Below are 56,334 nucleotides of genomic sequence, written 5' to 3'. Positions count from 1 at the left end.
CGCTACATCGGTTACGGCGGCATGCTGATGGAGTCCTTCGTGGCGATCATGGCCATGGTGGCTGCGTCGGTGATCGAGCCGGGCGTGTACTTCGCCATGAACAGCCCGGCGGCGATCGTCGGCGGTGACGTGGTGGCCGTGGCCCAGACCGTCAGCAGTTGGGGCTTTGCCATCACGCCCGAGGCGCTGCAGGCGGTGGCCAAGGACATCGGCGAGACCACTATCCTGGCCCGTGCCGGCGGTGCGCCGACCCTGGCGGTGGGGATCGCGCAGATCCTGCACTCGGTGCTGCCGGGTGAGAACACCATGGCGTTCTGGTACCACTTCGCGATCTTGTTCGAAGCGTTGTTCATCCTCACGGCCGTGGACGCCGGCACCCGTGCCGGGCGGTTCATGCTCCAGGACTTGCTGGGCTCGTTCGTGCCTTCGCTCAAGCGCACCGAATCCTGGCCGGCCAACCTGATCGCCACCGCTGGCTGCGTGGCGCTGTGGGGCTACTTGCTGTACCAGGGCGTGATCGATCCGCTGGGCGGCATCAACACCTTGTGGCCGCTGTTCGGCATCTCCAACCAGATGCTGGCCGGTATCGCCCTGATGCTCGGCACCGTGGTGCTGATCAAGATGAAGCGCCAGCGCTACGTCTGGGTCACGTTGCTGCCGGCGGCCTGGCTGCTGATCTGCACCACCACCGCGGGCCTGATCAAGCTGTTCGACGCCAACCCGGCGATCGGTTTCCTGGCCCTGGCGCGCAAATACAACGATGCCCTGGCCGCCGGCCAGATCCTGGCCCCGGCCAAGAGCATCGAGCAGATGCAGCACGTGGTGTTCAACGCCTACACCAACGCAACGCTGACGGTGTTGTTCCTGTTCGTGGTCTTCAGCATTCTGTTCTACGCGCTCAAGGTCGGCATCGCTGCCTGGGGCACCAAGGAACGCACGGACAAGGAAGCGCCATTCCAGGCCCTGCCGGACGCTTGATAGAGGATTGCAACGATGTTCAATGACTTGAGTCGCCTGGGTAAATACCTCGGTCAGGCCGCCCGCCTGATGGTCGGCATGCCCGACTACGACAACTACGTCGAGCACATGCAAACCAAGCACCCGGACAAACCGATGATGGACTACGAGGCGTTCTTTCGCGAACGCCAGGAGGCCCGTTACGGCGGCAAGGGTGGGCCCAAGTGCTGTTGAACCGCTGATGCCCAGCGGATGATGTAACCCTTGTGGGAGCGAGCTTGCTCGCGATGGCGGAGTGTCAGTTGACGATGATGTCGACTGATCCGACGCTATCGCGAGCAAGCTCGCTCCCACAGTTGTTTTGGGGTGGTCTCAGGATGTGCATACACCCCAGATCCCCTTGTGGGAGCGAGCTTGCTCGCGATGACGGAGTGTCAGTTGACGATGATGTCGACTGATCCGACGCTATCGCGAGCAAGCTCGCTCCCACAGTTGTTTTGGGGTGGTCTCAGGATGTGCATACACTCCAGATCCCCTTGTGGGAGCGGGCTTGCTCGCGATGGCGGAGTGTCAGTTAATGATAATGTCGACTGACCCGACGCCTTCGCGAGCAGGCTCGCTCCCACGAAACCGCTTTCCTTTCAGGCATCAAGGAGATTCAGTTTGTCCTCTCCCATCCCGGTCACCATCCTCAGCGGCTTCCTCGGCGCCGGCAAGACCACGCTGTTGCGCCATCTGCTCAAGGCCGAGCACGGCCTGAAAATCGCCGTGATCGAGAACGAATTCAGCGATGCCGGTATCGACACCCAACTATTGGGCGACGAGCCGGTGCAAGTCATGACCCTGGCCAACGGCTGCGTGTGCTGCACCATTCACACCGACCTGACCAAAGCCCTCTACCTGTTGCTCGAGCGGCTGGACAGCGGCGAGATCGCCTTCGACCGCCTGGTGATCGAATGCACCGGCCTGGCCGACCCGGCCCCGGTGGCGCAGACTTTCTTCATCGATGAGGACCTGCGCGAGCGCTATATCCTCGACGGGATCCTGACCCTGGTGGACGCGGCTCACGCCGACGTCCACCTGACCCAGGCCATCGCCCAGGCCCAGGTCGGGTTTGCCGACCGCCTGCTCCTGAGCAAGACCGACCTGGTGGACGCTGCCCAGGTCCAGGCCCTTGGCGAGCGCCTGACGCGCATCAACCGACGGGCACCGATCAGGGTGGTTGAACACGGCCGGATCGACCTGGCCGAGTTGCTCGACATTCGCGGTTTCAATCTCAATGCGGATCTGGGCGCAGGGTTCAGCCTGCGGCCGGTGGGCAAGGCAACCCCGGGCGATCGCATCAGCAGCCTGGTGCTGCGCACCGACAAGGCCCTGGATATCGACAAGCTCAGCGAGTTCATGAACCAGTTGCTGGAAGAGCACGGCAAGCAATTGCTGCGCTACAAAGGCGTGCTGAACATCGCCGGCGAACCTCGTCGACTGGTATTCCAGGGAGTACTCAAGCTGTACGGTTTCGATTGGGACACCGAGTGGGCCGCAGATGAACCCCGGGAAAGCGTGATCGTCTTCATTGCCGACGAGCTACCCGAAGAGAAAATCCGTGCCGGTTTTGAAGCGATTCTGTTTTGATGTCCCCTTCCTGCGACTGGCGAAGCCGCTAGGGAAAACCAGGCACCTGGATGTGCCTGGTAGATTGGATCGTTCCTGTGAGGACTGCTTCGCAGTCCAGCGGGGATAAATCCCCTCGCCACAAAGGGTTGCCTGGTTTTATATGTTTTGGCTGGCCTCACTTTCCTTCACGCAGGCTCAAGATAAAAGTGATCTTTGATTTTTCTTCGGTCTCGGCAAGATAGCGATAAGGTGAACCGCGCACTCTTAATCCACCGACATATTTATGAGTGGCGGTCATGAGCGAGACGGGTGTGTGCAGGGTGTTAATGTTTTTCCGTGTGATGATGTTTTGTTGATGGTCGATAAGAATAAAGCGCGTCGGATTGACGGTATTTGGATTTTCTGCGCCGAGCACTTCAAGCCAACTCTTGCTGATCAGCTTGTTATAGTGTTCTCCAGGGTTTTTCAGGGTCAGGATATAGCCATGGGGCGTAGGCCGAAAATGCAGGATCAATTGAGCGCGGTCCATGCCCTGGGTTTCGGCGCGGATGCCGAGCAAGTGTGAGTGATCATGGGTTTGCGGTTTGCCGGTAAAGAATCCACCGCTGAATGAACTGACGGTTGCCATCGCGGGTTTGCCATGCAGTGTTTCAAGTAGATTTACGTGGGCATCAAACATGCTAAGTGTTGCATGAAAAGATTGTTCACTGTCCATGTGATAAATGAATCCTGTATTGAGTTTTGACGTGTGGGTGCGGCGAGCTGGATCTTATTGGTTTATTGCTTGTTGGTGGTGTTATCTGTATTGCAGAAAGTTAAGTGCAATGGCAGATGTTGAGTGTTGTAAAGGTGGTTTGCTTAGGTGGCGTGGTCTTTTTAAAGGCCAATAAAAAAGCCCGCCTCGAAAGAGGCGGGCTTTTTTATTGCGGTCTGACCGGCTGATTAAGCGCCGTATACCGGCAGCTTCTTGCAGATAGCCTTGACCTTCTCACGCACGGCGTCGATGACCGCTTCGTTGTTCAGGTCCGCCAGGATGTCGCAGATCCAGCCGGCCAGTTCCTTGCACTCGGCTTCCTTGAAGCCGCGAGTGGTCACGGCCGGGGTGCCGAAGCGCAGGCCCGAAGTGACGAACGGGGAGCGTGGGTCGTTGGGTACCGAGTTCTTGTTCACGGTGATGAACGCCTTGCCCAGCGCCGCGTCAGCGTCTTTGCCGGAGATGTCCTGCTTGATCAGCGAGAGCAGGAACAGGTGGTTTTCAGTACCGCCGGACACCACGTCGAAGCCGCGCTCGATGAACACGCCGGCCATGGCCTTGGCGTTCTTCACCACTTGTTGCTGGTAAGCCTTGAACTCAGGCTGCAGCGCTTCCTTGAAGCAGATCGCCTTGGCTGCGATCACGTGCTCCAGCGGGCCACCCTGGGCGCCCGGGAAGACGGCGGAGTTCAGCTTCTTCTCGATGTCTGCGTTGGCGCGCGCCAGGATCAGGCCGCCACGTGGACCGCGCAGGGTCTTGTGGGTGGTGGTGGTGACCACGTCGGCGAACGGCACCGGGTTCGGGTACACGCCCGCGGCGACCAGGCCGGCCACGTGGGCCATGTCGACGAACAGGTAGGCACCGACCTTGTCGGCGATTGCGCGGAAACGCGGGAAGTCGAGGATCTGCGAGTAGGCGGAGAAACCGGCCACGATCATTTTCGGCTTGTGCTCGAGGGCCAGGCGCTCGACTTCGTCGTAGTCGATCAGGCCGTTGCCGTCGATGCCGTACTGGATGGCGTTGTACAGCTTGCCGGAGGAGGAAACACTGGCACCGTGGGTCAGGTGACCGCCGTGGGCCAGGCTCATGCCCAGGATGGTGTCACCGGCCGACAGCAGCGCCAGGTACACGGCGGCGTTGGCTTGGGAACCGGCGTGCGGCTGGACGTTGGCGTAATCGGCGCCGAACAGTTCCTTGGCGCGGTCGATGGCCAGTTGCTCGACCACGTCGACATACTCGCAACCACCGTAGTAGCGCTTGCCCGGGTAACCTTCGGCGTACTTGTTGGTCAGTACCGAGCCTTGAGCTTCCATCACCGCGGGGCTGGTGTAGTTTTCCGAAGCGATCAGCTCAATGTGCTCTTCCTGGCGCTGAGCTTCTTGTTCCATGGCGGCAAAGAGATCGGCGTCGTACTTGGCAATAGTCAAATCACGGCTGAACATGGCGGTCCTCAAGGATCGGGGCAGAAAAGGGGGGCATTCTACCTCAACCGGTTTTGGAAGGCATATGAAAGGGCGTCATGTCGCGGACGAATGGGTTTCACGTGCCATTTTGCGTCGCCTTGGCCGGCCCCATCGCGAGCAAGCTCGCTCCCACATTTGGACTTGCGTGCCCATCACCCTGTGGGAGCGAGCTTGCTCGCGATGAGGCCACTACAGGCACCGAAGGGCCTCAGTCGAGCATGAACAACGCATCATTGCTGAACTGTGCTTCGAACCGATTGGCCGGCATCGGCCGGCCGAACAGGTAGCCCTGGACTTCGTCGCAGCCGTGTTCGCGCAGGAAATCCAGCTGCTCGTGGGTCTCGACGCCCTCGGCGATCACCGCCAGGTTGAGGCTGTGGGCCATGGCGATGATTGCCCGGGCGATCTGCGCATCCTGCTCGCCGGACGGCAGGCCGTCGACGAAGGTGCGGTCGATCTTCAGCACGTCGATGGGGAATTGCTTGAGGTAGTTGAGCGATGAATAACCGGTGCCGAAGTCATCGACGGCGATGCTCAGACCCAGGTTTTTCAGCCCGGCGAGGATCTGCATCGCCTCGCTGACTTCGCGCATCAGGATACTTTCCGTCAGTTCCAGCTCCAGGCAGGCCGGTGGCAGACCGGTGCTGCGCAGGATATTGGCGATGCGCGTGCCCAACTGGCCGTCGGAGAACTGCCGGGCCGAAATGTTGACCGAGACCTTCGGCACCCGGACCTTGGCCTGGTGCCAGGTCCTGAGTTGCCGGCAGGCTTCGGTGATGACCCAGTCGCCGACGTCCACCACCAGCCCGAGCTCTTCGAGCACCGGGATGAAATCCCCCGGTGGCACCAACCCACGTCGCGGATGGCGCCAGCGCAGCAGGGCCTCGGCGCCGGTCAACCGTTTGCCATCGCCGCTGAACTGCGGCTGGTAATACAGCACGAACTCGTTCTGCTCCAAGGCGTGGCGCAGGTCGCTTTCCAGTTCCAGGCGCTCCAGGGCGCTGGCGTTCATGTCGGCCTGGTAGAACTGGAAGTTGTTCTTGCCACGCTCCTTGGCGTGATACATGGCCGTGTCGGCGTTCTTCATCAACTGGCTCAGTTCGCTGCCGTCCTGGGGGCTCAGGGCGATACCGATACTGGCGGTGACGAAAAACTCGCGGCCTTCGAGCACGAAGGGCCGGACCAGGCTGGCGAGGATCTGCTCGGCCACAGTGATGGCCCGGTTCAGCGCCATTTCACGGCTGACGCGTGGTTGCAGCAGCAGGGTGAACTCGTCGCCGCCCATGCGCGCCACGGTGTCGTCGTCGGCGACGCAGCCGAGCAGGCGCGTGGCCATCTCCTTGAGCATACGGTCGCCGGCGGCGTGGCCCAGGGAGTCGTTGATCGGCTTGAAGCGGTCGAGGTCGAGGAACATCAGCACGACCCAGGTCTTCTGCCGCTCGGCCGATTGCAGCGCAGTGTGCAGGCGATCCTGGAACAGCGTGCGGTTGGGCAGGTGGGTCAGGGCGTCGTAATAGGCCAGGCGATGGATGCGCTGCTCGCTGGCCTTGCGTTCGCTGATGTCGCTGAAGAAGCACACATAGCTGGCCAGGTCGCCTTCGTCGTCCAGCACGGCGGTGATGCCGACCCAGGCCGGGTAGTGTTCGCCATTGCGGCGCTTGAGCCAGACTTCGCCTTCCCACGTGCTGTGTTGCTGCAATTGCTTGAGCACGTAGCGCAAGTGGGCTTCCTGTTGCTCGTCCACGGTCAGCATGTTGGGCAACTGGTCCAGCACTTGCGACACGGCGTAACCGCTGACGCGACTGAAGGCTTCGTTGGCCTGGACAATGTAGCCGGCCGGGTCGGTGATCAGGATCGCCGAGGTCGAGTGCTCGAAGACCGTGGCGGCCATGCGCAGGTCTTTTTCGGCGCGACGCTGCTGGCTGATGTCGCGACCAACGCCCAGTACGCCTTCGAACGCGCCGTGTTCATCCCACACCAGCACCAGCCGCAGCTCGATGGGGATCTTGCGCCCATCGGCGCGCAGGCAGTCGAACAGGAACAGTTGGGTCTGCATCTGGTTGCGCAGCTCGGCCAGTTGCTCGGGCTGGTCGAGGGCCTTGCTGACGCAGTCCATCAGGCTGTAGATGCCGGTCAGTTGTTGTGGATTGGCAATGATCGATTGCCAGCCGTTCTGGAAAATCCAGTCGGCGGTGTAGCCCAGCACCGCTTGCACCGACGGGCTGACATAGTTGAGCGAAAGCTTGTTGTCGGTGGAGAAGATCACGTCGCTGATGCTTTCGGCGAGCATCCGGTAGCGTTGCTCGCTGTCGCGTAGCGATTCGCTGGCCTCGATCTGCTCGGTGACGTCCTTGGCCACGCCGATGATCCGGGTCACCTGGTCATGCCGGTCCCGGGCCAGTGCTTGTTCGCGAATGTCGAAACAGCGCCATTTGCCATTGCGATGGCGAAAGCGCAATTGGCATTGCAACAGCTGCGTGTACCCGCCACGCCGTTGTTCCTGGCGCAGGTTGTGGTAGTGATCGGCGTCGTCGCTGTGCAGCAGGATCTCCCAGAAGTACTCGCCCATCTGGTGCAGTTCGGTGCGGTCGTAGCCCAGGGTCTGGCCCAGGTGATGGTTGCTGAAGATCATCCGCTGGCTGATGACATCCTGCACGTAGAGATGATCCGGAACGGTGCGCACCACGTCGGACCAGAAACCTTCGCGCTCGAGCAGCGAGAGCTCGATCAGCTTGCGGCTGGTGATGTCGCTGATGCTCAGGATGACTGCGTTGTAGTCGGGCTGTTTTTCCGGCAGGCGCAGCACCAGCCACAGGTGCTGGTCGCGGCCATGGGCGTCCTGGAGCTTGATTTCCAGCTCCAGTTGCTTGTGTTGGTCGAGCAGCGCTTCGAGCAGTTTCGAGCCGATGGGGTTGTTGTCTGGCGTGCCCTTGCCGACCAGCAACTGCCAAGCCTGGGCACAGGAGTCGACGTTGAGCAGCTTCAACGCCATCTGGTTGACTTCGGTGACGTGAACTTCCTGGCGCAATTGCTCGAGTTGGTGAGCGGTTTGCAGCCAGGCGCGCAATTGATCGCCATTGTGCAGGCCCGCCCGCTCAAAAAAAACCTTGAGCCCCGACAGGTCCAGCACGCACAGGGCCACGCCGGTGCCTTCGAAAATATCCTGGTAACGCCGTCGACCTTCGTGCAACTGTCGCTGGCGCCGGCGCATGTTCAAGAGGGCGATGACGGGCAACAACGAAAACGCCAGGCCCAGCAGGCACTTGCCGATGAAGGCCGGCAGCAGTTGCTCGATCACCTGGCGACGGTCGAACAGCCCCCGCAGTTGCCAGTCGCTGCTGCTCAGGGGCACGGTCAGCACCGTGTTCTCCAGGTCATCCGGCGACAGGTGGGTAGGGCTGATCGAGGGCAGGCTCTCGTCGCGGCTGACGATCTGCTGGTTGAGGCGGTTTTCCACCAGCCACAGCGGGCGCAGCCCCACATCGGCTTGCTTGGTCAAGGTGGCGAAAAAGTTCGGGGTCAGGCGCAGGGCCCAATAGCCACGGCTGCTGCCGCTGGCCTGGTGCAACAATAGATGCACCACGGAGCCGTCTTCGGCATTGCTGAAATAATGGGCCTGGGCCCGGCTGCGCCGCACCAGTTCACTCAGGTAGTCGGCGTCATGGCTGTCGGCGTCGCTGTCACTGAGCACTCGCCCGGAAGGGCTCAGCAGTGCCAGGCTGCGCAATTCGGGTAACGATTGCTGGAGTTTACGAACCAAGGCTTGCTGTTCGTCGGCACTCTGTGGCTGTTCGACGATCGGTAGCAGGTTGAGGGCGATTTGCGCGTTCAGGGCCATGTTCAGGCTGACTTGCGCGGCAAGATCGGCGGTGTAGTCGATGGTGTATTGGCGCTGTTGCTGTTGGGTTTCACGCAGTTGGTCGAGCAGTTGCCAGAACAGCAAGCCGAGCAATAGCAGCACCAGCGTGGCCAGCGCGCCCTTCAGCGTCCCGCGCAGGGGCGAGCCGGGCACGACAGCGGGTGCGCGAGGGGACAAGGGCGGAGTGACGTTGGACAAGCTGTAATCCTGCAGTTTGCTGGACTGGCGCGACGTGCACTATAAGCCGGACGCCCGAAGGGCGGCTAGCATGCCTTGACTTGTGGCAAAGTGCCAGCCCCTGGCGGCTGGACCTTGACCGACGGTTGAGGTAGCTTTGCCGGTCAAACAAGAGCGTTCCAGCTCCAGATTCCCAGGCTCTATCCGCCCGCAGGCATTGATGACCGTCAAGTGCCGGCGCCGCGCATGGCCTGGCTCGTTCTTTTCACCTGTCACTGACGCTAGGTTCACCATGGCTCAATACGTCTTCACCATGCATCGGCTGAGCAAAGTTGTTCCGCCGAAGCGGGAAATCCTGAAAAACATTTCATTGTCGTTCTTCCCCGGGGCCAAGATCGGCGTACTGGGTCTCAACGGCTCGGGTAAGTCCACGCTGCTGAAAATCATGGCTGGCGTCGATAACGAATTCGACGGTGAAGCCCGTCCGATGCCGGACCTGAACATCGGCTACCTGCCCCAGGAACCGCAGCTGGACCCCAGCAAGACCGTGCGTGAAGTGGTCGAGGAAGCGGTCAGCGTGATCAAGGACGCCCAGGCGCGCCTCGACGAAGTCTATGCCGCCTACGCCGACCCGGATGCCGACTTCGACAAGCTGGCCGCCGAACAGGCCAAGCTCGAAGCGATCCTGCAGGCCAGCGACGGCCACAACCTGGATCGCCAGCTGGAAGTGGCCGCCGATGCACTGCGCCTGCCGGCCTGGGATGCGAAGGTCGAACACCTCTCCGGCGGTGAAAAGCGCCGCGTGGCCTTGTGCCGCCTGCTGCTGTCGGCCCCGGACATGCTGCTGCTCGACGAACCGACCAACCACCTGGACGCCGATTCCGTCGCCTGGCTCGAACACTTCCTGCATGACTTCCCGGGCACCGTGGTTGCGATCACGCACGACCGTTACTTCCTGGACAACGTCGCCGGCTGGATCCTGGAACTCGACCGCGGCGCAGGCATTCCGTACGAGGGCAACTATTCGGGCTGGCTGGAAGCCAAGTCCGATCGTCTGGCCCAGGAATCCAAGCAGCAGTCGGCCCATGAAAAAGCCATGAAGGAAGAACTGGAGTGGGTGCGCAAAGGCGCCAAGGCCCGCCAGTCCAAATCCAAGGCACGTCTGCAACGCTTCGAGGAAATGCAATCCCAGGAATTCCAGAAGCGCAGCGAAACCAACGAGATCTACATCCCGGCCGGTCCGCGCCTGGGCGACAAGGTCATCGAGTTCAAGAACGTCACCAAGGGTTATGGCGACCGCGTGCTGATCGACAACCTGTCGTTCTCCATGCCCAAAGGCGCCATCGTCGGTGTGATCGGTGGTAACGGTGCGGGTAAATCCACGCTGTTCCGCATGCTGATGGGCAAGGAAACCCCGGATTCGGGCAGCATCGAAATCGGTGAAACCGTGCAGTTGGCCTGCGTCGACCAGAGCCGCGAGGACCTGGACGGCAGCAAGACCGTGTTCCAGCAGATTTCCGACGGTTCCGACCAGATCCGCATCGGCAACTATGAAATCCCGTCGCGTACCTATGTCGGTCGCTTCAACTTCAAGGGCGGCGACCAGCAGAAGTTCGTCAAGGACTTGTCCGGCGGTGAGCGCGGTCGCTTGCACCTGGCGTTGACCTTGAAGGAGGGCGGCAACGTCCTGCTGCTCGACGAACCGTCCAACGACCTCGACGTCGAAACCCTGCGTTCCCTGGAAGAAGCCTTGCTGGACTTCCCGGGCGCCGCCATTGTGATCTCCCACGATCGGTGGTTCCTCGACCGCGTGGCGACCCACATCCTGGCGTACGAAGACGACTCCCAAGCGGTATTCTTCGAAGGCAACTACACCGAGTACGAAGCCGATCGCAAGAAGCGCCTCGGCGAAGCGGCCGCCCAGCCGCATCGTGTACGGCACAAGAAACTGGCCTGATAGGGTCGGTTGCAGATCGGAAATGTGGGAGCGAGCTTGCTCGCGATGGTGGCGGGTCAGCGACATTGAGGTCGACTGATCCACCACCATCGCGAGCGACCTCGCTCCCACAGTTCCAGCCTATGTCTGCAGCGCGAAATCGAGCGAGAGTATGTTGGGGATCGTTGGATCGATCTCATACAGCAAGGCATAACCTGCGCCCGTAATGCCAGTCAGCAGGCTGACATCGGGAACCCGATCATGGTCGAGGAAGGGGCCTTCGAAAAACTGCCGGGCGACCTCGCCAAGGGCCTGCTTGACCCTGCTGATGCCCTCGGGGTTATCGGCGTGCCGATACCCGTCATACAGGCAGATCAGATTGCCGAAATCGCCATGGCACAGGTTGTAGCCATCGCCCAGGCCGTGCCGCCAGAGATTGTTCTCGCAACGCTGGATGTCGTCGAGCACCGTCTGCCGGGTGGTTTCGTCCAAGGCCTCTCCCATCGACTTCATGAGTTGTCGCCTGGCGATGAGGATGCCGCCGTCTCCGTGACACCACTTGGTGGCATGGTCGACAGGGCCCAGGTCTCTCAGGTCCAGCCAGAAGCCCTCTCGGCTCAAGCGATTTTCCCCCTCCAGCACCTGGATGACCAAGGGCACCAACGCCCCGTCGCCGGTCACGTCATAGGCTTTGCACAGGGCCTGGATGACGCCGGAGAGACCATGGGACAGGCCCGTTAAAATCACGGAGCGATCATCGCGTCGAAGAAGCTGGCCTTCTTCGATCAGTATTTGGTCCTTTATGTAAGCCACCATGCGCCGAATGGCCGGCAGCACATCCACTTGCGCCGATAACCCATGAATATTGGCCAGCAGCGTCACCGCACCACAACAGCCGCCCAGGAAGTCGAAATCGTAATCTTCAGGGGGGACATCCATCAGTTGGGTCAGCAGGCTGGCAATTTTCTCATCGTGTTTCGGATCGCCGGTGATTTGGCGACGATTGATGAGCAGATAGAGATAAGAGCCCAGGCCATGATAGGCACTGACGGTCAGGTCGGCTTTGAAAAAGCCAAAGTGTTGTTCCAGTGAGGCCAGTATCTGATCCAGGAGCGACAGTAAGTGGGGTTTGCCGCTTACCTTGAACAGGCTCAGATAAAACAATCCAATCCCGGCGATACCGGAGTACAACCCATGATCCATGGGTGAAGGGTATTTTCCACGGGTCGTTAGGTGCGTATGGAACGCCAACCAACTGACGTCCGTTGCCGTTCCCTTGATCGCGAGCGCTTCGAGGCGGGAACTGATGCCGAGTATTGCGTCGAGTCGCTCCGCTTGGGGCGCTTTTTTTAGGGTGGCACGTGATGACGGCTGTTCATTTGACTCCGGATACAAACACATTTCGAGCAGCGTGAGTTGTAATGCCCTGTCGGCTGCGGACAGATTGGCTATTTTCTGTAGGCAGCTTTTTATCGGAGGTTGTACTTTCGTCATGTCTATTGTTGCACCTTGTGCGCTCATCAACGCGTTCGAGTTGAGCGGCATGGTGAAACACGGAATGCTGGATCTTTGCAGGTCGGCTATTTCATAACGCGGGATGCCCTTTGCTCGATAGGGCTCTTTCAAGTCTTTCCACAGGGTTGCAAGCAGAAGCTCCCGGTCCAACATGTTTTTCATGAAGCGAGGATGGCGGCTCAGCCCGATAAAGTCCGCATAACGTTGAGAGTTTTTGAACAGTACACGGGTTGATAATTCGCCTGCGGCTCGCTCAAGCATCTGCATGATCGTGTGCCGATGCGTCATCAATTCGCCATAAGCATATTCAAAGCCATGGACAAGTTCGGCTTTATACGTCTCATGCCCCTTGCGTTCCCCCTGCAAAAGCGGCAAATGCTTTTGCACCAGAAGGTGTTCGAACTCGACTTTACGTAAATGGTAAAAGCCATTTTCGAAAACCAGGGAGTGGCGGGTGGAAATGAACAGCGCTTGCCGAGTCAGCCCGCTCTGGTCGTTATTGGATTTTTGTGAAAAGGGCACGAAGCCGCTGGAGCACACCGACTGCTGGATCACTTTGAACGTGTTGGACAGTGCGCTATCGAGCGGCAGTTCGAGTAGCAGGTCGCTGGTGGACGCAGTGAACAAGCACTCAAGATCGATCATGACAGGGCTGCTGCCACACGCAATGATGTTCTCGTAATGGAAGTCGATGCCGTTGAGTGCATGAATGACGGCGATCTGTGCCCCCATCTTTTTATAGAACAGGGCCACGTCCGCTGCGCTGTCACAAGGCGTGTTGTCGACCTTTTCTATCCAGCTATGTCGCTCACGGCTGAGGATTCTTGGCGCGTGGATGGCAAAACAATCCGCGCCAGTCCACTCACGTAACTGTCCCAGCAGGCGATTGAAGAAAACTGCTTCGCGGCTTGCTCGTGGTTTGTAGATCAAGGAGGTTGTGCGGAATTTGACCTGGCAGACCGTTTCACCGCGACCGTGAGGGTCACCCAGGCCGAACTCGATAGCGTCGATTTTTCGGGATGGGATTGAGAATGCCATCTCCAGCGCGTCAACATCGCTGGCGAAGTCGAGTATGACCGCATAAAGATAGTTGAGGGTGTCTTCCAGCAAATCAAAAAGCAGTGTTGCCAACACAGGATAGGAATCGAAAAACTCAAACAGCGGCAATGTGCGCAGCTGTTCGCTGAACCCGCCCAGGTCAATCTCGTCGCCGTCCGCAATCCGCGTATTCAGAGAGTGGACCAGGCTTTGTTCCGATGTGCGTCCGACACGGGCCAAGACATAGTGCTCAAGGCTTGCCAGCAGGGCGGCTTCATCAATGTGCGGCGACGCTTTGGCGTAGCGCCCATCCGCCCTGAACGTATCGATGAAATAAAGAAAAAAGCGGTAGCCAAACCAATAAAAATTGTCTTTGCCGCTTGCGGTCTTTTCCCTGCCGACGTGAAGGCTGTCAAGGCGAGCAAGCTTTTCCTTCAAGGCCCTCAAGACGGCTTCGCCGTCGTCAGGCTGACGCTGTGGGTTAAAGGGTGCCTTGGCATACGACGCCAGTTGTTCCCGGTTCAACCCGAAATGATCCAGCAAGGCCTGATCATCAGCATGCAGGCGGGCCAGGTTGTTTACAAAAAGGGCGATGTCGCCGTCGGAAGTGAATCTGTACTGACCTCGCTGATTCAACTTCAAAGCGTTAACAAGCATGCCGTCGATCCTGAAATGGATAGAGCAGGCGTTGCCTGCTCTATGGTTATGGGTGTTGCCTGTTTGGACGATCAGTGGAAGGGCTTAGCAGCCGAGTGTCGAGCACTCGAGATTGGTGCACGTGCCAAAAGTGTTGCATTCCATTGTCGTTGCCAGTATCGAGCCCATGTTTTTGGTGGGCGCCTGATAAGCGTCGAAGTCGCTATAGAAGTCACCGGACATGTTCAGGATTTGTTCGCTCATGGGGTTTTCCTCATTCGTTATCAAACATCAAGTACAGTCAGTTGGGTGCGAGCAAGCGCATCCGAACTGTAGGATGTTGGTAAGTTGTTTTATAGGTGGATTAGGGAGTATGAAAGACCTGTTGGGCAGGTCCATGTTGCTGCAAAGGATTTAGCACAAAAGAGCGGTGCAGTTTATGGTACCGCATTCGACAATGGTCAGTGCTGCTGACTCGGAGCCGAGATCAGTGACCCGTTGGTAGAACTTGAAGTCGCTGTCGAAGTCACCTGACATTGCCAGTATTTGCTCGCTCATGAGTGCATTTCCTTTTTGTTTTTACAGTGCGCCGATTACGGTGCGGGAAAAACAGTAGCATGGTCCTGATTTAACGCAAACTTGTTGTTATGACCTCATGTTGCAGTTACATATGGCCACAGGCAAGTAACAGATTGTTGTCGGGTCTTGATGTTAGAGGCTTTAATCATGTTTTAAAGAAGCCGGCAACATCATGGAATATCTATCGCCACGACCTCGATGGCGAGATCCCCCAGGGGTCGCTTCCATATCACTTCATCCCCCACCTTCGCCCCCAACAACGCCCGCCCCAGCGGCGAGCCCCAGTTGATCAAGCCACTGGCCGCATCGGCCTGGTCTTCACCCACTAACTGCACTCGCTGTTCGTGATCCTGTTCATCGACAAAGGTCACCCAATGCCCGATCCGCACTTGATCGGACGACATCGGTGCAACGACCTGGGCGCTTTGCAGGCGCTGCTTGAAATAGCGCAGATCCCGTTCAAGGTCGGCGATCCGTTGTTTGTCCGCCAGATCCCCTCGGGTCGCCTGCTGGCCGTGCAACGCCTGCAATTCGGCGACCCGGGCCTGGAGTTGGGCAAGCCCGGTGGGCGTGACGTAATTGGGTTGCGCACTGACCTGACGTTCGACCGGCTGGTCGGCCTGGGCAGCGGCGTTGTCTTCGTTGACGAAAGCGCGGCTCATGGTGTTCTCCTCTATGGAGTTTGGGCCATGGTCGCAGGCTTTTGGTTTCGACGAATGTCTATGCGCGACTCACGGCGAGCGATAAGCCCGGCCGGCGTCCCGATCCTTTTCTTGTTGCCAGGCACGTTCACGGTCATCCCAATGACGATCGCGGTAGGCATTGCGCTCTTCGCTTTCGCGCATCGCCTGGCACTGCCGGAAACCATCGCTCCAGCCTTCGGCGTAGCGTGCATCCTTGAGATAACGCGGCACGTCTTTCCTGAACTGGCCGGTGATCACCCCCGCCGCTTGCCGACCACTGCTGCAACCGTCGTCGTAGCCGTCGGCGAACGCCGGTGGATAACCTCGGGCGATCAGGTCTTCATGAGTGGTTTCACAGCCACCGAGCAACATCAACATACCCAGTACCGCCGCCGCGCGCCTCATTTGAACCTTCCTGCCGTATCCACTTATACGAGAAGTCTAGAAGCGTATTCGTCAGGCCGATGTGAAAGCCCTGTGATTAATCCGTTTGTCTCTGGGCGCGTGCAGAGCGGTGCCGGTCAATAGTGATACCACTTCACCTCGAGCATCACCTCGTTCTCCGGCGAAGCCAGGTGGCTGAACTCCCGCTGGGCACTCAAGCGCAGGCCGAGGTTGCGGGACAATTCCCACTGCTGGTTGAGGCTCAGGCTACGACGTACTTCGCCGTTGACGAAATAGTCGCCCTTGGCTTCCAGGCTCAAGTTGCCCAGCGGGTTTTTCCACAGCACGCCACTGTTGAAACCGGCGGCCGGGGCGATGAACTGGGCGAAATCGTTGTTGTGCTCGACCCGCACCGTGCCCAGGGCAAAGCCCAGCACATCTTCGCCTAACGCCCAAGTGCCACCGGCACCGCCGTTGACGTGGCTGACCAGGGTTTCATCGTCGTGTTTGCCCGGTACCCGCTCCAGGCCGCCGGTAACCTGCCAGGACAGCGGTTGCAGCAGCTCGTTGCGTGGGGTCAGGGAGCGAATGGTCGCCAGATCCAGTTGCTGCACTTGCCAGTCATTGCCTTCGTACTGGCGCAGTTTCAATTGCAGGATTTCGATCTGTGCCCCCAGGGGGAAACTTTCGGCGTTGTCGTTGAGGTCGTGATAGGCCATGCGCAAGCCATATTCACCGAACGCCCGGTCGCCCCGGGTGCCGAGGCCGGCCTGCCAGGTGCGCGATTGGTGACCGTCCTCGGGCAGGCCCGGTTGCGGGATGTCGAGTTCCGGCGCGGGGTTCTGGTTGATCGCCCGCAACAGCTCGAAGCTGCGCTGGGCGCGCTGCGGATCGCGTTCCTGGCCGTTGGCACGATAGCGTTCCAGGCGATACGCCGCGTCGATGATCAGTGCCTGGCGTTCGCGGGGCAGCGCCTTGAATGCCGGTGCTTGCAGTTGCTGCTGATCGGCGCTGACGTTCAGTACCCATTGTTGTTCGTCATCGCTGAGCGGTTCGGCGCGGCTGAGCAGTTCCCGTTCCCGGGACGGCCGATACTGGATGCTTTCCACCAGGCCGGCTTCTTTCACCGCCTTGACGGTGTCGGTGGGAATCGCCGTCAGCGGGAATTGTTCGGTCAGGCGCAGGCTGGGGCGGGCCACTTGCAGCAATTCGAGCAGGCGATAGGAGCAGTTTTCGTCGAAAAAGAAATAGTCGAACTGAATCTGCTTGAGTTCCCAGACGTGTTCGACCATGCGCTCGGTTTCCGCCTGGCTCAGGTTGAGGCGGTATTCCCACAGGTCGCGGTTCTCCAGGCTACGGTACTCGGAGAGTTTTTCCTGGTACGGCACCAGGGCGAACAGGCCGGGATAGCCCCCCATCAGGCCCTTCCAGGCATAGAGGATGCTGTTGTCCGAGCCTTCGATGTAGGCGCCAAAGTTGATCGCGTAGCTGAGCAGGGCGGTCTTGTCGCTTTGCACATCGGCCTGGTCGATGCGCAACAAGGTGTGACCGAACATCGAGGACGGACTGTTGAGGTACGCGGCGGGGAAAATCATCACCGCACTGTGGGGCGACACGTCCTTGAACCACTGGGTGAAGTCGCTGCAATTGACCGCCGGCAGGTCCGTCAGGTTGAGCTGCGCCTTCAGCCAGCGGGTGCGCGCCGGATACACGCACTGGGCATGTTGCTGGCCGGCGCTGGCCGGGCCATACAGGGCTTGCAGCGTGGCGGTCAGTTCACGGTCAGGATGTTCATTGCCATCGGGGGCGAGGAAGAATTTTTTGTCGCTGATATAGCTGCGCCAGCCGCCCAGCTTGGCGGTTTCGTAGTGGCCCAGGGAGATCCAGAAGCGGTCATTGGCCAGTTGCTGCAAACGTTGAGGGTCGACATGAGGCGCGGCGGACAGCGGGGCGCACACACAGAGCGCCAGCCAGGCAAGGCGTTTGAGCATAGTTGGCTACTTGGAAAGTCGAAAAAATAAAGACCGAAGGGGGCCCCAAAAAGAAAACCCGCTCCCCGAGAGGAGCGAGTGGTGTCGAGCTTAAGCTTGAGTGGCGTACTTGGCCAGGCGAGGGTCGCTTTTCAATACGGCCAGGGTGTTGGTATGCACGTCTTCTGCGGTCACGTCAGCCTTGCTGAAGATCTGCTGGAAGTGCTCGTGGGTAACGGCGGAGAAATGTGCGCGATCTTCCGGGGCCACGCCCAGTACCACGGCGTAGGTGGTCAGCGCTTCGCCCTGACCCTTGGCCATGTCTTCGGACAGCTCGTTCATCATGCCATTCATGGCCAGCCAGGACTTGCCACCGTAGGTCAGTGCCGCGTTGGTCGAGCAGCCGTTGGTGCCGGAGGTCATGCCGAAGGTGGCGTTGCCGGAAGTGCCGTTGGTGGTGGATGCCAGGAAGTGAGCCGGGGTGCCACGCTGACCTTCGAACAGCATGTTGCCCCAGCCGCAATCCGGGCCGCCCGGCGCCTGAGCCATGGCGTTGAGGGATACAGCGGTGAAGAGAGTACCGAGAAGAATCCGTTTCATAGCTATGTTCTCTTTATGTGCATACCAATGGACAGGGTCTGGCCCCTACAGCTGCCAGTGGGCCGGTTATTGTTCCAGCCGCGCACTTTGGAGTTTAGGCACGATCCGAGGGTTCCGTGGCATTTTGCAAAAACATTACTGGGGATCGCCTGTTTACGGGGCCGCGCCCGGGGTTTTCCCATTGACTATGCTTTGGTCTGAGGCGCTCCTTGCCAGTCAGGTACAGGCAGCGCCAGAATGCCGCTATCTGCCCCGCCTGATGTAAGGAAGCCCGATGCCTGATCCTGTTGCTGCCAGCTTGCGTCTAGCGCCCGAAGCGCTGACCCGTCCGTTTTCCGCTGAACAGTTCAGCTTCTCTACCACCAATGATCTGGAGCCCTTCCGCGGTGTGCTTGGCCAGGAACGTGCGGTCGAAGCCTTGCAGTTCGGCGTGGCCATGCCGCGCCCCGGTTACAACGTATTTGTCATGGGCGAGCCCGGCACCGGCCGGTTTTCCTTCGTCAAACGCTACCTCAAGGCCGAAGGCAAGCGCCTGCAGACCCCGGCGGACTGGGTCTACGTCAACAATTTCGATGAGCCCCGCGAGCCCCGTGCCCTGGAGCTGCCGTCCGGCACGGCCGGTGCCTTCATCGGTGACATCAACGGCTTGATCGACAACCTGCTGGCGACCTTCCCGGCGGTGTTCGAGCACCCGTCCTACCAGCAGAAAAAAAGCGCCATCGACCGCGCCTTCAACCAGCGCTACGACCGGGCCCTGGATGTGATCGAGCGCCTGGCGCTGGAAAAGGATGTCGCGCTGTACCGTGACAGCAGCAACATCGCCTTCACGCCGATGAGCGAAGGCAAGGCCCTGGACGAGGCGGAATTCGCCCAGTTGCCGGAGGCCGAGCGCGAGCGTTTCCACGAGGACATCTCCGGCCTGGAAGAGCGCTTGAACGAAGAACTCGCCAGCCTGCCGCAATGGAAGCGCGAGTCCAGTAACCAGTTGCGCCAGCTCAACGAAGAAACCATCACCCTGGCCCTGCAACCGTTGCTGGCGCCGCTGTCGGAAAAGTACGCGGAGAACGCCGCGGTCTGTGGCTACCTGCAAGCCATGCAGGTCTATCTGCTCAAGACCGTGGTCGAGCAACTGGTGGATGACAGCAAGACCGACGCCATCGCCCGCAAGCTGCTGGAAGAGCAGTACGCGCCAAGCCTGGTGGTCGGGCATCCGTCCAGCGGTGGCGCGCCGGTGGTGTTCGAGCCGCACCCGACCTACGACAACCTGTTCGGCCGGATCGAGTACAGCACCGACCAGGGCGCGCTCTACACCACGTATCGACAGCTGCGTCCGGGTGCCTTGCACCGGGCCAATGGCGGTTTCCTGATCCTTGAAGCGGAAAAAATGCTTGGCGAGCCGTTCGTGTGGGATGCGCTCAAGCGCGCCCTGCAATCGCGCAAGCTGAAGATGGAGTCGCCCCTGGGTGAGCTGGGACGCCTGGCCACGGTGACCCTGACGCCGCAGCACATCCCGTTGCAGGTCAAGGTCGTGATCATCGGTGCCCGTCAGCTCTATTACGCCTTGCAGGACCTGGATCCGGACTTCCAGGAAATGTTTCGCGTGCTGGTGGATTTCGATGAAGACATCCCGATGGGCGACGAGAGCCTGGAGCAGTTCGCCCAGTTGCTCAAGACTCGCACTTCGGAAGAAGGCATGGCGCCGCTGACCGCCGACGCGGTGGCACGCCTGGCGACCTACAGCGCCCGGCTGGCCGAGCACCAGGGGCGCTTGTCGGCGCGCATTGGCGATCTGTTCCAACTGGTCAGCGAGGCGGACTTCATCCGCCAACTGGCCGGTGACGAGATGACCGATGCCGGCCATATCGAACGTGCCCTCAAGGCCAAGGCCACCCGTACCGGACGCGTCTCGGCGCGGATCCTCGACGACATGTTGGCGGGGATCATCCTGATCGACACCGCGGGTGCGGCTGTGGGCAAATGCAACGGGCTGACGGTGCTGGAGGTCGGCGATTCGGCGTTCGGCGTGCCGGCGCGGATTTCCGCCACGGTGTACCCGGGCGGCAGCGGCATCGTCGACATCGAGCGGGAGGTCAACCTTGGCCAACCGATCCACTCCAAGGGCGTGATGATCCTCACCGGTTACCTGGGCAGCCGTTATGCCCAGGAATTCCCGCTGGCGATCTCGGCCAGTATCGCCCTGGAGCAATCCTACGGTTACGTGGACGGCGACAGTGCGTCCCTGGGCGAGGCGTGTACGCTGATCTCGGCCCTGTCGAAGACGCCGCTGAAGCAGTGCTTCGCCATCACCGGTTCGATCAACCAGTTCGGTGAGGTGCAGGCGGTGGGCGGGGTCAACGAGAAGATCGAAGGCTTCTTCCGCCTTTGCGAAGCCCGGGGGTTGACCGGTGAGCAGGGGGCGATCATTCCCCAGGCCAACGTCGCGACGCTGATGCTCGACGAGAAAGTGCTGGCCGCCGTGCGCGCCGGGCAGTTCCACGTCTATGCGGTGCGTCAGGCCGATGAAGCCCTGAGCCTGCTGGTGGGCGAGCCTGCCGGTGAGCCGGATGAAAACGGCGAGTTCCCGGAGGGCAGCGTCAACGCCCGGGTGGTGGAGCGGCTGCGGGTGATCGCGGAAATGATCAGCGAAGACGACATCAAGGAAGCGGAAAAGGAACTGGCGCAGCAGGCCTTGGCGGAGGCCAAGCCGGCCTGATTGCAGCGTTTCCATGTGGGACCCTGTGGGAGCGAGCTTGCTCGCGATAGCGGAGTTTCAGTCACTCATCAGTCGACTGTCACACTGCTATCGCGAGCAAGCTCGCTCCCACAATTTTTGAGTGGCTTCAAAAAAACGTCGCCAGTTTGGCGTCAATATTCACACTATGACCGCTCGGCGCATTCTGGTCTCGAAAGCCCGTGGGACCGGAACTTTTCTTCTATCCTCAGCTCAAGGATAACGAGAGTCATCATTGGATCGAAACAGCCTCTTCCCGAGACTGAATACCGGATCTACCGAGGGGCGCCGCCATGTCGCGCAACCTTTGCCTCACTCGTCAATGCCTGGGCCTTGTTACCCGTATCGAATGCGCCATCCGCCCCCTGGCGGGAGATACCGGTATGTGGACCTTGCTCTTCGCCGCCGGAATGGCTGGCGAACAACCCTCCGCCATCAAGGCCCAGGGGCCATTTCCCGGCCCGACTGCCGCCGAATCCATCCTCGACACCATTGTGCAGAGCCTGACCTTGCACGGTTATGAGCTGGCCGACGATCCGCAGATCTGGTCCTTGCACATGCAGGCCCAACTGCGTGAAATCAATGGAGGCCGTTGTCGCAATGTCGGCGGCTTCGAGTTTCGTCCGCTGCATTGAAGGCTGTCGTCGCACGGGCACTCGCAGAAAAATTTTGACACAAGAGCAGGGACCAGGGATGGCCCCGGCATTTGTGGGGCAGGTCGTGGCTGATATACTCGCCGCGATTTTTCAGCCCCAGGTGTGAGACTCAATGGAACGCTTTATCGAAAATGCAATGTACGCCTCCCGCTGGCTGCTGGCGCCGATCTATTTCGGGCTGTCCCTGGGCTTGCTGGCCTTGGCGCTGAAATTCTTCCAGGAAGTGTTTCACGTCATCCCCAATGTGTTCGCCATGGCCGAGTCCGAGCTGATCCTGGTGCTGCTGTCGCTGATCGACATGGCGCTGGTGGGCGGCCTGCTGGTGATGGTGATGATTTCCGGCTACGAGAACTTCGTTTCGCAACTGGACATCGATTCCGACAAGGAAAAGCTCAACTGGCTGGGCACCATGGACTCTTCATCGCTGAAGATGAAAGTCGCCGCCTCGATCGTGGCCATTTCCTCCATCCACCTGCTGCGCATTTTCATGGACGCCAAGAACGTCGATCCCGAGCACCTGATGTGGTACGTGATCATCCACATGACCTTCGTGGTCTCGGCCTTTGCCATGGGCTACCTGGACAAACTGACCAAGCACTGAGGCCCGTTCCTCGCGCTGGCGCAACGCCCGCCTGGCGAACTGCAGGCGGGCGTTGTCGTTTCTGGCGGGTTGCTTTGACGTGGAGGCTCGTCACCCGCCGTGGCATCTGTGCTAGTCTGCTCGCCCTTTTGGTTCCGGGCGCTCCGGGAGGCGCTGTGTCACGCACGGCCACTCTCGAGCCGTCCGCACAGCGGAGCAGCATCATGTCCGAAGTTAACCTGTCCACCGACGAAACCCGCGTCAGCTACGGCATTGGCCGTCAGTTGGGCGACCAACTGCGCGACAACCCGCCACCGGGTGTCAGCCTGGACGCGATCCTGGCCGGCCTGACCGACGCGTTCGCCGGCAAACCAAGCCGCGTGGACCAGGACGAGATGTCCGCCAGCTTCAAGGTCATTCGTGAAATCATGCAAGCCGAAGCCGCTGCCAAGGCTGAAGCCGCCGCTGGCGAAGGCCGTGCATTCCTGGCGGAAAACGCCAAGCGTGAAGGCATCACCACCCTGGCTTCCGGCCTGCAGTTCGAAGTGCTGACCCAGGGTGAAGGCGCCAAGCCGACCCGTGAAGACCAGGTGCGTACCCACTACCACGGCACCCTGATCGACGGCACTGTGTTCGACAGCTCCTACGATCGTGGCCAACCAGCCGAATTCCCGGTAGGCGGCGTGATCCCAGGCTGGACCGAAGCACTGCAACTGATGAATGCCGGCAGCAAATGGCGCCTGTACGTGCCGAGCGAACTGGCTTACGGCGCTCAAGGCGTTGGCAGCATTCCGCCGCATAGCGTATTGGTGTTCGACGTCGAGTTGCTGGACGTGCTGTAAGACCCTGCCTGGTTTAATGCCGGGCAAATATGTGGGAGCGGGCTTGCTCGCGAATGCGGACTGTCAGTCGACATTATCGTTAACTGACCCACCGCTTTCGCGAGCAAGCCCGCTCCCACATGACCTCTGTGTTCATCCGTGGAATCTGCCGCTGAAATCACCCGTAGGGCGCAACGCCCGGGCATAGCAGAACAGGAACAGATTGCGCACCAGCTCCTTGAGCACCAGCGGCTCACTGGAATTGAGGCTGTTGAGGTCCAGGTCTCCTTGGTCCTGCAGCTCGTTCAAGGCTTCTTCTTCAAGCACCGCACAGACTTCCCCGGTTTCCCGATGCAGGATCCTGAGGTAGGGATGTGGGCGGTCCAGCCAGGCATCGATCAAATAGGTCATGGTTCTCATCTCCTTGATGGATTCGATGAGAATAATTCTTATTCGCTAAATAGCAAGTCTCTATTGGCGTTGCGATTGTTTTTCTGACGGTGGGTTGTGCTAGCTCAAGGCGGCTGGCACCTGGCTAACGCCCGGGAAATGGGGCTCAAGCGGGGAGGGTGAAGCTCCATCCCACACGCGGGGCATGGGATGGAATACAGCCGAATCAGACTTTTCTGACGAATTCGGATTTGAGTTTCATCGGGCCGATGCCGTCGATCTTGCAATCGATATCGTGGTCGCCATCGCACAGGCGGATGTTCTTGACCTTGGTGCCGACCTTGACCACCAGCGAGGTGCCCTTGACCTTGAGGTCCTTGATCACGGTGATGGTGTCGCCGTCCTGCAAGACATTGCCGACCGAATCTTTCTTCACGGTGTCGTCGGACGCCGCTTCAGCTTCGCCGCTGGCGGACCATTCGTGGGCACACTCCGGGCAGACCAGCTGGGTGCCGTCTTCGTAGGTGTATTCGGAATTGCATTTCGGGCAGGGAGGCAACGTGCTCACTAAGGTTCCTTGGGTATCAGGAGGGCAAAAGGGCGCACATTATATAGGGTTTTGTTGCTGAGAGGGTGTGTACACGGTCCTGTGGCGAGGGAGCTTGCTCCCGCTCGGTTGCGTAGCAACCGCAATGCATTCAATGGGGGCTGCTGCGCAGCCCAGCGGGAGCAAGCTCCCTCGCCACAAAAAGCCTCTTGCAATCGACTTAGTGAGTACGCGCCACCGCAAACTCGCTCAATTCCACCAGCGCATCGCGGTATTCGCTGGGCGGCAGGGCGTCGAGGCATTTGATCGCGCGGGCGACGTAGTCCCGGGCCAGTTTCGCGGTGTATTCCAGCGAGCCGGAAGCTTCGACCGCGATCCGGATGCTTTCCAGGTCTTCGATCCCGCCTTTCTGGATCGCCTGGCGTACCAGCGCCGCCTGTTCTGGCGTGCCTTCGCGCATGGTGTAGATCAGCGGCAGGGTCGGTTTGCCTTCGGCCAGGTCGTCACCGACGTTCTTGCCCAGGGTCTCGGCATCGCCCTTGTAGTCGAGCAGGTCGTCCACCAACTGGAAGGCCACGCCCAGGTGGTCGCCGAACGTGCGCAGCGCTTCGCTCTGCTCGGCGCTGGCGCCGGCCAGGGCAGCGGCGCTGTGGGTCGAGGCCTCGAAGAGCATCGCGGTCTTGCCGCGGATGACTTCCATGTAGGTCTCTTCCGTTGTGCTGGCATCGCGTACCTTGGACAACTGCAGCACTTCGCCTTCGGCGATGATGCGTGTGGCCTGGGACAGGATCTTCATCACCGGCATCGAGCCCAGCTCGACCATCATTTCGAACGAGCGCGAATAAAGGAAGTCGCCCACCAGCACGCTCGGGGCGTTGCCCCACATGGCGTTGGCGGTCGAACGGCCACGACGCATGCCGGACATGTCGACCACGTCGTCGTGCAGCAGGGTCGCGGTGTGCAGGAATTCGATGGTGGCGGCCAGCAGGCGCATGTCGTCGCCTTCGCGACCCAGGGCCTTGCCGCACAGCAGCACCAATAAAGGACGCAGGCGTTTACCGCCCGCCGAAGTGATGTAGTCGCCGATTTTCGATACCAGAGGCACGCGGGAAGTCAGCTGCTTCTTGATGATGCCGTCGACGGCGCTAAAATCGTCCGCCACCGCGCGGTAGAAAGCTTGGGGTTGCATCAGCGACAGGTGCTCCAGAAGGGTTGCGCGGCATGCTAGGACCCCCACCCAGGCCTGTCAAGGCAAGATGGACGGCTACTTGCAAGGCTCGAACAGCTTGCGTACAATCGCGCACCCTGAACTTCCTGGGCAGCACCTGCCTTACGCAATTGCATCCGGGCCTTCCAGCCCATGCAGCCATGCCAGCCAATACCTCTTCTTATAAAGCGCTGGGTGAGCAGGATTATCGGAGAAATACCATGTCGTACGCAGTAATTGTTACTGGTGGCAAGCAATACAAGGTCGCCCCAGGTGAATACCTGAAGATCGAAAAACTGGAAATCGCTACCGGCGAATCCGTGACTTTTGATCGCGTTCTGTTGGTCGCCAATGGCGATGACGTGAATATCGGCGCTCCAGTCGTTGCTGGCGCTACCGTTGTGGCTGAAGTGATCTCCCAAGGTCGTCACGATAAAGTCCGCATCATCAAGTTCCGTCGTCGTAAGCACCACATGAAGCGCATGGGCCACCGCCAGTGGTACACCGAGATCAAAATCACCGGTATTCAGGCTTAATTTCAGCCTAATTCCTCACTAGGAGAATTGAACTCATGGCACACAAAAAAGCTGGTGGTAGTACCCGTAACGGTCGCGACTCAGAAGCCAAACGCCTTGGCGTGAAGATGTATGGCGGCCAGGCTATCAAAGCAGGCAACATCATCGTGCGTCAGCGCGGCACCCAATTCCACGCTGGCTACGGCGTGGGCATGGGTAAAGATCACACCCTCTTCGCTAAAGTCGAAGGCGTGATCAAGTTCGAAGTAAAAGGCGCCTTCGGTCGTCGTTACGTAAGCGTTATCGCAGCTTAATTGCGAGACCGCTGGAAAAGCCCTGTCTTGCGACGGGGCTTTTTCGTTTGTGGGGTGAGTCTCTTGCAAAACTGTTTGTATGGGCTGTCGGCGCTGCGGTTGGGGCGTGTCATCAGGTCGCTGCGCTCATTTTTGCAAGAGTCTTATGTCTTGTTTTTTTGGCTCGTCCGTATGGCGAGAGGCGTGTGTCATGAAGTTTGTTGATGAAGTATCGATTCGAGTGAAGGCTGGCGACGGCGGCAATGGTTGCATGAGTTTCCGTCGGGAAAAATTCATTGAAAACGGTGGCCCGAACGGCGGTGATGGGGGTGACGGCGGCTCGATCTACATGCTCGCTGACGAAAACCTCAACACCCTGGTGGACTACCGTTACACCCGGCACTTCGATGCCGAGCGTGGCTCCAACGGCGGCAGCACCGACTGCACCGGCAAGAAGGGTGAAGACCTGATCCTGCGCGTGCCAGTCGGTACCACGGTGATCGATTCGGCCACCCAGGAAGTGATCGGCGACCTGACCAAGGCCGGCCAGCGTCTGCTGGTCGCCCATGGCGGCTGGCACGGCCTGGGCAACACCCGTTTCAAATCCAGCACCAACCGTGCGCCGCGCCAGACCACGCCAGGCAAGCCCGGCGAGCAGCGTGACCTGAAGCTGGAAATGAAGGTGTTGGCCGACGTGGGCCTGCTGGGCCTGCCGAACGCCGGTAAAAGTACCTTCATTCGCTCGGTGTCGGCGGCCAAGCCAAAAGTGGCCGATTACCCGTTCACCACCCTTGTGCCGAACCTGGGCGTGGTCAGCGTCGACCGCTGGAAGAGTTTCGTGATCGCCGACATTCCGGGGCTGATCGAAGGGGCTTCCGAGGGCGCGGGCCTGGGGATTCGTTTCCTCAAGCACTTGTCCCGTACCCGCCTGTTACTGCACCTCGTCGACATGGCGCCGCTGGATGAAACCGACGCCGCCGAGGCTGCCGAAGTCATCGTCAACGAGCTGACCAAGTTCAGCCCGGCCCTGGCCGAGCGTGATCGTTGGCTGGTGCTGAACAAGTGCGACCAGATCCTCGAAGAAGAACATGAGGAGCGGGTCAAGGAAATCGTCGACCGCCTGGAGTGGGAAGGTCCGGTCTATGTGATCTCGGCCATCGCCAAAGAAGGCACCGAGCGCCTGTGCCACGACATCATGCGTTACCTGGAAGATCGCGCCGACCGCCTGGCCAACGATCCGGCCTACAAGGAAGAGCTGGCCGAGCTCGACCAGCGCATCGAAGACGAGGCCCGTGCCCAGCTGCAGGCGCTGGATGACCAGCGCGCCCTGCGTCGCAGTGGCGTCAAGTCGGTCCATGACATCGGTGACGACGATTGGGACGAAGAAGATGTGGATGACGAAGACGGTCCGGAAATCATCTACGTTCGTGACTGATCTTGTGCTGGCGTGAAGCCAGGACCTGTGAGCCCTGTGGGAGCGAGCTTGCTCGCGAAAGCGGTCTGTCAGTTGACATAGTCGTTAGCTGACACGCCGCTATCGTGAGCAAGCTCGCTCCCACAGGTTCAAGTGTTTCAGCGCAGTGTTATCATCGCCGGCAAGCCGGTTCCCAAGGCGCCGCTCATTCGAGCGGCGTTTTGGTATCTGTAAACGCAAATACGAATAATCCCATGGGCGGCGCTGGGTCGCGCCGTTCGCTGGCAAAGGTTGAAGATAATGCGGAGCAAGGTGACGGGTGCGCGGCGCTGGGTCGTGAAGATCGGTAGCGCACTGCTGACGGCGGATGGCAAGGGGCTGGATCGCCAGGCAATGGCGGTGTGGGTCGAGCAGATGGTGGCCTTGCATGAGGCTGGCGTCGAGTTGGTGTTGGTCTCTTCGGGGGCAGTGGCAGCCGGTATGAGCCGTTTGGGCTGGACGTCGCGACCCAGCGCGATGCATGAGCTGCAGGCGGCCGCCGCCATCGGCCAGATGGGCCTGGTGCAGGCCTGGGAGTCGAGCTTTGCCGAGCACGGTCGCCATACGGCGCAGATCCTGCTGACCCACGACGACCTGTCCGATCGCAAGCGCTACCTCAATGCTCGCAGTACCTTGCGGGCGCTGGTGGAGCTGAAGGTCATCCCGGTGATCAACGAGAACGACACGGTGGTCACCGACGAGATCCGTTTCGGCGATAACGACACCCTGGCCGCGTTGGTGGCGAACCTGGTGGAGGCGGACCTGTTGGTGATCCTCACGGATCGCGACGGCATGTTTGACGCCGATCCGCGCAATAACCCCGATGCCAAGCTGATCTACGAAGCCCGTGCCGACGACCCTGCGCTGGATGCGGTGGCGGGTGGCACGGGCGGTGCGCTGGGGCGTGGGGGCATGCAGACCAAGCTGCGTGCGGCACGTCTGGCGGCGCGCTCCGGGGCTCACACCATCATCGTCGGCGGTCGGCTGGAGCGGGTGCTGGATCGTCTGAAGGCGGGCGAGCGCATCGGTACTTTGCTGTCCCCTGAGCGCGGCATGCTGGCGGCGCGCAAGCAATGGCTGGCCGGCCACCTGCAAACCCGTGGCACGCTGGTGCTGGATGCGGGCGCCGTGGCGGCGTTGTCCCAGGGCAACAAAAGCCTGCTGCCGGTGGGGGTGAAGTTGGTCCAGGGCAGTTTCCGTCGCGGCGAAATGGTCGTGTGCGTGGCGCCGGACGGTCGCGAGATCGCCCGTGGCCTGGCCAACTACAGCGCCCTGGAAGCGCAGAAAATCATCGGTCAATCGTCTGATGCGATTGTCGGTCTGTTGGGTTACATGGCGGAGCCTGAACTGGTCCACCGTGACAACCTGATCCTCGTCTAAGGAAAAAACATGGGTTTGGCAAAAGGATTGATCGGCTTGCTGCTGGCGGTGCCGCTGCTGGCGTCGGCCGAGGAAATTGGCCAGGTGTCGACGGTGTTCAAGTTTGTCGGGCCGAACGACCGGATCGTGGTCGAGGCATTCGATGATCCCAAGGTGGAGGGCGTGACCTGTTACTTGTCGCGGGCCAAGACCGGCGGTGTAAAAGGCGGCCTGGGCCTGGCCGAGGATCGCGCCGAGGCGTCCATCGCCTGTCGTCAGGTCGGGCCCATCAGCTTCAAGGGTGAGCTCAAGGATGGTGAGGAGGTGTTCCGCGAGCGCACTTCGCTGGTGTTCAAGACTATGCAAGTGGTGCGCTTTCTCGACAAGAAGCGCAATACGCTGGTGTACCTGGTCTACAGCGACCGCGTGATCGAGGGCAGCCCGCAGAATGCGGTGACGGCGATTCCGATCTTGCCGTGGGCTCGCGCTCAATAATCAACACATAGCCCTGTGGGAGCGAGCTTGCTCGCGATGGCGGTACGTCAGTAACAACGATTTGTCTGATGCTCCGCCATCGCGAGCAAGCTCGCTCCCACAATGTTCTGAATGAAGAGTTGCAGGCAATAAAAAACCGACCCTGAGGTCGGTTTTTTAACGAGCGCGTCGCTTAGGCAGCAGCGGCAACGTTCAGGGCCTTTACGTGGCCATTCAGGCGGCTCTTATGGCGAGCAGCCTTGTTCTTGTGGATGATGCCTTTATCGGCCATACGGTCGATAACTGGCACAGCCAGAACGTAAGCAGCTTGAGCTTTTTCAGCGTCTTTTGCGTCGATGGCCTTGACTACGTTCTTGATGTAGGTACGGACCATGGAACGCAGGCTGGCGTTGTGGCTGCGACGCTTCTCAGCCTGTTTTGCACGTTTTTTGGCGGAAGGTGTGTTGGCCACCGTCGAGCTCCTCGAAAGACTTTTTGGGAAATAGCAAACAAAATAGGCCGCGAATCATGCCGATGAGTTGAAGTCTTGTCAAGGGCGGGTGACGCGTTCCGCTGAATGGCAGGTGCTGCGCACCGAAGGATTTCTTTCCGGCGTGCGACCTGTAAACTCGCGGGCTTTGGCTCTGCACTGTTTAGCGGCGCGGAGTATCGCACAAGTGGGCGCGTTGTTCGCCTGCTGTTTATCGACAGGCAAAAACTCTTTTCATGAATCTGCTCAAATCGTTGGCCGCCGTCAGCTCTATCACGATGCTTTCCCGCATCCTGGGGTTCGTTCGCGATACGCTGATCGCACGGATATTCGGCGCCGGGATGGCGACGGACGCCTTCTTCATCGCCTTCAAGCTGCCCAACCTGTTGCGGCGGATCTTCGCCGAAGGCGCCTTTTCCCAGGCCTTCGTGCCGATCCTGGCGGAATATAAAAGCCAGAAAGGCGATGAGGCAACCCGCACATTCATTGCCTACGTCACCGGTCTGCTGACCTTGGTGCTGGCGCTGGTCACGGCCGCCGGCATGCTCGCCGCGCCCTGGGTGATCTGGGCCACGGCGCCGGGCTTCACCGACACCCCGGAAAAATTCCGGCTCACCGCGGACCTGCTGCGGGTGACCTTTCCTTATATATTGCTGATTTCCCTGTCGTCCCTGGCCGGGGCGATCCTCAACACCTGGAACCGCTTTTCCGTGCCGGCCTTTGTGCCGACCTTGCTCAACGTCAGCATGATCGTCTTCGCCGTGTTCCTGACGCCGTACTTCGACCCACCGGTGATGGCCCTGGGCTGGGCGGTGCTGGTGGGTGGCCTGGCGCAACTGCTCTATCAACTGCCGCACCTGAAAAAGATCGGCATGCTGGTGCTGCCGCGGCTGAACCTGCGCGACAGCGGCGTGTGGCGGGTGATGAAGCAGATGCTCCCGGCGATCCTGGGGGTGTCGGTGAGCCAGATTTCCCTGATCATCAACACCATCTTTGCCTCGTTCCTGGTGGCCGGCTCGGTGTCGTGGATGTACTACGCCGACCGCTTGATGGAGTTGCCGTCCGGCGTGCTGGGCGTGGCTCTGGGCACGATCCTGCTGCCCACCCTGGCCAAGACCTATGCCAGCCAGGACCGCCACGAATACTCGCGAATTCTCGATTGGGGCCTGCGCCTGTGCTTTGTGCTGGTGCTGCCGTGTTCCCTGGCGCTGGGGATCCTGGCCGAGCCGCTGACCGTCTCGTTGTTCCAGTACGGCCAGTTCAATGCGTTCGACGCCTCGATGACCCAGCGTGCGCTGATCGCTTACTCGGTGGGCTTGCTCGGGATCATCGTGATCAAGGTGCTGGCACCAGGGTTCTACGCCCAGCAGAACATTCGCACGCCGGTGAAGATCGCCATTTTCACCCTGGTGATGACCCAGTTGTTCAACCTGTTGCTGATCGGTCCGTTGGCCCATGCCGGCCTGGCCCTGGCGATCAGTGCCGGCGCTTGCCTCAACGCCGGGCTGCTGTTTTATCAACTGCGCAAGCAAAAGATGTATCAGCCGCAGCCGGGCTGGGGCAAGTTCGGCCTCAAGCTGCTGGTGGCCGTGGCCGTGATGTCGGCGGTCCTGCTGGGGGGGATGCATTTCATGCCGGCCTGGGGCGAAGGGCAGATGCTCGCGCGTTTCCTGCGCCTGGGTGTGCTGGTGGTCGCCGGTGTGGTGGCGTATTTCGGTATGTTGCTGCTGATGGGGTTCCGCCTGCGCGACTTCAATCGCAAGGCCTTGAGCTGAGGGCGAGCCCTCGATAATCCCGGGCCTGGCAGTGGTTTTGTCGGTTCGATCACTTTGGCGTGCGGTGTTGCCTGTCGTCGGCCGCCGGGTGTGGTTATAATCGGCCACTTTATGAGCAAGAAGCGCGTTATGCAGCTGGTTCGAGGTCTCCACAACCTGCGCCCCCAGCATCGGGGCTGCGTCGCCACTATTGGCAACTTTGACGGTGTTCACCGTGGCCACCAGGCTATCCTGGCGCGACTGCGCGAGCGTGCGCTGGAGTTGGGCGTGCCCAGCTGCGTGGTGATTTTCGAGCCGCAGCCACGGGAGTTTTTCGCCCCGGACACCGCCCCGGCCCGCCTGGCCCGGCTGCGGGACAAACTGCAACTGCTGGCCGCCGAAGGTGTCGACCGGGTCCTGTGCCTGGCCTTCAACCAGCGCCTGAGCAAGCTCAGTGCCGCCGAATTCGTCGATACCATTCTGGTGGATGGTCTCGATGTGAAGCATCTGGAAGTCGGCGATGATTTCCGTTTCGGCTGTGATCGGTCCGGGGATTTCGATTACCTGCAACAGGCCGGTATCGCCCAGGGGTTCACCGTCGAAGCGGCGCAGACCGTCGAGATGGATGGCTTGCGCGTCAGCAGCACCCAGGTCCGCAATGCCCTGGCGGCGGCCGATTTCGAATTGGCCGAGCGCTTGCTCGGCCGGCCGTACCGGATTGCCGGGCGGATCCTGCACGGGCAGAAGTTGGCGCGCCAATTGGGCACGCCGACGGCCAACGTGCAACTCAAGCGTCGTCGTGTGCCGCTGACCGGGGTGTTCCTGGTGAGTGTCGAGATCGACGGCAAGACCTGGCCCGGCGTCGCCAACATCGGCGTGCGCCCCACGGTCCAGGGCGATGGCAAGGCCCACCTTGAAGTACATGTTCTGGATTTTGCCGGCGATCTGTATGACCGGCGTTTGACGGTGGTTTTCCACCATAAGCTGCGTGAAGAGCAGCGTTTTGCCTCTCTGGAGGCGCTCAAGACGGCGATCCATGCAGATATCGCCGCCGCCCGTGCCCTTGTCGCATCCAGCGCCAATCGCTAATGAAGAGCCTTAAATGACCGACTATAAAGCCACGCTAAACCTTCCGGACACCGCCTTCCCAATGAAGGCCGGCCTGCCTCAGCGCGAACCACAGATTCTGCAGCGTTGGGACAGCATTGGCCTGTACGGAAAGTTGCGCGAAATTGGCAAGGATCGTCCGAAGTTCGTCCTGCACGACGGCCCTCCGTACGCCAACGGCACCATCCACATCGGTCACGCGCTGAACAAGATTCTCAAGGACATGATCGTCCGCTCCAAGACCCTGTCGGGTTTTGATGCGCCGTATGTCCCGGGCTGGGATTGCCATGGCCTGCCGATCGAGCACAAGGTCGAAGTGACCCACGGCAAGAACCTGGGCGCGGACAAGACACGCGAGCTGTGCCGTGCCTACGCCACCGAGCAGATCGAAGGGCAGAAGTCCGAATTCATTCGTCTCGGCGTGCTGGGTGACTTTGCCAACCCGTACAAGACCATGGACTTCAAGAACGAAGCCGGCGAAATCCGCGCCCTGGCGAAAATCGTCGAGGGCGGTTTCGTGTTCAAGGGCCTCAAGCCGGTGAACTGGTGCTTCGATTGCGGTTCGGCCCTGGCCGAGGCGGAAGTCGAGTACGAGAACAAGAAGTCCTCGACCATCGACGTCGCGTTCCCGATCGCCGATGAAGACAAGCTCGCCGCCGCGTTCGGCCTGGGCAAGCTGGCCAAGCCGGCGTCGATCGTGATCTGGACCACCACCCCGTGGACCATCCCGGCCAACCAGGCGCTGAACGTCCACCCGGAATTCACCTACGCCCTGGTGGACGTTGGCGACAAGCTGCTGGTGCTGGCCGAAGAACTGGTCGAAGCCTGCCTGGCCCGCTACAACCTCGAAGGTTCGGTGGTCGCCACCGCCCCGGGTTCGGCGCTGGAACTGATCAATTTCCGTCATCCGTTCTATGACCGCCTGTCGCCGGTGTACTTGGCCGACTACGTGGAACTGGGCGCAGGCACTGGCGTGGTTCACTCCGCGCCGGCCTATGGCGTCGACGACTTCGTGACCTGCAAGAAGTACGGCATGGTCAACGACGACATCCTCAACCCGGTGCAGAGCAATGGCGTGTACGTGTCGTCGCTGGAGTTCTTCGGCGGCCAGTTCATCTGGAAAGCCAACCCGGTCATTGTCGACAAGCTGAGCGAAGTCGGCGCGCTGCTGCACACCACCGTCATCGAACACAGCTACATGCACTGCTGGCGCCACAAGACCCCGCTGATCTACCGTGCCACCGCGCAGTGGTTCATCGGCATGGACAAGCAGCCCACCAGCGGTGACACCCTGCGCCAGCGTTCGCTCAAGGCCATCGAAGAGACCCAGTTCGTACCGGCCTGGGGCCAGGCACGCCTGCACTCGATGATCGCCAATCGTCCGGACTGGTGCATCTCCCGCCAGCGCAACTGGGGCGTGCCGATCCCGTTCTTCCTGAACAAGGAAAGCGGCGAGTTGCACCCGCGCACCGTCGAACTGATGGAAGTCGTGGCCAAGCGCGTCGAAGCCGAAGGCATCGAAGCCTGGTTCAAGCTCGATGCCGCCGAGCTGCTGGGCGACGAAGCACCGCTGTACGACAAGATCAGCGACACCCTGGACGTCTGGTTCGACTCCGGCACCACCCACTGGCACGTGCTGCGCGGTTCGCACCCGATGGGCCACGAGAGCGGCCCGCGCGCCGACCTGTACCTGGAAGGCTCCGACCAGCACCGTGGCTGGTTCCACTCGTCGTTGCTGACCGGTTGCGCCATCGACAACCACGCGCCGTACCGCGAACTGCTGACCCACGGCTTCACCGTCGACGAGTCCGGCCGCAAGATGTCCAAGTCCCTGGGCAACGTGATCGCGCCGCAGAAGGTCAACGACACCCTGGGCGCCGACATCATGCGCCTGTGGGTGGCCTCCACCGACTATTCCGGCGAGATGGCCGTTTCCGAGCAGATCCTGCAGCGCAGTGCGGACGCCTACCGGCGGATCCGTAACACCGCGCGCTTCCTGCTCTCGAACCTGACCGGCTTCAACCCGGCCACCGACCTGCTGCCGGCCGAGGAAATGCTTGCCCTGGACCGTTGGGCCGTGGACCGTACCCTGTTGCTGCAACGCGAATTGCAGGAGCATTACGGCGAATACCGTTTCTGGAACGTCTACTCCAAGATCCACAACTTCTGCGTGCAGGAGCTCGGTGGTTTCTACCTCGACATCATCAAGGACCGCCAGTACACCACCGGCGCCAACAGCAAGGCCCGTCGTTCGTGCCAGACCGCGCTGTTCCACATCAGCGAAGCGCTGGTGCGCTGGATCGCGCCGATCCTGGCGTTCACCGCCGACGAGCTGTGGCAATACCTGCCGGGCGAGCGTAACGAGTCGGTGATGCTCAACACCTGGTACGAAGGCCTGACCGAATTGCCCCAGGGCTTCGAACTGGACCGTGCCTATTGGGACCGGATCATGGCGGTCAAGACCGCGGTCAACAAGGAAATGGAGATCCAGCGCGCGGCCAAGGCCGTCGGTGGCAACCTGCAGGCCGAAGTGACCCTCTACGCTGAAGAAGCCCTTAGCGGCGACCTGGCCAAGCTAGGCAACGAGCTGCGCTTCGTGCTGATCACCTCCACTGCCAGTGTCGCGCCGTTGGTGCAGGCGCCGGCCGATGCGGTGACCACCGAAGTCAGCGGCCTGAAGCTGAAGATCGTCAAGTCGAACCACACCAAGTGCGCCCGTTGCTGGCACTGCCGCGAAGACGTCGGCGTGAACCCGGAACATCCGGAAATCTGCGGTCGTTGCGTCGACAACATCAGCGGTGCTGGCGAGGTTCGCCACTATGCCTAACGCAGCGGGCCGTTTTGGACGGCTGGGCTGGCTCTGGTTGAGCGTGCTGGTACTGGTCATCGACCAGGCCAGCAAGTTCCACTTTGAAAGCTCGTTGACCCTGTACCAGCAGATCGTGATCATCCCTGATTACTTCAGCTGGACCCTGGCCTACAACACCGGGGCGGCGTTCAGTTTCCTGGCCGACAGTTCCGGCTGGCAGCGCTGGCTGTTCGCCCTGATTGCCGTCGTGGTCAGTGCCGTGCTGGTGGTCTGGCTCAAGCGCCTGGGACGTAATGAGACCTGGCTGGCGGTGGCGCTGGCCTTGGTGCTGGGGGGGGCGTTGGGCAATCTCTATGACCGCATCGCCCTGGGCCACGTCATCGATTTCATCCTGGTGCATTGGCAGAACCGCTGGTATTTCCCGGCGTTCAACTTTGCCGACAGTGCCATCAGCGTGGGCGCCGTGATGCTCGCCCTGGACATGTTCAAGAGCAAGAAAACCGGAGAAGCCGTCCATGACTGAGCAGCGTATCGCTCAAAACACCGAAGTGAAGCTTCACTTCGCCCTGCACCTGGAGAACGGCGACACCGTCGACAGCACTTTCGACAAGGCCCCGGCGGTGTTCAAGGTCGGTGATGGCAACCTGCTGCCAGGCTTCGAAGCGGCAATCCTCGGTTTCAAGGCCGGCGACAAGCGCACCGTGGTCGTGTCACCGGAAAACGCCTTTGGTCAGCCCAACCCGCAAAACGTGCAGACCATGCCACGCTCCCAGTTCCAGGACATGGAGCTGTCCGAGGGCCTGCTGGTGATCTTCAACGACGCGGCCAATACCGAGTTGCCGGGTGTAGTGAAGGCGTTCGATGACACCCAGGTGACCGTGGACTTCAACCATCCGCTGGCGGGCAAGACCTTGAACTTCGAAGTGGAAATCCTTGAGGTCAAGGCGGTTTGAGATTTAACAGGCAGTTCCTGCTGCCAACCGATTCACTGTGGGAGCGAGCTTGCTCGCGATGACGGAGTCACTTTCAATACAGGGGGGACTGACTCGCCGCCATCGCGAGCAAGCTCGCTCCCACATGGGATCTCCTTGTTTTCGGGCCTTTCGCTCGATCAACAGGCAAGCATTCAATTTCTTGCGCGCAAGACACGAGGCACAGCATGCAAATCAAACTCGCCAACCCCCGTGGCTTCTGCGCCGGTGTGGACCGGGCGATCGAAATCGTCAACCGCGCCCTGGAAGTCTTCGGGCCGCCGATCTACGTGCGCCACGAAGTGGTCCACAACAAATTCGTCGTCGAGGACCTGCGCAGCCGCGGGGCCATTTTCGTCGAGGAACTGGACCAGGTGCCGGACGATGTCATCGTGATCTTCAGTGCCCACGGGGTTTCCCAGGCCGTGCGCAGCGAAGCCGCCGGCCGAGGCCTGAAGGTGTTCGACGCGACGTGCCCGTTGGTGACCAAGGTGCACATCGAAGTGGCGCGCTACAGTCGTGACGGTCGCGAGTGCATCCTGATCGGCCATGAAGGCCACCCGGAAGTCGAAGGCACCATGGGCCAATACGATGCCAGCAACGGCGGTGCGATCTACCTGGTCGAAGACGAGGCTGACGTTGCGGCCTTGCAGGTACGCAACCCCGATAGCCTGGCGTTCGTGACCCAGACGACCCTGTCCATGGATGACACCAGCCGTGTGATTGACGCCCTGCGCGCGCGCTTTCCGGCCATCGGCGGTCCGCGCAAGGATGACATCTGCTACGCCACCCAGAACCGTCAGGATGCGGTCAAGCAACTGGCCAACGAATGCGATGTGGTGCTGGTGGTCGGCAGCCCGAACAGTTCCAACTCCAACCGCCTGCGCGAGCTGGCCGAGCGCATGTCCACGCCCGCTTACCTGATCGACGGTGCCGAGGACATGCAACGCAGCTGGTTCGAGGGCATCGAGCGTATCGGCATCACCGCCGGTGCTTCGGCTCCGGAAGTGCTGGTGCGCGGCGTGATCCAGCAACTGCAAGCCTGGGGCGCAACGGGGGCCGATGAGTTGGCCGGGCGCGAGGAGAACATCACGTTCTCGATGCCGAAAGAGCTGCGCGTGCGCTCCTTGCTTTAATTCCCTTTTCGCACAGCGCCTGTTCGGCTTCGATGCTTTCCAGGCGCACGCGGCCGGAAGGGGCCAGTATCACTTGATGATGGCTGACCGGCCCGCGTCTGGCGCAGACATGCAGTGTGCCTGCCTGGAATGCGCCACTGGGGTGCAGGGCTTCCCCTTGGCTGCCGAACCTCACCCGGTGTTTCACCGGCTGGTTGCCGACCACCCGGGCGCTGGCGCTGCGCTCCATCAGCACGGTCTTCTCCTTATCGTCCAGGGTGATGCGCCAGCCCCGGCCCCAATCGTTGTCTATCCCCCTGAGCACGACCGTCCGGTTGCGCGTGATGGCCTCGCTGCGCGCGCTGCGTAACCCGCTGATCAGCAACTGCGCGGTGTCCTTGCGCTCGATGGATTCGATCAGTTCTTGGTAGCCCGCGTTGGCCCATGGCAGAACAATTGCGGCAATTGCCAGTCCCATGAGCAGTTCGATCAGGCTGAAGCCCTGTTGGTACATGACATCTCCTCCCTGGAGCATGTGAAGTGGTGCGATAGTGCAAGCACTCAGTGTGGCAGCCAGCATGTTGTGGCGAGGGAGCTTGCTCCCGCTGGGCTGCGCAGCGGCCCCAAGATAGCGGCCGCTACGCGCCCGAGCGGGAGCAAGCTCCCTCGCCACAGGCGGTGGTTTGTTCTAGCGTGTAGAGGCAGGTATAGCCGACGGCAACGGAGGGCACCGATGGATCTTCGTACAAAAGGTTTCACGCTGATCGAGGTGCTGGTGGCCCTTGGCGTGCTGTTGATCCTGATTACCATGGCGGTGCCGTCATTCACCGGCGCGCTGCAGAGCACCAAGGCCGACACCGAGGTTGACGACTTGCGTCGGGCGCTGAACTTTGCCCGGCTGGAGGCGATCGACCGTGGTATCACCACGCGCATCCGCCCCACGGCCGAGGGCAGCGTCTGGAGCGGCGAACTGACGGTGTATGACAGTACTGGCACGCCGGCCAATGTATTGCGGGTTGTTCCAGCGATGAGCAGTGGCGCGACTCTGGCGCTAACCTCAGAGGTGAACAACATCGATTTCAACAACCTCGGTGGGCTATCGGCACCGGCCACGCCGGTGAGCTTCAATTATGTACGAGGGGCGCAGAGCAGGACGCTGAGTGTTTGCCTCAATGGAAGAATCGTATTGGGCGGAAGTTGCGGATGAAGGATTGCAGTAAAAGGGCACAGGAGGGCATGACGCTGATCGAGGTGCTGGTGGCGGTGCTGATTCTCGGCGTCGGCTTGCTGGGGGCGGCGATGATCCAGCTCAATGCGCTCAAGTACACCGACAGTTCGCGCATGACCAGCCAGGCCAGCTTCATCGCCTACGACCTGCTGGACCGCATTCGCGCCAACTCCGGTGCCGACTACACCGTCACACCGCCCAGCTCGCCGAACCTCAACGTGGCCCGGGACCAGGACCTCTACGATTTCAAGACCAACATCATCGCCTTCGGCGGCGCCACGGCCACCGGCACCATCGCCCTGAACCAGCGGGTCTACACCATCACCATTTCCTGGGACGACGCCCGGGCCGCCAACACCACCGACGCGGCCGAGGCGCGGCGCAGCTTCGTACTCACCAGCCGCGTCGCCGTGGATCCGCCAGGGACGCCACCATGAACAGGCGTTGCCGGGGATTCGGCCTGATTGAATTGATGATTGCCCTGGTGCTCAGCCTGCTCGTCATCCTGGGTGTCGTGCAGGTTTTCATCGCCGCCAAGAACACCTACATCAGCCAAAGTGCGGCGGCGGTGATGCAGGAGGACGCCCGGTTCGTCCTGAGCAAAATGGTCCAGGAGATTCGTATGGTGGGCATGTTCGGTTGCCTGGGGAACATTACCGATGCTTCCACCGCCAATGACTTCAATGCCAGCCAGATCACCCCGATCCGCTGGGATAACGCCAACCGCCGATTGACCCTGGTGACCGCCGACGTAGGGAGTGGCGGTAGCGCTCCGACCTGGACCGTCGTCTCCGATTGCCGCACCTCGGCGACGGCCTATACCAACGTGCGGCTACCGGCGGCGGGGCAGTTGGCCTTCCCGATCCGCCGGCTGGTCTACAGCTTCAACAACAACCAACTGCTGCTGGGCAGTGGTGCCGGCAACCCGACCTTGTCGGTGCTGGTGGACAACGTGCGGGCGTTCGACGTGACGTTTGGCGTAGCCGGTAGCGCGACGGATATCGCGGCGTCGAGCTATACGAGCAATCCGCCTGACCCGGCACTGATCCGCAGCGTGCGCCTGACCCTGACGCTTTTTGATCCGAGGAACGCAGTGCGCGAGCAGACCTTCAATGTGGTTGCCGCCTTGCGCAACCGGTTGCTATGAAGGAGATGACTTCGATGGGGCAGGTGCACCGCCAGCGGGGCATGGCATTGCTGGTCAGCCTGGTCTTCCTGTTGCTGCTGACGCTGATCGGTCTGTCATCGATGCAGAGCGCCACCCTCCAGGAAAAAATGACCAGCAGCGTCATGCAGCGCAACCAGTCGTTCCAGGTGGCCGAGGCGGCGCTGAGGGTGGGGGAAAGCGCGGTGCAGGTCGAAACCTACTCATTGCCGGTGTGTACCACCACGACCCAGTGCGCGCCGCCGGCCGAGTCGGCGACGCTGACGGGGGCTGGGCGCAATTCGTCGTCGGGGGTGCTCTGGGTTGCCGCCGCCGGTGGGTTTTATGGCGTGCAGAACATCGGCACGACGCTCACAGCCGTCAACGTGCCGGTAAATACGTCGGCGACGTTGTACCGGATCACAGCGGTGGCGGTGGTGGGGAATAACCAGCGCAGCGTGGTGGAGAGCATTTATGCGAAGTACTGAGGTGCGCGGTGGTTGGAGGCAGGTGCTGTGGGGGGCGTTGCTCAGCCTTTACCTGGCGGCGCCGGCCTATGCGTTCACGCCTTCGGATTCGCCCTTGCTGAGTGCGGCCGCCGTCACGCCGAACGTGATGCTGCTGATCGATGATTCGGGGAGCATGAACAACATTATCTGGGCGGCGGGGTTTGATCCGGCGGCGACGCAAACACGCACATTTGCATGCAGTTCCAGCAGCAATTGCAATGACAGGTATGAGCTGGACCAGGACGACTCGAATATCCTGTTGTTGAGTCTGTTGCGTGGCGGCTGCTCGTCTGGTTGGTACGGCTTCTACCGATCCAGCATCGGGCGGATCTGTCTGCGGTTGCCGGACCCGGTAGGGAACGGGGATACCCGTTACACCGCGAAATACCTGGCATACCTGGTGACCTTGGCCAACGGCTCGAGTCGGGACTTCACCACCGGCACCATCCCCAATGACTATCGCATCAACGTCGCACGGGATGTCTCTAACGACCTGGTCGCCAATAACCGCGCTCTGCGTATCGGCCTCGCCACGTTCAATCCACCCAATTTCAGCAACTCCGGTCCCGGGGGCTACATCGCGCGCGCCATCAGCGATCTGTCACCGGTCAGCGGCAGCGTGACCCAGACCCAAGCCAACAGCAACTACAGCGCGCTGATCAGCGCCATCAACGGCCTGGGTGCGGTCGCCAATACCCCCTTGGCCGAGAGCTACTACGAGGTCACCCGTTATTTCAGGGGGATGGCGCCTTACTACAATGGAACGCCCGCCACCTACACCAGCCCGATCCAGTACCGTTGCCAGAAAAACTTCGGCGTGGTGATCACCGACGGCTTGCCCACCTATGACCGGACGTTTCCCACCAACGACCCGCTGGGCTTGGCCCGGTTGCCGAATTGGGATGGCATCAACAACGATGGCGACGATCTCAATGGTGATGGCGAGGGCGACACGCTGTACCTGGACGACATCGCCAAGTTCGCCTTCGACATCGACATGCGTTCCACCGGCACTGACGCCACCGGCAAGAGCTGGAACACCACGGATTTTCCCCGGCAGTATCTCAATACCTACACCGTGGGTTTTGCCGTCACCAACCAGATGTTGTCCGATGCTGCCCGTTACGGAGCGGGCAAGTATTATCCGGCGAGCGATAGCGAAGGCTTGAACTCGGCCCTGTCGTCAGCCTTGAGCGACATCACTTCCAAGGCTGGCTCCGGGGGCGGCGGCACCACCAACGCTGCCACATTGTCGAGCACCTCCAGTTATTACCAGACCACGTATGACCCCAAGGACTGGCGCGGCACCATCCGGGCGTTCGGCTTCACCTCGGCGGGCACGGTCAACACGGCAGCGGTGCAATGGACCACCGACACCGCCATCGTGCCCGGCGCCACGGCACCGATCTATCAGTCCTGGAACACCGCGACCAACGTGCCGATAACCCTGACCTACGGCAACTTTTCGCCAGCCCAGCAAACCAGCCTCAGCCAGAACCTGCCCACGGGGATCACCGGTAATGACCTGGTGGAGTGGAGCAAGGGCGTCAACAAGACCGGCTTGAAGGTGCGCAGCGCGTTGCTGGGGGACATTATCAATTCGCCGCTGGTGCTGGCATCGCCCAATGACCAGACCGCTGCGGACCTGCTCAACGACACCAGCTATAGCACCTACCTGGCGACCAAGGCGACGAACATGAGCGCCAGCCTGGTGGTGAACGGCAACGATGGTTTTTTCAGTGTCATCAACAGTGCAAACGGCACCCGGCGTTACGCCTACATGCCTTCGAACGTGCTGCCCTCGTTGCAGGACATCGCCGACACCAACTACATCAACGGCGTGAGCCACAAGTTCCTGGTGGATGGACAGGTCGCTGTATTCGACGTGCAATCGGGGAGCGCCTGGAAGACCGTGGCCCTGGGCGGCACGGGTGCCGGGGGCAAGACGTTCTTCGCGGTGCAACTGTTCGATGCGGCGGCGGGCAATGCGTTTCGGGCGCTGTGGGAAATCAGCGCGCCAACCGTTGCCAGCACCGCCAACGCCTTCAATGACCTGGGCTATGCCTACGCACGTCCCGAAGTCGCGCGCCTGGCGGACGGTCGCTGGGCGGCGTTCATCGCCAACGGCTATGGCAGCAACAGCGGCGTGGCGGCGTTGTACGTCGTGGATATCCGTGACGGTTCGCTGATCCGCAAAATCGTCATCAACAACAGTGAGACCGATAACGGCCTGTCGTCGGTCAAGTTGCGGGTCAACTCCCAGAATGTGGTACAGGCCGCGTACGGTGGCGACTTGAAGGGGCGGATGTGGAAATTCGACCTCAGCGGCACCTCGCCCACCGCGTGGGGCCTGGCGTTCGCCGGCCAGCCGTTGTTCACCGCCCCCGGCGGCGCGACCCAGCCGATCACCGTGCAGCCTCTGCTGGCAGACAATCCCCAGGGCGGCACCCAGGTTTTTTTCGGTACCGGTAAGTTCAACGAAGCGGCAGATAAGCTCAACAAGGACCTGCAAGGGTTCTACTCGATCTGGGACGCCATCGGCGGAGCGGGGCAAATCACGGTGTCGAGCCTGCAGGCGCAGTCGATCACCGGGGTGTTCTCAGGCACCACGGGGCAGTTCGTGACCACCAGCCAGACCGACGTGGCTTATCCTTCGAAAAAGGGCTGGTACCTGCCTCTGGTGTACAACAACGTGTTGACCGGGGAGCGGGTGATCAACCCGGCCAATCTGGTGAGCGGGCGCGTGGTCTTTACCACGGCCGCCGTGGACACCACCGACCCATGCGCCAGCTTCGGTACCGGAAAACTGATCGAAGTGGATGCGTTCAACGGTAAGATGCTCAACTACGCGGTGCTCGATACCAACGGTGACGGTGCGCTCAATACCCTCGACACGATTTCCAGCGGGGTGGTCTTCACCGGCGGTATCCCGACCTTGAGTGCCGTCGTCAGCGCCAGCGGGGCCACCAACATGATCGTCAACGACTCCAGCGGCAACATCACCGAGTTGCTGGAAAAAACCGTGGGCGGCAGCCGTCGCATCATGTGGCGACAAATACAATGAGGGCAAGGCATGCGCAGAACCAACCGGGGTTTCACCTTGATCGAAATCATGATCGTGATCGCGATCATCGGTATTGTGATCACCGTCGGCTATCCGAGCCTGACCGAATACATGAAGAAGGGCCGACGCACTGAAATTGCCGGGCTCTTATCCGAGCAGGCGCAGATCCTCGAGCGCTACTACTCGAAGAACAACGTCTACACCAATGCAACCGGGCTGAGCAGCGGCAACGATTTCTACACCATTACCCAGACGCTGGCAGACCAGAGTTTCACCCTGACCGCCGTACGCAAGAGCGGCTCGTCCATGGCGACGGACAAGTGCGGTGATTTCACCCTCAACAACACCGGCGCACGGGGCATGCTCAACGCCACTGCGGGGCTGACAACCAAGGATTGCTGGGGCCGCTGAGTTTCTTTCATTCGGGCGCGTGTTGGCGCCCTTTGTTTTAGTGAGTCGAATCAGAACATGACCAGGCAACAGCAAGTGTTGATCGTCGGCGGCGGAGTCATCGGCCTGCTGACGGCGTTCAATCTGGCGTCCGAAGGGCAACGTGTGGTGCTGCTGGACCGCTCCAATGTCGGCCAGGAATCGTCCTGGGCCGGCGGCGGCATCGTTTCGCCGTTGTACCCATGGCGCTACAGCCCGGCGGTCACGGCGTTGGCCCATTGGTCGCAGGATTTTTATCCACAGCTGGGTGAGCGTTTGTTCGCAGCCACCGGGATCGATCCACAAGTGCACGTGACCGGGCTGTATTGGCTGGACCTGGACGACCAGGACGAAGCGCTGGCCTGGGCCGAGCGGGAAGGGCGCCCGCTGCGGGCTGTGGATATCTCGACGGTCCACGACGCCGTGCCGGTACTGGGCGCGGGTTTTTCCCGGGCGATCTACATGGCTGGCGTGGCCAACGTGCGCAACCCTCGGCTGGTGAAATCCCTCAAGGCGGCGTTGCAGGCGTTGCCCAATGTCACGCTTCATGAGCATTGCGAGGTCAGCGGGTTCATCCGTGATGGCGGGCGTGTCGTGGGGGTGGACAGTTCGGCGGGACCGATGCGTGGCGATCAGGTAGTACTGGCGGCGGGGGCCTGGAGCGGTGAGCTGCTCAAGACGCTAGGGCTGAAGTTGCCGGTCGAGCCGGTCAAGGGCCAGATGATTCTGTACAAATGCGCGTCGGATTTCTTGTCGAGTATGGTGCTGGCCAAGGGGCGTTATGCGATCCCGCGTCGTGATGGGCACATTCTGGTTGGCAGTACGCTGGAGCGCGAAGGTTTCGACAAGACCCCGACCGAGGTTGCATTGGAGAGCCTGAAGGCTTCGGCGCAGCAACTGATTCCGGCGCTGGCGGGTGCCGAGGTGGTGGGGCATTGGGCGGGGCTGCGGCCTGGCTCGCCTGAAGGTGTTCCCTATATCGGCGAGGTGCCGGGGGTTGCCGGGTTGTGGTTGAACTGTGGGCATTATCGTAATGGACTGGTGCTGGCGCCGGCGTCGTGTCAGTTGTTCACGGATCTGATGTTGGGGCGCGAGCCGGTGATCGATCCTGTGCCGTATGCGCCGGCGGGGCGCTTGTAAGGTCCGGCTTTGATACTGCACCTGTACCCAGATCCAATTGTGGGAGCGAGCTTGCTCGCGATGGCGGCCTGATAGTCGGCGGGGATGTTGTTGACTGGGTACATATCCATTTTCGCGGTAACGGCTGCTGGCGGTTCCGCTCTTACAGCGGGTCACTTTCGAAAAGCGCGAAAGTAACCAAAGCGCTTCTGCCCCACCACTCGGTGCCTCGCTTAGGCTCGGCATGCCCTCACTCCGGCATTGCTCCGTGGGCCGCCGCGAAGGGCCATCCATGGCCCAGCGCGGCTATCCCGGCATCCATGCCGGGATGCCCACTGCGCAATGCCTGCGTTCGGCCATCGTGGTTAACGGGGCGCCCCAGATCAAGATCAAAAGCGAGGCGGCCTTATAGCCGACCTGGGTCTTCCGGTCCTAGTGCGATCCCATTGTGGGAGCGAGCTTGCTCGCGAAGACGGCGGGACATCCAACGCTGATGCAAGCTGATCCACCGCCATCGCGAACAAGCTTTGCTCCCAGAGGGATTTGCAGTGGCCGAAAATCTGTAGATCGTCACCGACCCAATGTGTGCGAGCTTGCTCGCGAAGGCGATGGCACAGTCGATGAATATGTTGAATGCTCCGGCCTCTTCGCGAGCAAGCCCGCTCCCACAGGAGAAACGCGATCACCCAGAACCAGGTCGGCTATCAGGCCGCCTCGCAGAGGACGTTGATCTCGGAGCCCCGTTAACCACGCTGGCCGAACGCAGGTATTGCGCAGTGGGCACCTCGGCATGGATGCCGAGGTAGCCGCGCTGGGCCATGGATGGCCCTTCGCGGCGGCCCACGGAGCAATGCCGGAGTGAGGGCACACCGAGCCAAAGCGAGGTGCCAAGTGGTGGGGCAGAAGCGTTTTGCTTACTTTTGCGCTTCTCAAAAGTGAGCCGCCGTAAGGGCGGAACCGCCAGCGGCCGTAACCGCAGAAACGGATATACACACCGCCCTCACAACCGACCAGGCTTTGTGGGAATGGTCGGAAAAAATCTCCGTAGTGGAAGGCATAGACGTCGAATGCCTCCTCACCAACCTCAGCGAAACCCTGGCCTCAGCCAACGCAACGATCAGCGACCTGGCCTTCGAACTCGAAGGCTCGCGACGGCATATTGTCTTGGGAGTGCAACAACTGATCGAGCTGAGCGAGTTGTTGGCCAATCGCGTGCTGGATAAACAGGTGCCGGTGGAGGGTTAGACGGACCTAAATCCCCTCACCACACAGCTCGGTGTAGGCCTTGCCATTGGCTGAGCTGCGCCGGACGCCCGCTCAATCCAACCCGAGTTTCTTCAACCGATACCGCATCGACCGAAACGACAACTTCAACCGCTGCGCCGCGGCCGTGCGGTTCCAGCGGGTTTCCTCCAGGGCTTGGAGGATGAGTTTACGTTCGACGTCTTCGAGGTAGTCTTCCAAGTTGTCGACCTGCATCAAGTCGGGGTTGCCTGCCTCAGTGCTGCCATTGCCCTCGGCCAGGCGCAGGTCCTCGGCTTCGATCTGCTGGTGTTCGCAAAGGGTGTGGGCGCGCTCGAGCATGTTCTCCAGTTCCCGCACATTACCTGGGAAACGATAGTGACGAAGGGCTTCCAAGGCCTGGGGATGGAGCTTCACTGCCGGACTGCCGGTGCTGGCCGCCAGCCGCTGAAGCATGTGATTGGCCAGCGGTTCGATGTCTTCGCGGCGTTCGCGCAAGGGCGGGACGCGCAATTCGATGACATTCAGCCGGTAATACAGATCCTGGCGAAAGCGCCCGGCGGCCACTTCGCCGTCCAGGTCCTTGTGGGTGGCGCAGAGGATGCGCGCATCCACCACTTCTTCCTGCTGGCCGCCCACGGCGCGCACGGCCTTTTCCTGGATGGCGCGCAACAGCTTGACCTGCATCGCCAGGGGCAGGTCGGCCACTTCATCGAGGAACAAGGTCCCGCCGTGGGCGGCCTGGAACAGTCCGGGCTTGTCTTCGATGGCGCCGCTGAAGCTGCCTTTGCGGTGGCCAAAGAACTCGCTTTCCATCAGTTCCGTGGGAATCGCCCCACAATTGACCGGGACAAAGCTCTGGTTGGCACGGGGGCCTTGTTCGTGGATCAGCCGGGCGACCAGTTCCTTGCCGCAGCCGGATTCCCCACTGATGTACACCGGTGCCTGGCTGCGGGCGAGCTTTTCGATCTGTTTGCGCACGTTGCGCATTGGCGGCGAGTCGCCCAGCAGGCAGCGTTCGATGGTGCTGGTCGGTGTGGCGATGGGTGGCAGGCGCAGGGCGCTGGTGACCAGCTCCCGCAGCCGACCCAGGTCGACCGGCTTGGTCAGGAAATCGAAGGCGCCGGCCTTGAGGGCGTCGATGGCGGTTTCCAGGCTGCCATAGGCGGTGATCATCGCCACGGGCAGCTGTGGGTAACGTTGCTGGATGTGCTGCACCAGCTCCAGGCCGGTGCCATCGGGCAGGCGCATGTCGGTCAGGCACAGGTCGAAGGCATCCCCCGTCAGCAGGGCTTGGGCCTCGGCAAGGTTCTTGGCGCTGCGGGTGTCGAGTTTCATCCGGCCCAGGGTGATGTCCAGGAGTTCGCGGATGTCCGGTTCGTCATCGACGATCAGGATTCGTTGCCGTGAGCGATTATTCAAAGCTGTTTCCGTCCGTGAGCAAAGGTGATGCGAAAGCAACCGCCGCCTTGGCGTGGTTTGAAGTCTAGGCGGGCTTGATTGCTTTCGCACAGCTCACGGGACAGATAGAGGCCGAGGCCGGTGCCCTGGCTACTGGTGGTAAAAAAGGGTTCGAACAAATGCGCCTGCTGCTCCGGCGTTACACCGGGGCCGTTGTCGATGATGTCCAGTGTCGACAGCTGGCTGTGGGGGTCGATGAAAAGTTTCAACCAGGCCTCGGCCTGTTCATGGACCATTGCGCTGTGGCGCCAGGCGTTGCGCAACAGGTTGTCGAGTACCTGGGTGAGTTGGTCGGGGTCCATCAGCGTGGTGTAGTCCCCAGGGTCGATGCTCAGGTGCAAGCGCTGGTGTTCGGACATGCTTTCGCGGGCCTGCCGGACGAATGGGTCGAGCCAGGTGCGCAGGTCGAGGCGCTGGGGTGTGGTTTGTTGGCGGCGAGACAGCTGCAGAACGTTTTCAATGACGCGATTCATTCGTTGGGAGTGATCTTGAATAATCTGCGTCAGACGCCGATCCGCGTCGTTCAGTTCCTCGGATTCGCGCAGCAATTGCGCCGCGTGACTGATGGCGCCCAAGGGGTTGCGGACTTCATGGGCGATGCCGGCGGTGAGGCGCCCGAGGGAAGCGAGTTTCAACTGCTGGGCCTGCTGGGCAACCTGGGCCAGGTCTTCAAGGAACACCAGGACCTGCTGTTGATCGTGATGCCCCAGGGCGATGAAGCTCGGTTGCAGGGTCAGGCCCGTGCCGGTCACGGTCAGGCTGGACGGGCGCAGGCTGGGGTTGTTTCGCCATAGTTGCAGGCGTTCGACCAAGGCCGTGGCGTAGTCGTCGAGTTGCTGGCCGACCAGATCGTGCATACCCAGCAGGTTCAGCGCGCTTTCGTTGGCCAGTTGCACCCGACGCTCACGGTCAAGCACCAGGATGCCGGTGCGCATGCGTTGCAGGATCAGGGCGTTGAGCGCTTCCAGGCCGATCACTTCGCTGGCCCGTTGCTCAGCCAGGGTTTCGCTGGCTTCCAAACGTCGGGTCAGGCCTTGCACCAGCAGCGCGGCGGCAAAGCACAGTGCCCCAAGGGTACCGGCCTGCAAGTAACTGCTGGGATGGTTCGAGTCGCTCAAGCCAAGGAAGAAGCTCGAACCGACGATGCCGAGGGTGGCAACGGCCGCGATCAACAGGCCGATCCGGCCTCGCAGCAGCGTGTTGCCGATGGCCACCGAGACAATGAGCAGGTTGCCGATGGCACTGGGCACGCCGCCGGCGGCGAAAAACAGCCACGAAAGCAACAGCACGTCGGTGAGGGCCAGGCCGAACAGCCGGGCAGGGCGACGCGTGTTCTCAAGGAACACCACCAGCAGGATGTTCAGCACCAGGTACAACCAGCTGCCGCTGCGCAGCAGGTCGTCGTTGGCGAACTCCAGCAGGTGGTTGTCCATGTTGCTGGAGATCAGCAGCACCAGGGTGATGCCGATGCTCAGGCGGTACAGGTGATAGAGACGCAGCAGGCGCTGCGTCTGTTTGACGCGTGGGCTTGAGGCCTCAGCGCTCACGATTGCCCGGGCCTTGCTCGAGGTGAGCCTGGCTGCAATACCATTGTTGTTCGAGGGCCAGCGCCCGGTCACGGGGCAGGTGTACGCCGCATTGGGCGCAGCGCACCATGGGCGGTGCGTCCTGTTCCCGGGGAGCGTTCGGCGCGGAGGAGGCCCCCTTGAACTTGCGCCAGAACCATACAGCGGCGGCAATCAGGGCTATCCAGAACAGTAAACGAAGCATGATGGGCGGCTTTTCGGCTAATGATCCGGCAGTTTAGCCAAGGACTGGAACGGCGCACAGCGCAATAAAAGCCAGGCACAAAAAAGGGAGACCGCTGGGTCTCCCTTTTACCGATGCCTTGGCCTCAGTCGAACATGCCGAAGGTCATGTAGCTGAACCAGGAACGGTCGCTGGACTCCTTCTCAGGCTCTTCTTCTTCGATCACGTCGCCATTTTCATCCTTGGGCTTGAGTTCGTTCGGAATGGCTTCCTTGGCATCCTGGAACTGGCGCTGTACGTCCTGGTTGGCGCGGGTTTCGCCCGGCGGCAGCGGTGGACGGGACTCGATCAGGCCCAGGGTCGCCTTGCTCAGCCACGAACGGTTGTCCGCTTCGTCGACCCGTGGAGTGAACTGGCCATCGACCAGCGACGGGTGATCCGGGTAGTTCAGCTTGAGGGTTTCCAGGCTGGTGGCCGCCAGGTCGTCCAGGTGCAGGCGCTGGTAGGCCTCGGTCATCACCGCCAGGCCATCACCCACCGAAGGGGTTTCCTGGAAGTTTTCCACCACGTAGCGGCCACGGTTGGCGGCGGCGACATAGGCCTGACGGGTCAGGTAGTAGTCGGCCACGTGGATTTCGTAGGAGGCCAGCAGGTTGCGCAGGTAGATCATGCGCTGCTTGGCGTCCGGCGAGTAGCGGCTGTTGGGGAAGCGGCTGGTCAGCTGGGCGAACTCGTTGTAGGAGTCGCGCGCGGCGCCCGGGTCACGCTTGGTCATGTCCAGCGGCAGGAAGCGCGCCAGCAGGCCGACGTCCTGATCGAAGGAGGTCAGGCCCTTGAGGTAATAGGCGTAATCGACGTTCGGGTGCTGCGGGTGCAGACGAATGAAACGCTCGGCGGCGGACTTGGCGGCTTCCGGCTCGGCGTTCTTGTAGTTGGCGTAGATCAGCTCCAATTGGGCCTGATCGGCGTAGCGACCGAACGGATACCGCGACTCCAGCGCCTTCAGCTTGGCGGTGGCGCTGGTATAGCTGTTGTTATCCAGGTCGTTCTGCGCCTGTTGGTACAGTTCGACTTCGCTCAGGTTTTCGTCTACGACTTCCTTCGACGAGCAAGCAGCAGTCAATGCGAGGATGGCGATCAGCAGCAGGTGTTTCACTTGCATGGCGGCTTGCGTCCCTATGACGGCCGCTGTCTTGGGCGGGGCCGTCCTGTTATGATGAGCGCCCCGTTGAAAGCCTCGGGGCAAAAGACGCCGTATTTAACCACAAGCGCGCAGCCGAAACCAAAGGCTGTGCCGACGCCCAGTCCGAGCATGTCCGATAAAATAGAACTTCGCGCAGAGGTGCCGTCCGAATTGGGCGGCCAACGCCTCGATCAAGTCGCCGCACAACTCTTTGCCGAGCACTCTCGCTCGCGCCTTTCCGCCTGGATCAAGGACGGCCGCCTGACTGTGGATGGGGCGGTGATTCGTCCGCGCGACATCGTCCATGGCGGCGCCATCCTCGAACTGACTGCCGAGCAGGAGGCCCAGGGAGAATGGGTCGCCCAGGACATTGCCCTGGACATCGTCTACGAAGACGATGACATCCTGGTGATCAACAAGCCTGCGGGCCTGGTGGTGCATCCGGCGGCCGGTCATGCCGACGGCACGCTGCTCAACGCCTTGCTGCACCACGTACCGGACATCGTCAATGTGCCCCGTGCCGGCATCGTGCATCGCCTGGACAAGGACACCACCGGCCTGATGGTGGTGGCCAAGACCATCCAGGCACAGACACAGCTGGTCACACAGCTGCAAAGCCGCAGTGTCAGCCGCATCTATGAATGCATCGTGATCGGGGTCGTCACCGCCGGTGGCAAGATCAACGCCCCGATCGGTCGTCACGGCCAGCAGCGCCAGCGCATGGCGGTGATGGAAGGTGGCAAGCAGGCGGTCAGCCACTATCGTGTGCTGGAGCGTTTCCGTTCCCACACGCATGTGCGGGTCAAGCTGGAAACCGGTCGTACCCACCAGATTCGTGTGCACATGGCCCACATCAACTTCCCGTTGGTGGGCGACCCGGCCTATGGCGGTCGTTTCCGCATTCCGCCAGCCGCCAGCCAGACCATGGTCGAATCGCTGAAGAACTTCCCGCGCCAGGCGCTGCACGCGCGTTTCCTTGAACTGGATCATCCGACCACCGGCAAACGCATGAGTTGGGAATCGCCGTTGCCGGATGATTTCGTCTGGCTGCTGACGTTGCTCAAGCAGGACCGCGAGGCGTTCGTCGGATGAGTGCCTGGCTGACGCCCGACTGGCCCGCGCCGGCCCGGGTCAAGGCCTGCGTCACCACTCGCGAGGGCGGCGTCAGCCTGGCGCCGTTCGACAGCCTCAACCTGGGCGACCATGTGGGCGACGACCCCATGGCCGTCGCCGAAAACCGCCGTCGTCTCATCGACCGATTCGTCATCACCCCGGCCTGGCTGCAGCAGGTCCACGGCATTGCCGTGGTCGAGGCTGACCCGACCCAGGTGGCGACCGCCGATGCCAGTTGGACCGCCACGCCGGGTATCGCTTGCACGGCGATGACCGCCGATTGCCTGCCGGTGCTGTTCTGCAACCGTGCCGGCACCCGCGTCGCGGCGGCCCATGCCGGTTGGCGTGGGCTGGCGAACGGTGTGCTGGAAGCCACCCTCGACAGCCTTGCCGTGCCCGCGAATGAGATCCTGGCCTGGCTCGGCCCGGCCATCGGGCCGCAAGCGTTCGAAGTCGGGCCGGAAGTGCGTGAAGCCTTCATCGCGCAACGGCCTGAAGCGGTAGAAGCCTTTGCCGCGAGCCCCAATGCCGGCAAATTCCTCGCCGACATCTATCAGTTGGCCCGCTTGCGGCTGGCGGCGCGCGGTGTCACCGCGGTGTACGGTGGTGGCCTCTGCACCGTGAACGACCCACGCTTCTTCTCTTACCGGCGCAACCCGCGCACCGGCCGCTTTGCCTCGCTGATCTGGATCGAACGCTAGACTGCTCTGATCTGCGTCAAGGCTGCGCTGCTTGAAACTTCCAGAATCGACCACATCTATAAGGGTATCTGGCAGGTTTCTTCATTCAGGATGTGTTTAGGTCCGGCCTGCTCAAAAGGAAGGTGACCCATGCGTATTGATCGTTTAACCAGCAAATTACAATTGGCCCTGTCCGATGCCCAGTCCCTGGCCGTCGGCCTGGACCATCCCGGTATCGAACCGGCGCATTTGATGCAGGCCATGCTCGAACAGCAGGGCGGCTCCATCAAGCCCCTGTTGATGCAGGTCGGCTTTGACGTCAACAGCCTGCGCAAAGAACTGGCCAAGGAGCTCGACCAGTTACCCAAGATCCAGAATCCGACCGGTGACGTGAACATGTCCCAGGATCTGGCGCGACTGCTCAACCAGGCCGACCGCCTGGCCCAGCAGAAGGGCGACCAGTTCATTTCCAGCGAATTGGTGCTGCTCGCCGCCATGGACGAGAACAGCAAGCTCGGCAAGTTGCTGCTCGGCCAAGGGGTGAGCAAGAAAGCCCTGGAAAATGCCATCAACAACCTGCGTGGCGGCGAAGCGGTCAACGACGCCAACCACGAGGAATCACGCCAGGCGTTGGACAAATACACCGTCGACCTGACCAAGCGCGCCGAGGAGGGCAAGCTCGACCCGGTGATCGGTCGCGACGATGAAATCCGCCGCACGATCCAGGTGCTGCAGCGCCGCACCAAGAACAACCCGGTGCTGATCGGTGAGCCAGGCGTGGGTAAAACCGCCATCGCCGAAGGCCTGGCCCAGCGCATCATCAACGGCGAAGTGCCGGACGGCCTCAAGGGCAAGCGCCTGTTGTCCCTGGACATGGGGGCCTTGATCGCTGGTGCCAAGTACCGTGGCGAGTTCGAAGAACGGCTCAAGGCTTTGCTCAATGAACTGTCCAAGCAGGAAGGGCAGATCATCCTGTTCATCGACGAACTGCACACTATGGTCGGTGCGGGCAAGGGCGAGGGTTCGATGGACGCCGGCAACATGCTCAAGCCTGCGTTGGCCCGGGGCGAGTTGCACTGCGTCGGCGCGACCACGCTCAACGAGTACCGCCAATACATAGAGAAGGATGCGGCGCTGGAGCGGCGCTTCCAGAAAGTGCTGGTGGAGGAACCGAGCGAAGAAGACACCATCGCCATCCTGCGCGGCCTTAAAGAACGCTATGAAGTTCACCACAAGGTGGCGATCACCGACGGCGCGATCATCGCCGCGGCCAAGCTCAGCCACCGCTACATCACCGACCGTCAATTGCCGGACAAGGCCATCGACCTGATCGACGAGGCGGCCAGCCGCATCCGCATGGAGATCGACTCCAAACCGGAAGTGCTGGATCGCCTGGAACGGCGCCTGATCCAGCTCAAGGTCGAGTCCCAGGCCCTGAAGAAAGAAAGCGACGAAGCGGCGAAGAAACGTCTGGAAAGGTTGCAGGAAGAAATCGTTCGTCACGAACGCGAGTATTCCGACCTCGAGGAGATCTGGAACTCGGAGAAAGCCGAGGTCCAGGGCTCGGCGCAGATCCAGCAAAAGATCGAACAGTCTCGCCAGGAACTGGAAGCGGCTCGCCGCAAAGGCGACCTCAACCGCATGGCGGAGCTGCAGTACGGGGTGATCCCGGACCTGGAGCGCAGCCTGCAGATGGTCGACCAGCACGGCAAGAGCGAAAACCAGTTGCTGCGCAGCAAGGTCACCGAGGAAGAAATCGCCGAGGTGGTGTCCAAGTGGACCGGCATTCCGGTCTCGAAAATGCTCGAGGGCGAGCGCGACAAGCTGCTGAAGATGGAAAGCCTGCTGCACCAGCGCGTGATTGGCCAGGAAGAAGCGGTAGTGGCGGTCTCCAACGCTGTGCGCCGGTCCCGCGCCGGGTTGTCGGACCCTAATCGTCCAAGTGGCTCGTTCATGTTCCTCGGCCCGACCGGCGTCGGTAAAACCGAGCTGTGCAAGGCGCTGGCCGAGTTCCTCTTCGACACGGAAGAGGCCATGGTGCGCATCGACATGTCCGAGTTCATGGAGAAGCATTCCGTGGCACGGCTGATCGGTGCTCCACCGGGTTATGTCGGCTATGAAGAGGGCGGTTACCTGACCGAGGCTGTGCGTCGCAAGCCGTACTCGGTGATCCTGCTCGATGAGGTCGAGAAGGCGCACCCGGATGTGTTCAATATCCTGCTGCAGGTGCTGGAGGATGGCCGCCTGACCGACAGCCACGGACGCACGGTGGACTTCCGCAACACGGTGATCGTGATGACCTCCAACCTGGGCTCGACACAGATCCAAGAGCTGGTGGGCGACCGTGAGGCGCAGCGCGCAGCGGTGATGGACGCGATCTCTACCCACTTCCGCCCGGAATTCATCAACCGGGTCGACGAAGTGGTGATCTTCGAACCGTTGGCCCGGGATCAGATTGCCGGCATTACCGAGATCCAATTGGGTCGTCTGCGCAGCCGCCTCACCGAGCGCGAGCTCAAGCTGCAATTGAGCGACGAGGCCTTGGACAAGCTGATCGCGGTGGGTTACGACCCGGTCTATGGCGCGCGGCCGCTCAAACGAGCGATCCAGCGCTGGATCGAAAACCCGCTGGCGCAGCTGATTCTGTCCGGTCGCTTCATGCCGGGCGAAACCGTGACCGGTACGGTGGAGAACGACGAAATCGTCTTCAACTGAAGGCTGGCTCTGCCGACGATGGAAATGGCCTTGCCTTGCAAGGCCATTTTTTTCATCAGGCCGTTGAACTCAAAGGAAAAGGCTTGTAAAGTGCGCCCCGCAGTACGTCACCCCAAGGGCGACTTCTCACTGGGAAGTAATCCAAAATAAGTTGCAAATCATTGTCTTGAAAGCAATTTAAGGGGTTGACAGAGGTTTTGAAGATTGTAGAATAGCGCGCCTCAGACACACGAACGCAGCGATGCGCAAGGGTAGAAGAGGTTGAAGCTAGCTTCAATGTTGTAGCTTGAAATATCAGTTCCGTGATAGCTCAGTCGGTAGAGCAAATGACTGTTAATCATTGGGTCCCAGGTTCGAGTCCTGGTCACGGAGCCATTTCAATCGGGGTATAGCGCAGTCCGGTAGCGCGCCTGCTTTGGGAGCAGGATGTCAGGAGTTCGAATCCCCTTACCCCGACCATATTTGGGTCGTTAGCTCAGTTGGTAGAGCAGTTGGCTTTTAACCAATTGGTCGTAGGTTCGAATCCCACACGACCCACCATTTTTGAAACCAGTTCGCTGGAATCGAATCTTAAGATCAGAGGCCAAAAGCGCTGATCGAGAAGGCGACTTGCGAAGGTCGCCTTTTTTTTACCGGGGTATAGCGCAGTCCGGTAGCGCGCCTGCTTTGGGAGCAGGATGTCAGGAGTTCGAATCCCCTTACCCCGACCATATTTGAAAATCCTCGTATCGAAAGATACGGGGATTTTTTTTTGCCAACCTGGTCATCGCCAGCGCCGCCGAAGAATAGGCGCAAGTGGCCCGAGAGGTGGATCGCAACTGGCCAATTCGCTACGCACGACGGTGCAGCGGTTTCAGGCTTGATTGATGGATAGCTCGGACAGGGATTCTGCCCGAGCTTAAGTATTGATTGTGCCGCCGTCATCGCGAGCAAGCTCGCTTGTATGGTAGGACTTGAAGGGGGGAGGAGGGACAAAGCTCGATTCTGACTGTTAGCCGCAGTACAGACCGTGGGAGATTTCACCCCTCCTCCTTTCACCCAAGCGCCGATAAAGAATGCATCTGGCCTAGACCGACGATAGGAACAAGCCTGCGCCTCTGGGTGAACCCTTCAAGTGTTCAAACCTTAGCCCGGAGGATTTTCAATGGCAATGCCGGTTTCTGTCGCAAAGCCGATCGTGGGTGTTGATGTCGCCAAAGATGAGTTGGTGATTTATCACGCAGAAACAGATCGACTGGAAGCGCTCCCCAACACCAAGGCA

General features: G+C 60.8%; 47 protein-coding genes, 4 tRNA genes and 2 pseudogenes. 35 read left to right on the top strand and 18 right to left on the bottom strand.

The window, feature by feature from the left end:
• From BLO80_RS27195 to yjiA, 3 genes are all read left to right on the top strand, one after another.
• On the top strand, positions 1 to 978 hold a 978-nt coding region (locus tag BLO80_RS27195), incomplete at its 5' end, for a carbon starvation CstA family protein (protein WP_305882518.1).
• A gap of 15 nt (positions 979 to 993) precedes the next feature.
• The gene (locus BLO80_RS27190; protein ID WP_003182142.1) at positions 994 to 1,191 is read left to right on the top strand and encodes a YbdD/YjiX family protein; all 198 of its coding nucleotides are present in this window, start codon (positions 994 to 996) and stop codon (positions 1,189 to 1,191) included.
• Positions 1,192 to 1,620: 429 nt separating this feature from the next.
• The gene (gene yjiA, locus BLO80_RS27185) at positions 1,621 to 2,589 is read left to right on the top strand and encodes a GTPase (protein ID WP_092333939.1); all 969 of its coding nucleotides are present in this window, start codon (positions 1,621 to 1,623) and stop codon (positions 2,587 to 2,589) included.
• Positions 2,590 to 2,746: 157 nt separating this feature from the next.
• On the opposite strand, the gene BLO80_RS27180 is transcribed toward yjiA, so the two are convergent.
• The 3 genes from BLO80_RS27180 to BLO80_RS27170 form a co-directional block, all read right to left on the bottom strand.
• Positions 2,747 to 3,286, bottom strand: a complete 540-nt coding sequence (locus tag BLO80_RS27180; protein ID WP_092333941.1) for a hypothetical protein — start codon at positions 3,284 to 3,286, stop codon at positions 2,747 to 2,749.
• 227 nt (positions 3,287 to 3,513) lie between these two features.
• A complete protein-coding gene (gene glyA / locus BLO80_RS27175) occupies positions 3,514 to 4,767 on the bottom strand; it encodes a serine hydroxymethyltransferase (protein ID WP_060740543.1) in 1,254 nt (417 codons plus the stop codon).
• A gap of 229 nt (positions 4,768 to 4,996) precedes the next feature.
• A complete protein-coding gene (locus tag BLO80_RS27170) occupies positions 4,997 to 8,845 on the bottom strand; it encodes a sensor domain-containing protein (protein WP_092333943.1) in 3,849 nt (1,282 codons plus the stop codon).
• 271 nt (positions 8,846 to 9,116) lie between these two features.
• On the opposite strand from BLO80_RS27170, the gene ettA reads away from it, so the two are divergent.
• The gene (ettA, locus tag BLO80_RS27165) at positions 9,117 to 10,781 is read left to right on the top strand and encodes an energy-dependent translational throttle protein EttA (protein WP_018601028.1); all 1,665 of its coding nucleotides are present in this window, start codon (positions 9,117 to 9,119) and stop codon (positions 10,779 to 10,781) included.
• 120 nt (positions 10,782 to 10,901) lie between these two features.
• Here ettA and lanM read toward each other — a convergent pair whose 3' ends face one another.
• The 6 genes from lanM to BLO80_RS27140 form a co-directional block, all read right to left on the bottom strand.
• A complete protein-coding gene (gene lanM / locus BLO80_RS27160; protein WP_092333945.1) occupies positions 10,902 to 13,970 on the bottom strand; it encodes a type 2 lanthipeptide synthetase LanM in 3,069 nt (1,022 codons plus the stop codon).
• Positions 13,971 to 14,054: 84 nt separating this feature from the next.
• Complete coding sequence (locus BLO80_RS30030; RefSeq protein ID WP_170842353.1) at positions 14,055 to 14,213, bottom strand: hypothetical protein; 159 nt, start codon at positions 14,211 to 14,213, stop codon at positions 14,055 to 14,057.
• Positions 14,214 to 14,698: 485 nt separating this feature from the next.
• A complete protein-coding gene (locus tag BLO80_RS27155; RefSeq protein WP_092333947.1) occupies positions 14,699 to 15,190 on the bottom strand; it encodes a GreA/GreB family elongation factor in 492 nt (163 codons plus the stop codon).
• 69 nt (positions 15,191 to 15,259) lie between these two features.
• Entirely contained in the window at positions 15,260 to 15,616 is a 357-nt protein-coding gene (locus BLO80_RS27150; protein ID WP_092333949.1) for a hypothetical protein, read from the bottom strand.
• A gap of 116 nt (positions 15,617 to 15,732) precedes the next feature.
• On the bottom strand, positions 15,733 to 17,586 hold the full coding sequence (locus BLO80_RS27145) for an Lnb N-terminal periplasmic domain-containing protein (RefSeq protein ID WP_092333951.1): 1,854 nt from the start codon (positions 17,584 to 17,586) through the stop codon (positions 15,733 to 15,735).
• Positions 17,587 to 17,676: 90 nt separating this feature from the next.
• Positions 17,677 to 18,165: a DUF3015 domain-containing protein gene (locus tag BLO80_RS27140; protein ID WP_057451579.1), complete on the bottom strand. Its 489-nt coding sequence runs from the start codon at positions 18,163 to 18,165 to the stop codon at positions 17,677 to 17,679.
• A 274-nt stretch (positions 18,166 to 18,439) separates the two neighbouring features.
• Between BLO80_RS27140 and BLO80_RS27135 the strand changes: the two genes are divergently transcribed.
• The 4 genes from BLO80_RS27135 to BLO80_RS27120 all read left to right on the top strand — a co-directional run bounded on the left by BLO80_RS27135 (position 18,440) and on the right by BLO80_RS27120 (position 22,974).
• Positions 18,440 to 20,878 carry a Lon protease family protein gene (locus BLO80_RS27135; RefSeq protein ID WP_060740549.1) on the top strand — a complete coding sequence of 813 codons (2,439 nt, stop codon included), beginning with the start codon at positions 18,440 to 18,442 and terminating at the stop codon, positions 20,876 to 20,878.
• Between the two features lie 311 nt (positions 20,879 to 21,189).
• Entirely contained in the window at positions 21,190 to 21,531 is a 342-nt protein-coding gene (locus tag BLO80_RS27130; protein WP_013694243.1) for a PA4575 family protein, read from the top strand.
• A 133-nt stretch (positions 21,532 to 21,664) separates the two neighbouring features.
• Complete coding sequence (locus BLO80_RS27125; protein ID WP_025215565.1) at positions 21,665 to 22,153, top strand: TIGR00645 family protein; 489 nt, start codon at positions 21,665 to 21,667, stop codon at positions 22,151 to 22,153.
• 203 nt (positions 22,154 to 22,356) lie between these two features.
• Positions 22,357 to 22,974, top strand: a complete 618-nt coding sequence (locus tag BLO80_RS27120; RefSeq protein ID WP_092333953.1) for a BamJ family beta-barrel-assembly machinery protein — start codon at positions 22,357 to 22,359, stop codon at positions 22,972 to 22,974.
• Between the two features lie 132 nt (positions 22,975 to 23,106).
• Here the strand turns inward: BLO80_RS27120 and BLO80_RS27115 are convergent, their stop codons facing one another.
• The 3 genes from BLO80_RS27115 to BLO80_RS27100 form a co-directional block, all read right to left on the bottom strand.
• Complete coding sequence (locus tag BLO80_RS27115; RefSeq protein ID WP_003205743.1) at positions 23,107 to 23,364, bottom strand: PA4570 family protein; 258 nt, start codon at positions 23,362 to 23,364, stop codon at positions 23,107 to 23,109.
• A 205-nt stretch (positions 23,365 to 23,569) separates the two neighbouring features.
• Positions 23,570 to 23,911, bottom strand: coding sequence for a zinc ribbon domain-containing protein YjdM (locus tag BLO80_RS27110; protein ID WP_053123983.1), 342 nt, complete (start codon positions 23,909 to 23,911; stop codon positions 23,570 to 23,572).
• A 199-nt stretch (positions 23,912 to 24,110) separates the two neighbouring features.
• Entirely contained in the window at positions 24,111 to 25,079 is a 969-nt protein-coding gene (locus BLO80_RS27100; RefSeq protein ID WP_072411888.1) for a polyprenyl synthetase family protein, read from the bottom strand.
• Positions 25,080 to 25,318: 239 nt separating this feature from the next.
• On the opposite strand from BLO80_RS27100, the gene rplU reads away from it, so the two are divergent.
• The 5 genes from rplU (at position 25,319) to BLO80_RS27075 (ending at position 29,212) form a co-directional block, all read left to right on the top strand.
• Positions 25,319 to 25,633 (top strand): 50S ribosomal protein L21, encoded by a 315-nt coding sequence (gene rplU / locus BLO80_RS27095; protein ID WP_003176051.1) that lies wholly within the window; start codon positions 25,319 to 25,321, stop codon positions 25,631 to 25,633.
• A gap of 35 nt (positions 25,634 to 25,668) precedes the next feature.
• Positions 25,669 to 25,926 (top strand): 50S ribosomal protein L27, encoded by a 258-nt coding sequence (gene rpmA / locus BLO80_RS27090; protein WP_003205738.1) that lies wholly within the window; start codon positions 25,669 to 25,671, stop codon positions 25,924 to 25,926.
• 190 nt (positions 25,927 to 26,116) lie between these two features.
• Complete coding sequence (gene cgtA, locus BLO80_RS27085) at positions 26,117 to 27,340, top strand: Obg family GTPase CgtA (RefSeq protein WP_092204229.1); 1,224 nt, start codon at positions 26,117 to 26,119, stop codon at positions 27,338 to 27,340.
• Positions 27,341 to 27,619: 279 nt separating this feature from the next.
• Positions 27,620 to 28,738 (top strand): glutamate 5-kinase, encoded by a 1,119-nt coding sequence (proB, locus tag BLO80_RS27080; protein ID WP_092333957.1) that lies wholly within the window; start codon positions 27,620 to 27,622, stop codon positions 28,736 to 28,738.
• A gap of 9 nt (positions 28,739 to 28,747) precedes the next feature.
• Positions 28,748 to 29,212: a CreA family protein gene (locus tag BLO80_RS27075; protein WP_092333959.1), complete on the top strand. Its 465-nt coding sequence runs from the start codon at positions 28,748 to 28,750 to the stop codon at positions 29,210 to 29,212.
• Positions 29,213 to 29,384: 172 nt separating this feature from the next.
• Here the strand turns inward: BLO80_RS27075 and rpsT are convergent, their stop codons facing one another.
• Entirely contained in the window at positions 29,385 to 29,663 is a 279-nt protein-coding gene (rpsT, locus tag BLO80_RS27070) for a 30S ribosomal protein S20 (RefSeq protein WP_003185593.1), read from the bottom strand.
• A gap of 254 nt (positions 29,664 to 29,917) precedes the next feature.
• Between rpsT and murJ the strand changes: the two genes are divergently transcribed.
• The 6 genes from murJ to ispH all read left to right on the top strand — a co-directional run bounded on the left by murJ (position 29,918) and on the right by ispH (position 37,458).
• On the top strand, positions 29,918 to 31,456 hold the full coding sequence (gene murJ / locus BLO80_RS27065; RefSeq protein ID WP_092333961.1) for a murein biosynthesis integral membrane protein MurJ: 1,539 nt from the start codon (positions 29,918 to 29,920) through the stop codon (positions 31,454 to 31,456).
• 129 nt (positions 31,457 to 31,585) lie between these two features.
• Complete coding sequence (gene ribF / locus BLO80_RS27060) at positions 31,586 to 32,524, top strand: bifunctional riboflavin kinase/FAD synthetase (RefSeq protein WP_175459559.1); 939 nt, start codon at positions 31,586 to 31,588, stop codon at positions 32,522 to 32,524.
• A 13-nt stretch (positions 32,525 to 32,537) separates the two neighbouring features.
• Positions 32,538 to 35,369 carry an isoleucine--tRNA ligase gene (gene ileS / locus BLO80_RS27055; RefSeq protein WP_092333965.1) on the top strand — a complete coding sequence of 944 codons (2,832 nt, stop codon included), beginning with the start codon at positions 32,538 to 32,540 and terminating at the stop codon, positions 35,367 to 35,369.
• Positions 35,362 to 35,874: a signal peptidase II gene (gene lspA, locus BLO80_RS27050; RefSeq protein ID WP_072411900.1), complete on the top strand. Its 513-nt coding sequence runs from the start codon at positions 35,362 to 35,364 to the stop codon at positions 35,872 to 35,874. The genes ileS and lspA overlap by 8 nt, the downstream gene beginning before the upstream one ends.
• On the top strand, positions 35,867 to 36,304 hold the full coding sequence (fkpB, locus tag BLO80_RS27045) for an FKBP-type peptidyl-prolyl cis-trans isomerase (RefSeq protein ID WP_092333967.1): 438 nt from the start codon (positions 35,867 to 35,869) through the stop codon (positions 36,302 to 36,304). Before lspA ends, fkpB begins: the two co-directional genes overlap by 8 nt.
• A gap of 206 nt (positions 36,305 to 36,510) precedes the next feature.
• Entirely contained in the window at positions 36,511 to 37,458 is a 948-nt protein-coding gene (ispH, locus tag BLO80_RS27040; RefSeq protein WP_072411904.1) for a 4-hydroxy-3-methylbut-2-enyl diphosphate reductase, read from the top strand.
• On the opposite strand, the gene BLO80_RS27035 is transcribed toward ispH, so the two are convergent.
• Positions 37,412 to 37,951 (bottom strand): GspH/FimT family pseudopilin, encoded by a 540-nt coding sequence (locus tag BLO80_RS27035; RefSeq protein ID WP_092333969.1) that lies wholly within the window; start codon positions 37,949 to 37,951, stop codon positions 37,412 to 37,414. The two genes, ispH and BLO80_RS27035, sit on opposite strands and share 47 nt — an antisense overlap.
• Before the next feature lie 219 nt (positions 37,952 to 38,170).
• Between BLO80_RS27035 and BLO80_RS27030 the strand changes: the two genes are divergently transcribed.
• The 8 genes and pseudogenes from BLO80_RS27030 to BLO80_RS26995 form a co-directional block, all read left to right on the top strand.
• Positions 38,171 to 38,644: a GspH/FimT family pseudopilin gene (locus tag BLO80_RS27030; protein WP_092333971.1), complete on the top strand. Its 474-nt coding sequence runs from the start codon at positions 38,171 to 38,173 to the stop codon at positions 38,642 to 38,644.
• On the top strand, positions 38,641 to 39,102 hold the full coding sequence (pilV, locus tag BLO80_RS27025) for a type IV pilus modification protein PilV (RefSeq protein ID WP_072411909.1): 462 nt from the start codon (positions 38,641 to 38,643) through the stop codon (positions 39,100 to 39,102). The genes BLO80_RS27030 and pilV overlap by 4 nt, the downstream gene beginning before the upstream one ends.
• Positions 39,099 to 39,812: a PilW family protein gene (locus BLO80_RS27020; protein WP_092333974.1), complete on the top strand. Its 714-nt coding sequence runs from the start codon at positions 39,099 to 39,101 to the stop codon at positions 39,810 to 39,812. The genes pilV and BLO80_RS27020 overlap by 4 nt, the downstream gene beginning before the upstream one ends.
• A gap of 5 nt (positions 39,813 to 39,817) precedes the next feature.
• The gene (locus tag BLO80_RS27015; RefSeq protein WP_371856646.1) at positions 39,818 to 40,297 is read left to right on the top strand and encodes a pilus assembly PilX family protein; all 480 of its coding nucleotides are present in this window, start codon (positions 39,818 to 39,820) and stop codon (positions 40,295 to 40,297) included.
• A complete protein-coding gene (locus tag BLO80_RS27010) occupies positions 40,284 to 43,382 on the top strand; it encodes a pilus assembly protein (protein ID WP_092333976.1) in 3,099 nt (1,032 codons plus the stop codon). Before BLO80_RS27015 ends, BLO80_RS27010 begins: the two co-directional genes overlap by 14 nt.
• A 9-nt stretch (positions 43,383 to 43,391) precedes the next feature.
• Positions 43,392 to 43,793, top strand: coding sequence for a type IV pilin protein (locus tag BLO80_RS27005; RefSeq protein ID WP_072411914.1), 402 nt, complete (start codon positions 43,392 to 43,394; stop codon positions 43,791 to 43,793).
• 57 nt (positions 43,794 to 43,850) lie between these two features.
• Complete coding sequence (gene thiO, locus BLO80_RS27000) at positions 43,851 to 44,951, top strand: glycine oxidase ThiO (RefSeq protein ID WP_092333978.1); 1,101 nt, start codon at positions 43,851 to 43,853, stop codon at positions 44,949 to 44,951.
• A gap of 1,023 nt (positions 44,952 to 45,974) precedes the next feature.
• Positions 45,975 to 46,175 (top strand): annotated as a pseudogene (locus BLO80_RS26995) (DUF6124 family protein); the annotation flags it as partial.
• Positions 46,176 to 46,247: 72 nt separating this feature from the next.
• Here the strand turns inward: BLO80_RS26995 and BLO80_RS26990 are convergent.
• From BLO80_RS26990 to BLO80_RS26975, 4 genes are all read right to left on the bottom strand, one after another.
• Positions 46,248 to 47,594, bottom strand: coding sequence for a sigma-54-dependent transcriptional regulator (locus BLO80_RS26990; RefSeq protein WP_092334371.1), 1,347 nt, complete (start codon positions 47,592 to 47,594; stop codon positions 46,248 to 46,250).
• A complete protein-coding gene (locus BLO80_RS26985; protein ID WP_092334369.1) occupies positions 47,591 to 49,180 on the bottom strand; it encodes a sensor histidine kinase in 1,590 nt (529 codons plus the stop codon). The genes BLO80_RS26990 and BLO80_RS26985 overlap by 4 nt, the downstream gene beginning before the upstream one ends.
• Positions 49,170 to 49,403, bottom strand: a complete 234-nt coding sequence (locus tag BLO80_RS26980) for a PP0621 family protein (protein ID WP_092172422.1) — start codon at positions 49,401 to 49,403, stop codon at positions 49,170 to 49,172. The genes BLO80_RS26985 and BLO80_RS26980 overlap by 11 nt, the downstream gene beginning before the upstream one ends.
• A gap of 124 nt (positions 49,404 to 49,527) precedes the next feature.
• Positions 49,528 to 50,544, bottom strand: a complete 1,017-nt coding sequence (locus BLO80_RS26975) for an outer membrane protein assembly factor BamD (RefSeq protein ID WP_092172419.1) — start codon at positions 50,542 to 50,544, stop codon at positions 49,528 to 49,530.
• A gap of 150 nt (positions 50,545 to 50,694) precedes the next feature.
• Between BLO80_RS26975 and rluD the strand changes: the two genes are divergently transcribed.
• The 8 genes and pseudogenes from rluD to BLO80_RS30400 all read left to right on the top strand — a co-directional run.
• Positions 50,695 to 51,657 (top strand): 23S rRNA pseudouridine(1911/1915/1917) synthase RluD, encoded by a 963-nt coding sequence (gene rluD / locus BLO80_RS26970; protein ID WP_060740571.1) that lies wholly within the window; start codon positions 50,695 to 50,697, stop codon positions 51,655 to 51,657.
• A complete protein-coding gene (gene pgeF, locus BLO80_RS26965) occupies positions 51,654 to 52,379 on the top strand; it encodes a peptidoglycan editing factor PgeF (protein ID WP_092334367.1) in 726 nt (241 codons plus the stop codon). The genes rluD and pgeF overlap by 4 nt, the downstream gene beginning before the upstream one ends.
• Before the next feature lie 129 nt (positions 52,380 to 52,508).
• Complete coding sequence (gene clpB, locus BLO80_RS26960; RefSeq protein ID WP_053125348.1) at positions 52,509 to 55,073, top strand: ATP-dependent chaperone ClpB; 2,565 nt, start codon at positions 52,509 to 52,511, stop codon at positions 55,071 to 55,073.
• A 299-nt stretch (positions 55,074 to 55,372) separates the two neighbouring features.
• Positions 55,373 to 55,448 (top strand) — tRNA-Asn (locus BLO80_RS26955).
• Between the two features lie 7 nt (positions 55,449 to 55,455).
• Positions 55,456 to 55,532 (top strand) — tRNA-Pro (locus BLO80_RS26950).
• Between the two features lie 5 nt (positions 55,533 to 55,537).
• Positions 55,538 to 55,613, top strand: a tRNA-Lys gene (locus BLO80_RS26945).
• A 93-nt stretch (positions 55,614 to 55,706) separates the two neighbouring features.
• A tRNA-Pro gene (locus tag BLO80_RS26940) sits at positions 55,707 to 55,783 on the top strand.
• 434 nt (positions 55,784 to 56,217) lie between these two features.
• Positions 56,218 to 56,334, top strand: a pseudogene (locus tag BLO80_RS30400) (IS110 family transposase); the annotation flags it as partial.

The organism is Pseudomonas sp. NFACC56-3 (assembly GCF_900100025.1).
GTDB classification, from domain to species: domain Bacteria; phylum Pseudomonadota; class Gammaproteobacteria; order Pseudomonadales; family Pseudomonadaceae; genus Aquipseudomonas; species Aquipseudomonas fluorescens_AA.
The sequence above is the reverse complement of the archived record's forward strand: the minus strand, read 5'-3'. Positions and strand labels throughout refer to the sequence as shown.

What these genes read in the sequence shown, in the direction of transcription:
- BLO80_RS27015 (WP_371856646.1), top strand. Translation starts at nt 39,818, where the DNA reads ATGACTTCGATGGGGCAGGTGCACCGCCAGCGGGGCATGGCATTGCTG.
- BLO80_RS27130 (WP_013694243.1), top strand. Translation starts at nt 21,190, where the DNA reads ATGTCGCGCAACCTTTGCCTCACTCGTCAATGCCTGGGCCTTGTTACC.
- BLO80_RS27115 (WP_003205743.1), bottom strand. Translation starts at nt 23,364, where the DNA reads ATGACCTATTTGATCGATGCCTGGCTGGACCGCCCACATCCCTACCTC.
- pilV (WP_072411909.1), top strand. Translation starts at nt 38,641, where the DNA reads ATGAAGGATTGCAGTAAAAGGGCACAGGAGGGCATGACGCTGATCGAG.
- rluD (WP_060740571.1), top strand. Translation starts at nt 50,695, where the DNA reads ATGTCCGATAAAATAGAACTTCGCGCAGAGGTGCCGTCCGAATTGGGC.
- BLO80_RS27140 (WP_057451579.1), bottom strand. Translation starts at nt 18,165, where the DNA reads ATGAAACGGATTCTTCTCGGTACTCTCTTCACCGCTGTATCCCTCAAC.
- rpmA (WP_003205738.1), top strand. Translation starts at nt 25,669, where the DNA reads ATGGCACACAAAAAAGCTGGTGGTAGTACCCGTAACGGTCGCGACTCA.
- ileS (WP_092333965.1), top strand. Translation starts at nt 32,538, where the DNA reads ATGACCGACTATAAAGCCACGCTAAACCTTCCGGACACCGCCTTCCCA.
- BLO80_RS27180 (WP_092333941.1), bottom strand. Translation starts at nt 3,286, where the DNA reads ATGGACAGTGAACAATCTTTTCATGCAACACTTAGCATGTTTGATGCC.
- ispH (WP_072411904.1), top strand. Translation starts at nt 36,511, where the DNA reads ATGCAAATCAAACTCGCCAACCCCCGTGGCTTCTGCGCCGGTGTGGAC.
- BLO80_RS27035 (WP_092333969.1), bottom strand. Translation starts at nt 37,951, where the DNA reads ATGTACCAACAGGGCTTCAGCCTGATCGAACTGCTCATGGGACTGGCA.
- BLO80_RS27005 (WP_072411914.1), top strand. Translation starts at nt 43,392, where the DNA reads ATGCGCAGAACCAACCGGGGTTTCACCTTGATCGAAATCATGATCGTG.
- pgeF (WP_092334367.1), top strand. Translation starts at nt 51,654, where the DNA reads ATGAGTGCCTGGCTGACGCCCGACTGGCCCGCGCCGGCCCGGGTCAAG.
- BLO80_RS26980 (WP_092172422.1), bottom strand. Translation starts at nt 49,403, where the DNA reads ATGCTTCGTTTACTGTTCTGGATAGCCCTGATTGCCGCCGCTGTATGG.
- rplU (WP_003176051.1), top strand. Translation starts at nt 25,319, where the DNA reads ATGTCGTACGCAGTAATTGTTACTGGTGGCAAGCAATACAAGGTCGCC.
- BLO80_RS27020 (WP_092333974.1), top strand. Translation starts at nt 39,099, where the DNA reads ATGAACAGGCGTTGCCGGGGATTCGGCCTGATTGAATTGATGATTGCC.
- BLO80_RS27100 (WP_072411888.1), bottom strand. Translation starts at nt 25,079, where the DNA reads ATGCAACCCCAAGCTTTCTACCGCGCGGTGGCGGACGATTTTAGCGCC.
- ettA (WP_018601028.1), top strand. Translation starts at nt 9,117, where the DNA reads ATGGCTCAATACGTCTTCACCATGCATCGGCTGAGCAAAGTTGTTCCG.
- BLO80_RS27155 (WP_092333947.1), bottom strand. Translation starts at nt 15,190, where the DNA reads ATGAGCCGCGCTTTCGTCAACGAAGACAACGCCGCTGCCCAGGCCGAC.
- thiO (WP_092333978.1), top strand. Translation starts at nt 43,851, where the DNA reads ATGACCAGGCAACAGCAAGTGTTGATCGTCGGCGGCGGAGTCATCGGC.
- BLO80_RS27135 (WP_060740549.1), top strand. Translation starts at nt 18,440, where the DNA reads ATGCCTGATCCTGTTGCTGCCAGCTTGCGTCTAGCGCCCGAAGCGCTG.
- BLO80_RS27030 (WP_092333971.1), top strand. Translation starts at nt 38,171, where the DNA reads ATGGATCTTCGTACAAAAGGTTTCACGCTGATCGAGGTGCTGGTGGCC.
- BLO80_RS27125 (WP_025215565.1), top strand. Translation starts at nt 21,665, where the DNA reads ATGGAACGCTTTATCGAAAATGCAATGTACGCCTCCCGCTGGCTGCTG.
- BLO80_RS27145 (WP_092333951.1), bottom strand. Translation starts at nt 17,586, where the DNA reads ATGCTCAAACGCCTTGCCTGGCTGGCGCTCTGTGTGTGCGCCCCGCTG.
- clpB (WP_053125348.1), top strand. Translation starts at nt 52,509, where the DNA reads ATGCGTATTGATCGTTTAACCAGCAAATTACAATTGGCCCTGTCCGAT.
- BLO80_RS27075 (WP_092333959.1), top strand. Translation starts at nt 28,748, where the DNA reads ATGGGTTTGGCAAAAGGATTGATCGGCTTGCTGCTGGCGGTGCCGCTG.
- glyA (WP_060740543.1), bottom strand. Translation starts at nt 4,767, where the DNA reads ATGTTCAGCCGTGATTTGACTATTGCCAAGTACGACGCCGATCTCTTT.
- lspA (WP_072411900.1), top strand. Translation starts at nt 35,362, where the DNA reads ATGCCTAACGCAGCGGGCCGTTTTGGACGGCTGGGCTGGCTCTGGTTG.
- fkpB (WP_092333967.1), top strand. Translation starts at nt 35,867, where the DNA reads ATGACTGAGCAGCGTATCGCTCAAAACACCGAAGTGAAGCTTCACTTC.
- proB (WP_092333957.1), top strand. Translation starts at nt 27,620, where the DNA reads ATGCGGAGCAAGGTGACGGGTGCGCGGCGCTGGGTCGTGAAGATCGGT.
- cgtA (WP_092204229.1), top strand. Translation starts at nt 26,117, where the DNA reads ATGAAGTTTGTTGATGAAGTATCGATTCGAGTGAAGGCTGGCGACGGC.
- BLO80_RS27010 (WP_092333976.1), top strand. Translation starts at nt 40,284, where the DNA reads ATGCGAAGTACTGAGGTGCGCGGTGGTTGGAGGCAGGTGCTGTGGGGG.
- murJ (WP_092333961.1), top strand. Translation starts at nt 29,918, where the DNA reads ATGAATCTGCTCAAATCGTTGGCCGCCGTCAGCTCTATCACGATGCTT.
- BLO80_RS30030 (WP_170842353.1), bottom strand. Translation starts at nt 14,213, where the DNA reads ATGAGCGAACAAATCCTGAACATGTCCGGTGACTTCTATAGCGACTTC.
- BLO80_RS27190 (WP_003182142.1), top strand. Translation starts at nt 994, where the DNA reads ATGTTCAATGACTTGAGTCGCCTGGGTAAATACCTCGGTCAGGCCGCC.
- lanM (WP_092333945.1), bottom strand. Translation starts at nt 13,970, where the DNA reads ATGCTTGTTAACGCTTTGAAGTTGAATCAGCGAGGTCAGTACAGATTC.
- BLO80_RS27150 (WP_092333949.1), bottom strand. Translation starts at nt 15,616, where the DNA reads ATGAGGCGCGCGGCGGCGGTACTGGGTATGTTGATGTTGCTCGGTGGC.
- BLO80_RS27120 (WP_092333953.1), top strand. Translation starts at nt 22,357, where the DNA reads ATGTCCGAAGTTAACCTGTCCACCGACGAAACCCGCGTCAGCTACGGC.
- BLO80_RS26975 (WP_092172419.1), bottom strand. Translation starts at nt 50,544, where the DNA reads ATGCAAGTGAAACACCTGCTGCTGATCGCCATCCTCGCATTGACTGCT.
- ribF (WP_175459559.1), top strand. Translation starts at nt 31,586, where the DNA reads ATGCAGCTGGTTCGAGGTCTCCACAACCTGCGCCCCCAGCATCGGGGC.